This window comes from Pseudophaeobacter sp. EL27, from assembly GCF_900313025.1.
GTDB lineage: Bacteria > Pseudomonadota > Alphaproteobacteria > Rhodobacterales > Rhodobacteraceae > Pseudophaeobacter.
The window spans coordinates 1-56,633 of record NZ_OMPQ01000011.1 but is presented as its reverse complement, the minus strand read 5'-3'; the positions used below and the strand labels follow the sequence as shown (position 1 = coordinate 56,633).

Sequence of the window (56,633 nt, the reverse complement as noted above, 5' to 3'; positions counted from 1 at the left end):
TTGGTGACGGGGCAGACAGTGCCCGCTGGATCCTGATTGGCCTGTCGCTGGCGATCTGCCTGGTGCTGTTCCTGTGGATTGGACGCGGCAGTGACAAGGGGGCACTGATGCAGGTCTCGGCCGGGCTGGTCATTGGGGGTGCCCTTGGCAATGTCGCGGATCGGCTGCTTTATGGCTATGTGCTCGACTTTCTCAACATGTCCTGTTGCGGGCTGAACAACCCTTATGTTTTTAATCTGGCGGATGTGTTTATCTTTGCCGGAGCGGCGGGTTTGATCCTGTTTGAGGGGCGCATCAAAAAGCCTGCGTGACCTCCTTTGGGAAATAGGCTAAAACCGCGTTGAAATTGACGGGAGTATTGGGGAAATGCGAATTCCTCTGGCGATTATCGGTCTGATCTGTGCTGTGGCCGTATCTGGCTGCGGCCCAAAAGAGTTGCGTGATATCCGCAGCACTGGCACCGGACCGGATGAGTTCCTTGTCTTGCCGCCCAAACCTTTGAGCGCTCCTGACAATTACGCCACCCTACCGACCCCCACGCCGGGTGGGGCGAACCGCAGCGACGTTAATCCCCAGGCCGAGGCCGTTGTCGCCTTGGGGGGCAAACCTGATGCGTTGCTGCCCGCCGGATCGGTTCCAGCCAGTGATGCCGGCTTGGTCACCGCCTCCAGCCGCTATGGTGTGTCGCCCGATGTGCGCCAGGTTCTGGCCAGCGAAGATGCGGCCTTCCTGAAACGCAGACGGCGCGGTGGGCGGATCAAGATCGCGCCTGTTGATCGCTACGAGCAGATCTATTCCAAGCAGACGCTTGATCCTTTTGCAGTCAATGAAGCCTTCCGCCGGGCCGGGGTTGCGACCCCTTCGGCACCGCCTGCAAGCGGAGAGTAACTCTATTGCGAGACTGGATTGACGGGGCTGCTTTGGCGGCCCTGTTGAGTTTTGATCTCTTGGCTTATGCGCGGGTTTGCACCGTTTGCCTGTTCAGTGCTTCATCCATTGTTTAACCCGGATTTGCTATTGTCCTGGGCGCGAGAAGGCAAATCTACCGGCTTTCACGTTTGCGATAGTGTCGCTTGCGCCCAGATGTCAGGGGCGTAGGTTGAATACAGGGCAGAACGGAACCAAATAAATGCTCTGCCCTCAGAGCAGCGACTTCAAGAATGAGGAGAATGCCAAATGTTCGCAAGGATCGCTTTGGCCGCCACGGTGCTGAGCATCAGCCTGACAGGCGCTCTGGCCAAGACCCAGGATGGGGCGTCGGGACCAGATGATCTGGTGACCAGTTTTGCCTTGGACAATGGCATGCAGGTTGTTGTCGTCGAGGATCACAGGGTGCCAGTGGTACAGCATATGGTCTGGTACCGGGCCGGCTCTGCGGATGAACCGATCGGGCAATCCGGGGTGGCGCATTTTCTGGAACATCTGTTGTTCAAAGGCACCGACACCCTAGCCCCCGGTGAGCTCTCTGCCACCGTGGCGGCCAATGGGGGGCGCGACAACGCCTTTACCAGCTATGATTACACAGCCTATTACCAGCGAGTTGCCTCAGACCGGCTAGAGCTGATGATGCGGATGGAGAGCGACCGCATGGTCAATATCCGCCTCTCCGAAGAAGAGATCATTACTGAGCGTGAAGTCATTCTGGAAGAGCGCAATCAGCGCACCGATAACAACCCACGCGCCCTGTTTGGCGAGCAGCTGAATGCGGCGCAATATCTTAACCATCGCTATGGGCAGCCAATCATCGGCTGGCGGCACGAGATGGAAGAGCTGGATATGGCGGATGCCCTGTCCTTTTACGGCACATTCTATGCGCCCAATAATGCCATTCTGGTGGTTTCAGGCGACGTTGATCCTGATGAGGTCAAATCCCTCGCCGAGACCTATTACGGTGTGATTCCAGCCAACCCCGATCTGCCAGCAGTGCGGGCCCGCAGCAAAGAGCCCCCGCAAAACGCCGAACGACGCCTGATCTTCCGCGATCCCCGCGTGGCCCAGCCCTATGTGCAGCGCTCCTATCTGGCAACAGAACGCAATGCGGGCGCGCAGGAAGAGGCGGCAGCGCTTTATCTGTTGTCGGAACTCTTAGGCGGCGGCTCCACCTCCTACCTGTCCAATGCGCTGCAATTTGATCAGCAGGTCGCGGTTTATACCGGGGCGTTCTACTCTGGTGTGTCTCTGGACCTGACCAGCTTTGATTTCCTGATCGTTCCTGCCCAGGGGGTGAGCCTGGGAGAGGCCGAAGCAGCGCTGGATGCAACCGTGGCCGACTTTTTGGAAGAGGGGGTTGATCCCGAACAGCTGGAGCGGATCAAACTTCAGCTGCGCTCTTCGGAAATCTATGCGCGCGACAATGTGGACGGGATCGCCAACCGCTATGGCCGGGCGCTGACCTCTGGCCTGACGGTGCAGGACGTACAGGACTGGCCGCAGATCCTGCAGTCTGTCACCTCGGATGAAATCATTGCGGCAGCACAGACCATGCTGCGTCCGGAGGCCTCGGTGACCGGATGGATGATGCGACAGGAGGAGGGCGAATGATGCGTCTTGCAACTCTGACAGCGGCGGTTTTTGCCTGGGTTTCCATGCTGGCCCTACCCGCGCAGGCCGATATCAAGATCAATGAGGTGACCTCCCCGGGCGGCATCACGGCCTGGCTGGTCGAGGATCACTCGATCCCCTTTGCCGCGCTTGAGCTGCGCTTTCGCGGCGGCACCTCGCTGGATGCGCCGGGCAAACGTGGTGCAACCTATCTGATGGCGGGGCTGCTCGAAGAGGGCTCTGGCGAGATGCAGGCGCAGGACTATGCCCGCGCAGTTGAAAACCTGGCCGCCAGCTTTGGCTATGACGCAGATCGCGACAGCCTTTCGGTCTCGGCACGTTTCCTCAGTGAAAACCGCGACGCGGCGCTGGCGCTGCTGCGCCAGACCCTGCAGGAGCCGCGCTTTGATCAGGATGCGCTTGACCGGGTGCGGGCCCAGGTCCTGACCGGTCTGCGCTCGGATCTCAAAGACCCCAACAAGATTGCGGCCCAGGCCTTTGCCGCAATGACTTATGGCGATCATCCCTATGGCAGCTCCGGCAAGGGTACCATCGAGAGCGTTTCCGAACTGGCGCGCCAGGACATCTTTGCCGCCCATGAAGCGGTATTTGCCCGTGATAGGCTCTATGTCAGCGCGGTTGGCGATATCACCCCGGCTGAACTGGGGGTTCTGTTGGATGATCTGCTGGGGGATCTGGCGCCTGAGGGCGCGCCGCTTCCCGGCCCAGCAGAGGTGACGATCTCCGGCGGCGTCAGCATCGTTGATTATGACACGCCGCAATCGGTGGCACTGTTTGGTCACAGGGGCATCATGCGGGATGATCCGCGGTTCTTTCCCGCCTTTATCATGAACCAGATCCTGGGGAGCGGCTCTTTTGACAGTCGCCTGATGAAGGAAGTGCGCGAAAAGCGGGGCCTTACCTACGGGGTTTACTCGTACCTGGTGCCGCAGGATCTGGCGGCGATCTACATGGGGCAGTTAGGCTCTGCGAATACCAAAATGGCTGAGGCGGTTGCGGTGATCCAAGGTGAATGGCAACGTCTCGCCAGCGATGGTGTCACGGAAAAAGAGCTAATGGATGCCAAGACCTTTCTGACGGGTGCCTATCCGCTGCGGTTTGATGGCAATGGCCGCATTGCCTCGATCCTGGTGGGCATGCAGATGGATGATCTGCCGATTGATTATGTCCAGACCCGTAATGACAAGGTCAACGCGGTGACCCTGGAAGAGATCAATCAGGTGGCCAGTGAAATTCTCCTGCCCGACGAGCTGCATTTCATGGTGGTCGGACGGCCGGAAGGGCTAGTCGCCAGCCAGTGAGAGCTAGCAAAAGGATAGAAGAAAAGCTTCAGGGTCGGGGGTATCCCCGGCCCTGTTCTTTTGAAATGCCTAGGCTCAGGCTTTCTTTTTGGCCGAGGCTGCCCGCAGCATATGCCCCATCATCTCGCCGGTGCTGCCAGAGCCGCGCTGGTAAAGCGCGCCATCCACCGCCAGCACCGTGCCGCTGATATAGCTGGCCATATCCGAGGCGAGAAACAGGCAGGCGTTGGCCACGTCGTCGCAATCGCCCAACCGCCCCAATGGAATGCTGCGGGTCAGCCCCTTTAGCACTTCGGGGCTGGGGGCCAGACGTTTGGCGCCTTCGGTGCCGTCGATAAAGCCGGGCACAACGGAATTGATACGGATGCCTTCCAGCCCCCATTCCATCGCCAGGGTGCGGGTGATCTGATCAACGCCGGCCTTGGCCGCACAGACATGTGCCTGCCCTTCATAGGGCAGATAGGACTGCGGGGCCGAGATGCTGATGATGCTGGCGCCGGGGCGGCTGAGGTAGGGATAGGCGGATTTCATCACATGAATGGTGCCCATCAGATCGATGTCAATCACGGTCTTAAAGGCATTGACCGACATATCCGCGGCCAATGCCGGGAAATTGCCCGCCGCCCCGGAGATCAGAACATCCAGGTCGCCAAATACCTCGTGGATCTGGGTGAAGCCGGCAGAGACCGCCTCTGGGTCGCGCACGTCAAAGGTTAGTCCCAGGGTTTCCGCCGCGCCCAGATCCTGCAGCGCTGCCACGGTGTCGTCCACCTTGTCCTGCGAGCGTGAGGCGACGGCTACCCGCGCCCCTGCGGCGGCAAAGCGTTCGGCAATACCACGGTTGATACCGCTGGTGCCGCCAATGACGGCCACCGTTTTGTTGTTGAAATCAAATCCGGTGGCCATCATTTTTCCTTTTCCGCTGTTGGGTTATTCGCCGTAGGGCACCCAAATATTTTTCACCTCAGTGGACTCTAGCAAGAACTTGCGGCTGTGATCGACAGCCCAGTCAAGCGACGTGGCGTTAGCCACCCAGGTCCGCTTGAGGTTGAGCGCCGAGGCCTTCTCGATGGTCTTGGCAAGATCAGAAGAGGAGAAACTCCAAACCGCATCCACGTTCATATGGGCGGCCAGGGGCTGGGCCAGATCACCGGCCTCACCGGTCAGAATGTTGACCACACCTGCGGGCACATCAGAGGTTTCCAGCACCTGATAGAAATCCGTTGCCGCCAGCGGGAAGGGGGAGGAGGCCGCCAGAACCACCCGGTTGCCCATGGCCAGCGCCGGGGCCATCACCGAGACCAGCCCCAGAAGCGGGGCCTCATCGGCGCAGAGCGCGCCAATCACCCCGACGGGTTCTTTCATCGCCAGGGCGACAGCACGCATCGGAACCCCATGGGCCTGACCGTCGTATTTGTCGGCCCAGGCCGCAGCGGTGAACAGGCGCTGGATCGACAGATCCACCTCCTTGGCGCCGCCCTTTTTGCCGGTCATGGCATCGATGCGATGGGCAAACTCTTCGGCGCGGGCCGATAGGTTTTCGCCGATGTAATACAGGATCTGAGCCCGCAGGTGGCCGGTGGTCTTGGACCAGGCCTTGGCCCCTGCTGCGGCCTCAACCGCGTTGCGCACGTCTTTGCGACTGCCCATGCCGACATGGCCCAAAAGCGCACCGTGGGCATTGTAGACCGGCTTTGAATAGCCACTATCGGGTCGTGCCTGTTTGCCGCCGATATACATCTTGGCAGTGCGGTCCACCGGGTCTGCGGCGTGGCTATCGTGTTTGCCGGCAAAGGCTGTGACTGGCGCCAGCGCCTTTGCTTTGCCCTTGAGACGGGTATAGGCGCTGAGTCCTTCCCAACCGCCTTCGCGGCCAAAACCGCTTTCGCGCACGCCGCCAAAACCCGCAGCGGCGTCAAACATATTGGTGCCATTGATCCAGACCACGCCGGCCACCAGTTTGGGGGCGATATCCAGCGTCAGGTTGACGTTCTCGCTCCAGACCGTGGCGGCAAGCCCATAGCGGCTGTTGTTGGCCAGTTCCACCGCCTCGGCCGGGGTGCGGAAGGTGCAGGAGACCAGAACCGGGCCAAAGATCTCTTCCTGCATCAAGGGGTCGGCAGGCGACAGCCCCTGGATCAGCGTGGGTGGGTAAAAACAGCCCTCGGAGGGCAGCAGCAGGTCGGGCTGATAGGTCTCGCCCGCCTGATTGCCCGCGACCAGCGAAGTGATGGTTTCCAATTGTACCGGGTCCACAACGGCACCGATGTCGATGGATTTATCCAGCGGGCTGCCAATGCGCAGCTTGTCCATGCGGGCTTTGAGCTTGGTGTAAAAACGCTCCGCGATGCCTTCCTGTACCAACAGGCGCGAGCCTGCGCAGCAGACCTGTCCCTGATTGAACCAGATCGCATCGACCAGGCCCTCAACCGCAGAATCCAGATCGGCGTCGTCAAAGACGATATAGGGCGACTTGCCGCCTAGTTCGAGCGTCAGCGCCTTGCCCGTGCCTGCGGTGGCTTCGCGAATGCGACGCCCCACCGAGGTGGAGCCGGTAAAGGCGATCTTGTCTACATCAGCGGCAACGATCATCTCGCCCACGGCACCGTCACCGGTGACGATATTGACCACGCCCTTGGGCAGGCCGGCCTGTCGGCAGATATCGGCAAAAAGCAGCGCGGTGAGCGAGGTGTATTCCGCCGGTTTCAGCACCACGGTATTGCCCATTGCAATGGCGGGCGCGACCTTCCAGGCCAGCATCAAGAGCGGGAAGTTCCAGGGGATGATCTGGCCGCAAACACCTAGCGCCTCTGCGTCGGGCAACTCGCTTTCCATCAGCTGGGCCATGCCCGCGTGATAATAGAAATGCCGCTGCGCCAGCGGGATATCAATATCGCGGCTTTCCCGGATCGGCTTGCCGTTGTCCATGGTTTCCAGCACCGCAAAGAGGCGAGAGTGTTTCTGCAACAGCCGGGCGATGGCATAGAGGAACCGTGCACGACCCGGGCCGCCGAGTTTCTCCCATTTGGGCTGCGCCTTACGGGCTGCGGTAACGGCCGCATCCACATCCACTTGGCTGGCCTGGCTCAGAGTGGCAAGCACCTCGCCACTGGCGGGGTTGCGGCTGTCAAAGCCATCTTGAGGGCTGGTGAATTCCCCATCGATGAAATGGCCAAAACGGTCGCCTTGATCGACCAGCCAGGCCAGTGCTTCAGCGGCATTTTCGGGGGCAGGGCCATAGTCCATTGAGTCGAACTTCTCTTTGATGGTCATGTCTGATGCTCCTTCAGGCCGAGGCGTGGCGGTAGCTGGCGGAATAGGCGCCGGTGGTGTGATGTTCGAGCTGGCGTTCGATGTCGTTGAGCAGCGATGAGGCGCCAAAGCGGAACAGATCCGGCTGTAGCCAGCGATCCCCCAGTTCTTCCTTGATCAGCGACAGATAGACCAGCGAATCCTTGGCCTTGGAAATGCCACCGGCAGGTTTGTAGCCGACGCGGAAACCGGTGCGATCATAGTAGTCGCGGATGGCGCGGATCATCACCAGGCTGACAGGTAGCGTGGCATTGACACTTTCCTTGCCGGTGGAGGTCTTGATGAAATCCGCCCCGGCCATCATGCAGATCAATGAGGCCCGCGCCACATTGCGCAGGCTTCCCAGCTCTCCGGTGGCAAGGATGGCCTTGACATGGGCCTCACCACAGGCGGCGCGAAAGGCTTTCATTTCATCATAGAGCGCCTGCCAGTTGCCCGCGAGCACATGGCGGCGCGAGATCACGATGTCGATCTCCTTGGCGCCGGCCTTGACGCTTTCCTTGATCTCGGCCACCCGCAGATGAAAAGGCGACAGTCCGGCGGGGAACCCGGTGGAGACCGCAGCAACCGGAATGCCGGTGCCCTCCAGTGCCTTGACCGCTGCGGGGATCATCTCGTGGTAGACGCAGACGGCGCCGGTGGTGATTGGGGCCATGTCGAGCGCCTGCATGATGTCGCTCCGCACCGGCTGGCGCGCCTTGGCACAGAGGCGGCGCACGCGCTCTTCGGTGTCATCGCCGGACAGGGTGGTCAGGTCGATGCAGGTCACGGCCTTCAAGAGCCAGGCGGCCTGATAGTCCTTTTTGACGCTGCGCCTTGCAGACAGCGTGGCACAGCGGCGCTCGATCGCAGAGGTATTGGCCTGCACGCCAGTGACCCAGTCGAGGTCAAGCGCCATACCGGGGTTGCGGGGCTCCTGTGCCAGCGCCAGCGGCTGTGTATGTTCCAAGGTTTGGCTTTCCATTCCGGGGGATCCTCAACAGAGTTCTGCGCGAAAGTCGCACGGGTGCGGCATCTTGGCAAGTAAGCCGGGCGGCGGAGGTGGCAAAATTTGACCTTTTGGACAAATGTCACAAAAGTTTTGTTGAGAATAATTCTCATTTTCATTGACTAAGTTGAGAATCGTTCTCATATTCCCTTCAAGTTCGATATTTCAGGAGCCTTCGATCAATGAAACTCACGCGACGCACCATTATGGGAATGATGATGTCCCTTGCCCTGCCCTTTATGGCAGCAGGCGCCCAGGCAGAGGCGCCGCTGAAGTTGGTGGCGACCACAGGGATGATCGCCGATGCGGCCCGTCAGGTCGGGGGAGACCAAGTTGAGGTCAAAGCCCTGATGGGGCCTGGGGTGGATCCGCATGCTTACCGCCAGACGCGTTCTGATATCGTGGCCATGACCCGCGCAGATCTGGTTCTGTGGCACGGGTTGTACCTAGAGGCGCAGATGGAAGAGTTCTTTCATGATCTGGAGCGCAAGCGCACAGTTGTTGCCGTGGCCGAAGGCCTGCCCAAGGATGTGCTGCGCGGCCATGACGACTATGCGGATAAGTTCGACCCGCATGTCTGGATGACTCCTGCCCTTTGGAAACTGGTTGTGACCGAGGTTCAAGAGGCCCTGACCGCAGCCCGTCCCGAGGCCGCAGAACTGTTCGCCGCTAACGCAGCGGCGCATTTGGCAGATCTGGATCGGTTGATCGCTTATGGCGGTAACGTTCTGGCACGGGTTCCGGAAAATAATCGTGTCCTCCTCTCGGCGCATGATGCCTTTGGCTATTTTGGTCGCGACTACGGGTTCGATGTTCTGGGTATTCAGGGCATCTCAACCCAGTCAGAGGCTGGCCTGAACCGCATTGGCGAGCTGGTAGACCTGCTGGTTGAGCGCAACATCAAGGCGGTTTTTGTCGAAAGCTCGGTTTCGGATCGCTCGGTACGGGCCCTGATCGAAGGGGCGGCTGCCCGGGGGCATGAGGTCTCTATCGGGGGAGAGCTGTTCTCAGATGCAATGGGAGCTGATGGCACCTATGAGGGCACATACCTGGGCATGCTGGATCACAATATGACCACGATCTCCAGAGCCCTGGGCGCGGCGGATATTCCGGCACGTGGCATGGATGGAAAACTCTCGGCGGGTTTGTGACCATGTCCGTGGAAATCGTGAAAACCCAGCCCGAAGACGCCACAATCAGTGCTCAGGCTCAGGATGCCAAGATCGCGCAGAGTCCGCTTGCCATTCGCGGGCTCACCGTCAGCTATGGTGAAAAACCAGCCGTTTTCTCGGTGGATATGACGGTTGAGCCGGGGCAGATGACAGCGATCATTGGCCCCAACGGAGCCGGGAAATCCACCCTGCTCAAGGCTGCACTGGGTATCGTTGCACCGGTCTCTGGCCGGGTCTCAGTCTTTGGCCGCTCCTTGGCGGAACAACGCGCCCGGATTGCCTATGTGCCACAACGCGCCAGCGTTGATTGGGATTTCCCGACCCGGGTGATCGATGTGGTGCTGATGGGGCTTTACCGCGAGCTGGGGCTGCTGGGCTGGATCAAGGGCGGGCATCGCGCCAAGGCGCTGGACTGCCTGGAGCGTGTCGGCATGGGCGATTTTGCCGCCCGCCAGATTGGCCAGCTCTCCGGTGGTCAGCAACAGCGGGTGTTTCTGGCCCGTGCCCTGGCCCAGGGGGCGGACCTCTATCTGTTGGACGAACCCTTTGCCGGGGTGGATGCGGCCACGGAAAAGGCGATCATCTCGGTGCTGAAATCCCTGCGCGAGGCGGGCAAGACGGTGGTTGTGGTGCATCACGATCTGGCCACCGTGACCGAGTATTTTGACAGGGTCTTCCTGATCAATACCCGCCGCGTAGCCGAAGGTCCGGTGGCAGAGGCCTTTACCGAAGAGACCCTGCAGGCGGCCTATGGCGGGCGGCTCGCGACCTCGCAAATTGACAAACTGGCCAGGGCCTGAGGGGGCAATCTATGTTACTGGACGCTCTGCTCCTGCAGCTTGGCTATAACGCCACGCTGGTGGCGATTGGCGCCGCCCTTCTGGGCACCGCTGCCGGCATCACCGGGACCTTTCTGTTTCTGCGCAAACGCGCACTGGTGTCAGATGCGGTCAGCCATGCGACCCTGCCGGGCGTTTGCATTGCCTTCCTGCTGATGGCCTTTGCGGGTGGTGATGGGCGCAATCTGGCGGGGCTTTTGGCGGGCTCGGCTGTCTCTGCCGGGATTGGCCTCTGGTGCATGAACTGGCTGACCCGCAACACCCGTCTGGCCGAAGACGCAGCCATTGGCGCGGTTCTGTCGGTGTTCTTTGGCTTTGGCATTGTACTGCTTACGGTTATCCAAACACTCGGCGTTGGCCGTCAGGCTGGGCTCGAGGGTTTCCTGCTCGGCTCCACCGCTGGCATGCTCTATAGCGACGCGGTGGTGATCGCAGCGGGCGGCGCGGTGACGCTGTTCCTGGTCTTGCTGACCCGTCGCCCCATGACCCTGGTGGCCTTTGACCCGGAATATGCCGCTGCACGTGGCCTGCCGGTGGATCGCATCGACATGCTGATGATGGGTCTGGTCATGGCCGTGACGGTTGTCGGACTGAAGATCGTTGGGTTGATCCTCATTGTGGCGCTGCTGATCATTCCTGCCGTTACCGCGCGGTTCTGGACGGAACGGTCCGAATATGTGGTTTTGCTGGCCGGACTGTTTGGCGGGGTTGCCGCCTATCTGGGGGCGGCTCTGTCTGCCTCGGCGCCAAATCTTCCGACGGGACCGCTGATTGTTCTGGTCAGTTTTGCCCTCTTTGCCCTATCGCTGTTTCTGGCCCCCAATCGGGGTGTTCTGGCGGCGGTTCTGCGTCATCTGCGGTTTCAGCGCCGGGTGCATCTGCGCCAGGGATTACTGGCATTGGCTCAGGGCCAGGCCATCTATGAAAGCCTGACCCTGCGCCTGCTGCGCCGTGCCGATCTGGTGCGTGCAGATGGGGTGGCAACTGGTAAAGGCAAGGCCCGCGCGGCCAAGGCTTTGCGCGATGAGCAGCGTTGGGAAGTGGTGCGTAGTGACGTCACACAGGAGGCCGCAGCGGCGCTCTATGATGGGCTGCGCGATATCGAGACGGTGCTGACACGGGATCAGATTCAGGAAATAGACCGCCGCATTGGTGGCCCACGCGAGGTAGCCTCATGAGCGGTGAAGAGTTTGTTCCCCTGTCGCTGACGCCAATGCTGATTGGCATCTTTGCGGCCATAGCCTGCGCCCTACCGGGGAATTTCCTGTTGCTGCGCCGACAGGCGCTGATTGGCGATGCCATCAGCCATGTGGTGCTGCCAGGCATTGTCGTGGCCTTTTTGCTGACGGGAGTGATTGCCGCCTGGCCCATGATGCTGGGCGCTGCCGGAGCGGCGATTGTTGCCGTGGTGATGATCGAGGCGATCCGCCGCCTGGGTCGGATTGAGCCGGGTGCGGCCATGGGCGTGGTCTTTACCACCATGTTTGCCGGCGGTGTCCTGCTGCTGGAGCAGACCGATACCTCAACCGTGCATCTGGATGTGGAACACGCGCTTTATGGCAACCTGGAAAGCCTGATCTGGCTGGATGCCACCGGTTGGGCCTCGCTGCTGGACCCGCAGGCGCTGCGATACCTGCCCTCCGAGTTGCCACGGATGGCGCTGACCCTGCTGGGCGTGTGCCTGTTCACTGCGGTGTTCTGGCGGGCGCTGAAGATCTCGACCTTCGACGAGGGCTTTGCCCGCACCATGGGTATCCGCACCAATCTGCTGGGACTGGGGCTGGTGATCACCGCCGCCGTTGCGGCAGTGGCGGCCTTTGATGCGGTTGGATCGATCATTGTCATTGCCATGTTCATCTGCCCGCCTGCGGCGGCGCGGATGATGACCAACCGTCTGGAGGCGCAGATCGCCTGGAGTGTGCTTTACGCAGTGCTTTCAGCGGTACTCGGCTATGTTCTCGCCGGTTTTGGCCCCCTCTGGCTTGGTGGCGCGGATGCGGTCAGCGCGGCGGGTATGATCGCCACGGTTTCTGGCGTGATCTTGGCGATCACTGCTCGATTTGGCCCCTGCCGGGGCCGTTCCGGGGCGCCAGCTGCGGCCTGAGGTAGGTTTGAGCCGATCTCAGGGCAAAGGATTCAGAGCAAAGGATGGATGGTCATGCCAAAGCGCGGCCCTCATTTTTGTTCCCCTCTTGTTCGATTTTTACGCCGGACCCGGTGGTAGAATCGGGGGAAGCTGCTAAATTTAGCGGTATGAGCAGCCAAGACCCCCATATCAGCGATTCTGATCGCCCGACCATTCGTCAGCTTGATGACAGTGCAATCAACCGTATCGCCGCTGGCGAGGTGGTGGAACGCCCGGCTTCGGCCGTCAAGGAACTGGTGGAAAACGCCATTGATGCGGGCGCACAGCGCATCACCATCGAGATTGCCGATGGCGGCAAGACCCTGATCCGGGTGACCGATGATGGTTGTGGCATGACCTCGCGGGATCTGCCGCTGGCGCTGTCGCGCCATGCCACCTCCAAGATCGACGGGACGGATCTGCTCAATATTCATACCTTTGGCTTTCGTGGCGAGGCGCTGCCCAGTCTGGGGGCGGTTGGACGGCTGACCATTACCAGCCGGGCTGCAGGTCATGACGCGGCCATGATCCGGGTGGCGGGGGGCAAGATGGAGCCGGTGCGACCGGCAGCCCTGCGCGCGGGCACGATAGTTGAGCTGAGCGATTTGTTTTATGCCACCCCGGCACGGCTGAAATTCATGCGCACGGATCGTGCGGAATCTCAGGCGATTGGCGATGTGGTCAAACGGCTGGCCATGGCGGAACCCTCGGTGGGCTTTACCCTACGCGATGTCTCGGGCGGCGGCGAAGGGCGTGTGACCTTCCGCGCTGATCCCCTGACTGGCGATCTGTTTGATGCGCTGCACGGGCGGTTGGCCTCGGTGCTGGGGCGCGAATTTGCCGAAAACGCGCTCAAGATCGACGCCACGCGCGATGGTATCCGGCTGTTTGGCTATGCGGCGCTGCCGACCTATTCGCGCGGGGCTGCAGTGGCGCAATTCCTGTTTGTGAACTCGCGGCCCGTGAAGGACAAGATGCTGACGGGGGCGCTGCGCGGGGCCTATTTTGATTTCCTCAGCCGGGATCGCCACCCGGCGGCGGCCCTGTTTATTGACTGCGACCCAACCCTGGTGGATGTGAACGTGCATCCGGCCAAATCCGAAGTGCGCTTTCGCGATCCCGGTCTGGCGCGGGGGCTGATCGTCTCGGCGCTGCGGCACGCCCTGGCCGAGGCCGGGCATCGGGCCTCAACCACGGTTGCCGGGGCAACTTTGGGCGCGATGCGTCCCGAAGCACCCACTGCCAGCGGTGCGGCGCGGGTCTATCAGATGGACCGTCCCTCCTATGGCGCACGAAGCCTGTCTTACGCGGCGCAATCCCCGGGACAGCCGCAAGAGGTGTCCGAGCCTGCGCCGCCACCGGCAGCGCCGGGGTTTGCAGAGTTCCAAAGTGCCTACAGTGGTCGCGTCACCGAACCAGAGGCCCCGGGGCCAATGTCACATGCGCCCGAGGCTCCCGCGCCCGGGGCCGAAGCCCTGCCATTGGGGGCGGCACGCGGGCAGGTGCATGAAAACTACATCATCGCCCAGACCGCAGATGGGATGGTTATTGTTGACCAGCACGCTGCCCATGAGCGGCTGGTCTATGAAAAGCTGAAGCATCAGATGGCAGAAAACGGTGTGGCTGCCCAGGCGCTGCTGATCCCGGAGATTGTCGAGCTGGGCAGCAATGACTGTGCCCGATTGCTGACCCATGCCGAGGCTCTGAGAAAATTTGGCCTCGGGCTGGAAGCTTTCGGCGGAAATGCTGTCGCCGTGCGTGAAACCCCTGCCATTCTGGGGGAGGTAAATGCGGAGGCCATGGTGAAAGATATCTTGGATGAGCTGGACGATCAGGGTGAAAGCCAGCTGGTGCAGGCGCGCCTTGAGGCGATCCTGAGCCGGGTCGCCTGCCATGGCTCGATTCGCTCGGGCCGTCGCATGCGCGGTGAAGAGATGAATGCACTACTGCGCGAGATGGAGGCGACGCCTCACTCCGGCCAATGCAACCATGGCCGCCCGACCTATGTGGAGCTGAAGCTGGCCGATATCGAACGGCTGTTCGGGCGTAGCTGATGGAGGGCATGTCCGAGGCGCTGCAATCGATGGAAGAGCTCTGGTTGCTGATCCTGCTGGCGGCAGGCTTTGCCGCTATGCTCTTGATCCTGCTATTGTTGTCGCTGCGGGCCTCGGCGCGGGTGGCGCGGGCGATGCTGCCTTTGTCGGGGCAGATTGGTCAACTGGGGCAATCGGTGCAGCAGCTACAGGGCGGTTTGCAGCATGTGTCTGACACCCAGGCCACGGCGCAGGTGCAGATGGTGCAGACGGTTGAGGCGCGGCTGACAGCGGTGCAGCAGCATATGAACGACCGCCTTGCCGATAACGCGCTGCGTCAGGCCCAGTCCATGGCACAGATGCAGGAGCGCATGCAGGAAAGCCTGCATGGCAGCAGCAAGCGCACGGTGACATCGTTGACCCAGTTGCAGGAACGTCTGGCAGCGATCGACAAGGCGCAGGATAATATCACCAAGCTCTCGGGCGATGTGCTGGGGCTGCAGGACATCCTGTCCAACAAACAGACCCGGGGTGCCTTTGGCGAAATCCAACTGTTTGATATCGTCTCCAAAGCCCTGCCGGCGGGCAGCTTTACCCTGCAGGCCACCCTCAGCAATGGCAAACGCGCCGATTGTCTGGTGCATCTGCCCAATCCACCGGGGCCAATTGTCATCGACAGCAAATTCCCGCTGGAACCCTATGAGGCGCTGCACCGGGCTGAGAGCCGCGATGAGAAAGCCTATGCCATAAGGCAGATGAAGGCGGCGCTGCGGGCCCATATCACCGCAATCTCGGAAAAATACATTATCGAGGGCGAGACGGCTGAAGGGGCGCTGATGTTTCTGCCCTCGGAGGCGGTCTATGCCGAGCTACATGCAAATTTTTCGGCGGTGGTGCGGGAAGGCTTTGCCGCCAAGGTCTGGATTGTCTCGCCCACCACCTGCATGGCGACGCTCAATACCATGCGCGCCATTCTCAAGGATGCGCGGATGCGGGAGCAGGCTGGGGCGATACGATCAGAGCTGGGGCTCTTGTATCGCGATATGGAACGCTTAGGTGAGCGGGTAAGTAATCTGGATCGCCATTTTGGCCAGGCTGCCAAGGATATAGCAGAGATCCAGGTCAGCGCCGAGAAGGCAGGAAAACGGGCCCGACGTTTGGACAATTTCGATTTTGAAGAGATCGCTGGCGAGACCACCGGCAATATTGTGTCTCTGGAGCAAAAGAACCCATGACAGCCATGTCGCTCGACACCCGATTGTTGCATCAGGCAGAGGTGAAGGTGGAGCGGATCGTAGCGGTGCTGCGGATCGGTGTTGCCCTCTGTCTGCTTGGGGCCTTTTTGTTCCTGGTGCAGGGGGAGGGCGCAGATCAGCCCTATCTGCGGGTCCAATGGCTGCTCGCCTTTATGACACTGGTCTTTTACTTTCTGTTGGGAGGCCTGTCTTACTGGCTCGCCACCTCGGGGCGGTTCCGCCGTTGGATGGTCTGGCCTGCGGTCACCCTGGACTGCGTCTTCATGTTGGTGAACACCTGGGCCGGTCTCAGCAATACCGGCCTTCCGGGAGAGTTGACCTTTTTGCTGCCACCCACCTGGCTGGTGCCGGTGATCCTGGGGTTTGCGGTGCTGCGCTTTAACCCCTATTTGCAGGCCTATTGCGTTGCGCTTGTTGTTGGCGGTCTGGCCTGTCTGACCTTTTGGCAGCCGGAAGAGGTGACGCCCTTTATCGCAGCAAGAGCCGAAATCATGGTCATGCAGCCGCCCAATATGGTGCGGGTGGTTATGATCGCCATGGGTGGGTTGGTGCTGGTGGTGGCGGCCTATCGAACGCGGAAACTGCTGCACAGCTCGATCGAAGATGCGCGGGCGCGGGCCAATCTCACCCGGTATCTGCCAGCCCAGATGGCGGACCGCCTGGCGGCGGGTGAGTTGAGCGAGCTGCGCCAGGGGCGACAGCAGGAAATGCTGGTGATGTTTGTCGATATCCGTGGCTTTACCAATTGGTCCGAGGGCCGGGCACCGGAAGAGGTGGGGGCCTATATCAGCGAGTTCCGCCGTCGGGTCCAACGGGCGGTCAGCGCAAATGACGGCATGATCGACAAATTCATTGGTGACGCTGCGATGATCCTGTTTGAGGGCGAGAGTGCAGCGTGCCGGGGTTTGGGCTGTGTTGATGATCTGTTGGCAGAACTGAAAGATTGGAGCGGCGAACGACAGGCGGCGGGGCGCAATCCGGTTCGCGTCGGGATCGGGCTGCATCTGGGGGAGGTCTTTTCCGGAGTGGTCGGCGATGCCCAGCGTTTGGAGTATTCGGTCTTTGGCGATACGGTGAATACGGCAGCGCGCCTGGAAGAGCTGACCAAGGCGGCAAGGCATGATGTTATTGCCTCGGCGGCGGTGCTGAAGGCTGCAGGAAACGCGCCCGCGCGCACGGGTTGGACGGCTCTGCCGGCGGAGCATCTGCGCGGGCGCAGCAGCGGAGTCGAGATCTTCGGGCGGGGGCAGGTCGCAGCCGCAGAGGCCTAGCCTAGGCCATTGGCAGGCATTGGAAGTTTATTGCCCCAGATCAAAGACCCCCGTGCTGCGCTGCTGTCTGATGCCGGGTGACGGCGAACAGAAGGAGACAGACAATGTTGGAGATTTCCACACGCAAGGTTGCCCAGGTGGCGCTGATGGCCCGGGAACTGGGGCGGGCTGAAGGCGAGCTGCGGGCCTTTATCGAGCGGCTAGGCATGGATGAGCAGGCTGAACTTACCGCAGTGATGTGGATTGGCCGTGGCAGTTTTGAACCCGAAGAACTGGCGGAAGCCATCGCAACCGCCAAGTCTGAAGCCTCTACCCCGACGGCTGACTACCTGATCGGCACACCCCATCTGGCTGATAATATCGAGGCGGGCCTTGATGCGCTGGGCGTGGATGTGCAGGACGTCGAGGGGGATGTGATCGGCCGCTAGGTCGATCAACACCGGATTGGCTGGGCGGTACGATCAGAGCTGCGGTACCGCCAATTTTAAATCATTGGCTTCGGCACGGCTAAGCTGCTGGCCCTGTTTACGCTTGAGCAGCACCTCGCGAGCGCGGGCATATTGGTTATCCTGCCAGAAGATCATGCAGCCATTGCAGCCCTTGCCACAACAGCCCTCGACCCCAACGCGATTGGTTTTGAAGCGGCGCTCATTACCGTCTTCTTCGATGCTTTTGGCCAGGGCATTGCGGCGTTTCTCATAGGCCTTTGGGTTTTCCTTGCCGGTGATTTCCAGCCCCTGGGTGAGCTTGTCAAAGCGCACCCGGTTCCACTGCTCTTCGGTCAGGGCGCGTTCTTTTCGCATCACGGAGTACTGCGGGAAACGCGCCTTCAGATCCTCGATGTCTTCGTGATCAAACAGGGTGAAGGGCAGGCGGATCACAGTTTTGGTGCTGCCCTGTACGACCTCGGTGCGCTTGCCACTCGCGGCATTTTCAAAATCATAGACCCGCAACAACACGGTTTCGCGGGCGATGGGAGAGACAAATTCCAGCACCTCGCCGGCCATCAGCTTGTTCTTTACCTCGACGTGGAAGGCATCATCCGTCACCTCGGTGACAACCCCGGCATATTCCCACTGCGCCAAGGACGCGGTGTGCTCGTAGTTATGGGCGTAATTGGTCAGGCGCCCCTCGTGGAAGGCCAGGGTGTAGCCGCGATTCCCCACGGCTTCCAACTCGCGCATGTAGGGCTTGGGGTCCCAGTATTCCGGATCGGCGTAGTAATCATCAATCGCCATGCGGTAGGCGCGGGCGACGATGGCGCAGTAGTATTCTGACTTGCCGCGGCCCTCGACCTTCAGGCTGTCAACGCCGATCTCCAGATACTCGTTCAGCTTGGGCATGATGCAGAGATCTTTGGAGTTGAGGATATAAGAGCCGCGGGCGTCCTCCTCGATCGGCATCAGCTCACCGGGTCGGCAGCCCTCTTCGAGCAGGAACTCGAACATATCGGCATTGTCATCGGTGATCTGCAGATCCTGCACCGTGCCATCCTTGAGCCGCATCCGGAAAGTGTAGTTCCAGCGGCAGGAATTGGCGCAATTGCCCTGGTTGGCGCCGCGCTCGGCCATGAAATTCGACAGCAGGCAGCGCCCGGAGTAGGTCATGCACATGGCGCCATGCACAAAGGCCTCCAGCTTGATATCCGGGCATTTCACGCGGATCTCTTTCAACTCGGCAAAGGAGACTTCACGCGCCAACACGCAAAGCTCAGCCCCCTGATCCTGCCAGAATTTCACCGAGAGCCAGGAACAGATATTGCTCTGGGTGGAGATATGCAGCGGCAGCTCGGGCGCGCGGTCCTTTACGTATTGGAACACGCCGGGGTCGGCGATGATCAGCCCGTCGGGGCGCACCTTGCGGACGGTCTCAATGTATTCGTCCAGCTTGTCGATGTCTTTGTTATGGGAGAACAGGTTCAGCGTCAGATAGGCGCGCCGCCCATGGGTATGGCAGAATTCCACACCCTCAATCACTTCTTCGAGCGAGAACTCGGACTTGGTGCGCAGGGACATATCCGGGGTGCCCAGATAGACCGCATCCGCCCCGTACAGGATCGCGAGCTTGAGCTTGCGCAGGTTGCCTGCGGGCATCAAGAGTTCGGAACGATGTTCGGGAGATGTCGCGGAGCTGGTCATAGGCTTGGGTCTCTTCACCAGGACTGGAAAAGCGCGCCTATAGTGCAAGCCGGGTTGTCGCGATTTGATCTAGCGCAAATTGGCGCAGATGTGATCAGGCCAGCCCAGCAAAAAGCCGGGCTGGCAAGGCGGCGCTCCCTTCCGCCACAGGATGCGCCTGCGGTGGTCAGCTTTTCAGCGAGCAGGTGTTGATACCCAGAATTGAATAGAGCGGGCAATTGCCCAGCAACCCGGTGGCCAGGGGCACAATCCCGATCAAACCCCAAAGCGACTGTGGGCCAATAAAGACAAGTGAGAGCAGAACGATACCGGCGATGACGCGCAGGGTACGGTCAATTTTGCCTTCGTTTTTGGTCATGGGAGATCTCCTATTTAAGCTGTTGCCAAAAGCATAGCAAAAAGAAGATGTGAGGCGCGGTGACAGAGTCACCACCCTGGCAAAGAAAGTTATTTTTGTTCTGAAGTCTGCGCCAGCTCAGACGAATTGCAGATTCGAATACCGTCAGGGAGCTGTTCGACTATACCACGGCGGGCAAATTCCGCCAGGCGACGCGAGACATAGGCCCGGCCAGAGGCGGTTTCGGCGGCCAGGGCGGTGTGGGTGACGTGCACCACCCCTGTAGCATCGACAAGACGCAGCAGGACCTTGGCGAGCCGGGCGTCAAACCCTGTCAGGGCGACATCTTCGATCAATTGCTGATACTCACTGAACCGCAGCGCGACCGAGGTCAGCACCGTATTGCGAAAGTTCTCATCCTGTTGCATCACCTGGCGAAACTGGCCAGCCGGGATCAGATCTCCTTGCAGGTCTTCCTCAACAACGCCTTCGGCGGCATAGGTCTGGTCTTCGATCAGGCAGGTAAAGGTCTGCAGGCAAACTTCGCCGGGATGCACCCGGTAAAGCACCACTTCACGGCCACTGCTGCCGGTCAGGGTGACCTTGATACAACCCTGTTTCAGGATAAGAAATCCGGGGCACTCCTGTCCGGGGCTGAATAGAATTGTCCCCTTTGGGGCGGTGAATTTTTTTGCGAGACTCAACAGGGCTACTCCAGACGCAATTGCTGATACCGGATACCAGCGCGCCGGGGAGTGCAAGCCTGATCCAGATTTCCAGCCGGAAGAAACAAAAAGGGCCCGCTTGCGCAGGCCCTTTGAAAGGTCGGTTATCTGTTGCCTCAGGCCAGACGGTCTGTGACGTCCAGATGTTGGGCCAACTTGTTGATCTCGCCCATCCAGTTTTCCACCAGGGTGGCATCGCTGGGAGCGGCACTGACACCGGGGGCGATCTTGCCGTTCATCACCGCCTCGATGGCAAAGGAGACCGGGAAGGAGACCAGACGCGCCATGGCGGTGCCGCGCGCGTCACCCCAGGCATCCATCACATAGGTCTTGTGCCAGAGGGTCTCGCCAGCTTTCTCGGCCTTCAGGTCTACGCAAAGCACCACCCGGTCGGGTTCGCCCTCGTCGTAAGAATTCTCCTCCCAGAACTGATCCGACATTTCCTTCAGACGGGCGTCACCGGCTTCGCCTTCCAGGGTTTCGACTTCTTTGAAGACCCCATCCCAGGCCTCGGTCCAGCCGTTCAGGCGCAGGGTGCCGCGGACAAATTCCTTTACCTTCCAATCCGAGCCAAATTCGTACTGCCCCATGAAGGGCAGGGAATCGCGGTTTGGATAGACTTCAAAGCTCTCGGGTGTTGGCAATGGTGCGTCAAAGGTAGAGATCGCATCCCAGGGGCGGGCGACGTCGAATTCTTTGAAATCACGAATGGATTTTGACGGCGAACGCAGGGCTTTCAACACCCCCAGCGGCGACCAGCTGAACTTGTAGCGAAACGGGTTCGCTACCTTGGGAATGCCACCGCAATAGGACAGAAAGCTGACCTCATTGGCGGCGTCAAAGGCGGCGGAGGCCTTGTATTCATCCACCAGCGCATGGGCCATCAGATGGTCGATACCAGGGTCCAGGCCGACTTCGTTCACCAGGGCCACACCGGCCGCTTTGGCCTTGTCATTCAGCGCGCGCATTTCCGGTGCGATATAGGACGACGACACAAAATGCGCCCCCTTGGAGATCGCCAGTTCCGCCAGCGGCACGTGCCAGTCGCCGGGCAGCATCGAGACGACAACATCCGCCGGGCTGAGCATTTCGCCCAGGTTGTTGATGTCAAAGACATGGATGTTGGAGGTGAGATCGCCAACCGCCTCGCGGGCCTTGTCGGCTGTGCGGTTCCAGACCGCGACATCGTGGCCGGCCTCCAGCAGGCGACGCAGGCCGGGGATGGCAGACAGGCCAGTGCCGCACCAATGAATAGTCATGAGAGTTCTCCCTTATTTGTAGCGTAGTTTGGCGGCAACAATGCTCACCACAATGAGAATGGCGCAGAAATTGGCCAGGATGATCGGCCAGTCTCCCACCATCAGCCCGTAGCAGAACCACAGGCTGACAGTGAGCAGAAACATCAGATTTGCCGGCAAGGACAGGCCAGAGGTGTCGCGGCTTGCCCAGGCTTTCCAGGCCTGGGGGACCCAACAGACAGTGCCCATGAAGGCCGCAAAATATCCGACATAGAGTTCCATCAGGCGGGTACAAATTCGCGGAAGGTCGCCTCGGCCCGACCCCAGACACCGGACTTTAGGTCAATCAGTGTCAGGAGTGAGGGCAGCAGCTGTGCGGCATAGTCTTCAGAGCTTTCCACCGGCAGCATCGAGGGCAGGTTGTCGATCGCCATCACATCCATCACCGGATCATTGGCGACCCGCAGGGCGGGGGCCTCCCAGCTGGTGGCCTGATCATAGACCGGCACCGGGTTGTAATCGCTGTCGGGGTCGCAGGCGACATCGCCGATTGCTGTCAGTTTGCGCGCGGCGGTTAGCGCCTCGGCAGGCACAAAGACGGGGGTGCCGGGGCGGGCAAAGATGCAGTTGAGGAACAGATCATGCTGCAGGATCTCGGGGAAGGGGCCGCCGCTTGCGGTCTCCGCCATATCCCACTTGGTGACCGTGATTCCCATGGCCTCGCACAGATCCGCGGCGCCAGTGCCAACCCTGCCCATAGCGCCGATAACGATGGCCGTAGGGACATCCGCCTGCACGGCTTCCAGTTCAGCGCTTAGCTCGGCCAGCAGGGCGTCTTTGCCGGGGTAAACCCCAACCGGGCCACAGATCTCGCCGCGTTGCTGGGCGCACCAGCTCTTGAGGGTGACAGCCGCGCCCGCATAGCCGGCCCAATAGCCAAAGGCGGCAACCCGGCGGCCAGCCTCATCCACCAGATACTCCAGATCATAGAGCGTGCCGCCACCAGCGGTAAAACGATCCAGCAGCGCCTTGCCCGAGTGCTGGCCCTTGAAGGCATGACCAAACATGATGTGGCGATGTGGCAGTGGGGTGCCATCCTCTGGCAGTTCTTTCAGGCCAAAGATGATGGCATCGTTTGGGGCTGTGGGCCAGGAATTCTCCGGTGCGATCTCACAGCCGGCATCGATATAGCCCTGCAGGGGGATGGCCCGCACCGCGCTCTCCTCCACGGTGACCTTGATTCCGCCTGACAGGAGCGCCTTGGCGCCTTCGGGCGTCAGGCCAACGCGGTCTTCATTGGGGCGCTGTTCGGCCCGTACCCAGAGATGTGTCATTGTGGGATCCTTTAGAGCATGTCCTTGGCATAAACGGCGCGCACCGAGTCGCGCTGTTCCATTGCCGTCATGAAGGACTGTATTTTTGGAAAATCTGCAAGGGTGACACCATCGCCTGCCAGCCAGGTGCAGACCACATAGAGATAGCAATCCGCCAGGCTGATCTCGTCCCCTAGCACAAAGGGGCCGCGCAGCCCGTATTGGCTGAGATGGGCGCAGCTGTCCGCCATGGTCTGTGGCACTTTGGCCTGCATATCCTTGTAGCTAGAGGTCTTGCTGGCCCAGCGGCTGCCGCGCATTTTATGGGCGTGGTTCACATGCATGGTGGAGGCCAGGTAGTACATCACCTCGCGCATCCGGGCGAGCAGCACCGGGTCGCTGGGGCGCAGGCCTGCTGCGGGAGCGATATCAGCGATGTAGTCCAGCAGGGCGCCGGTCTCGGTCAGGATGCCGCCATCCACCGCCAATGCCGGCACCCGGGACTTGGGGTTGATCTGCGCATAGGCGGGGCTCAGATGTTCTTTGTCGGCAAAGCTGATCTTGATGGCCTCGTAATCGAGCCCGGCCTCTTCCAGTGCGATGGCTACAGCAACCGAAATGGTGCCAGAGGCGTAATAGAGTTGCATGTCGGATCTCCTGTTGGGGCTTGGCCTCAGATTGGGGTCTGGCCGTTATAGATGAGTTTGCGCGTATTGCCGATCCGCTGTGTCCAGATGCGGCACAGCGTTGAACAGCACCGGGCTCAGATGACCGCCAATGGGAAACAGCCGATGCATTGAGGTGTTCATGATCGCCAGAGCCATGCGGGCCATGCCATCGGTGTCCAGCCCCATGGCCTGACGCATGGCCATCGAGATAAAGCCACCAGAGGTCACCACCAGGGCAGGACCGTCGCCTGCGGCAATCTCCGCCAGAACCGATTGGGTGCGGCTTTCAAAATCACGCCAGCTTTCTGGAGGGTTTTCAATTTCGCCCGCGGCCCAGGCTTTGAAAACCTTTGGCAGATGCGCGATAAATCCTTCACGCTCCTGCGGGATGGCTAGGCCATGCTGGGCCTCCATGGCCTGGGCCATGGTGAAATACTCCATCTCGTTGAGACGCGGATCCTGACTGACTTCAACACAGCCCATGCCTGCGGCGGTCTCGATATGGCGGGTGAGGGTGCCGCAGTAGACGCGTGGATGATGGGCAGCGCTGCTGTCCAGATAGCTCCCCAGCCAAGCCGCCTGCTGATGGCCCAGCGTGCTGAGCCGGTCATAGCTCACTTCATCGCGGGCCTCTGTGTTGGCCTGCCCGTGACGGACCAGGGTAATATGTGTCATGCACCGCATCCTATTGTCGTTTCCCCGAATTTCATAAGTGAGCGGGCGGTGACATGGAAGAGTGCGTTTTGGTTGCATACAACTTTTTGGTGTTGTGAAAAATTTTAAGGTCTTATAGGGCGATTTAAGGTTAAAAATGTTCGATTTGGCTATTTCGCCTCATTGAAGAGTAAATGTTCCAGAACCCCGTCTTGACCATTGCACTGCGAGCAAAGCCATGAACTATATCCCAGAATGTAAGAAGATCCTGTGTCTTTCGCCAAGAGACGATACCGGTCGCCGAACCCCCCAAGCAGAGGTAACCACATGACCCTGAACCCTGATCGCTTTCTCGAAGATCTGCATCGATTGGGATCCTTTGGGGCCTCGGGTGTGGGGAAGGGCGTTGTGCGTCCAGCCTTCACTGCGGTGGATATTGCAGCCCGGCGCTGGCTTGCCTCCCGAATGGAGGAGGCAGGATTGAAAACTCATTTTGACCCCATCGGTAACCTCTTTGGTCTCAACGGTGAGAAATCCCTGCTAATCGGCTCTCATAGCGACAGTCAGCCCGAGGGTGGTTGGCTGGATGGCGCCTTGGGCGTGGTGGCTGGGCTCGAGATTGCACGGGCTTCGATAGAGGCAGGTGGCCCACCGATCTCGGTGGCCAATTTCCAGGACGAAGAAGGGCGCTTTGGTGTTTTGACCGGTTCGGATGTCTGGACTGGCAGCATTTCTCTGGCTGAGGCGGATATGTTTACCGACACGGATGGGCTGGCGCTGGGCGCGGTTCGTGCCCGAATGGCAGGGCGAGCCCGTGAGTTTTTGCCCCATGACATGTTCACCGGTTTTCTTGAGATGCATATCGAGCAGGGGCCGGGCATGGATGTCTCAGGCGATCAGATTGGTGTGGTCAGCGATATTGTTGGCATTCGCGAGGTCCGTATCAAGATAACCGGCCGCCAGAACCATGCAGGCACCACGCCGATGGCGCTGCGCCAGGATGCGTTCCAGGCACTGTCCAATTTCAACCAGCGCATAAATGAGCGTTTTTCTGCAGTGGCGACCCCTGCCACGGTCTGGACGCTTGGGCATGCTGAAATCAGCCCTAATGCTTCCTCTGTTATACCGGGGGTAGCGCATTTCTCATTGCAATGGCGGGATGGGGATTTTGCGCGCCTGAATTATATGGAAACCATCCTGCGGGAGGTCGCAGAAGAAGTTTCCCGTGATCAGGACGTCAAGATCGAATTGGGCAAGGTTGGCGCGATTGAACCTGCTGCGATGGATCCGCGCCTTAAGGAGGCCCTGCGCAACGCGGCAGAGGAGCTTGCGCCAGGAAAATGGCTGGATCTGCCGTCAGGTGCGCTGCATGACGCGGCCAATGTGTCCCGTGTGATGCCTGCTGCGATGCTCTTTGTGCCCTCGATTGGTGGCATCAGCCATGCCTTTGATGAAGACACCAAAGAGGCGGATCTGGTGAAGGGGCTGGAAGTCCTGAACAGGGCGGCGCTTTCTGTGTGACCCTGTCCCAGGGCCGGGGTCAGCTGCGGGCATAGCCGCGTTTCAACATGCGGTTGCGATGCTTGTCTGCCGCCAGAGAGGCTTCACGCAGGTTGTCATAGTTGTTGATCACGCTCTGGCCATTGCTGCCCGCAAACCCCCATTCTCTGAGCACCGAAACCTCAGAAAACAGGTTTAGCGCCAGTTCAATCCGGTAGAAACGAGAGCGGCGGCTTTGCGCTTGGTTATAGAGAAGACAGGTGGCCATGAAGTGATTCTATACCAAGGCGATTCGCTTCGGCAAGAGCTGGATCAGCTCCAGGTCACATCGCCAAGGAAGATATAGCCGGCACCGTAGATCGTTTTGATCAGTCGGGGATTTTTGGGGTCTTCGCGCAGCTTGGTGCGCAGACGTGATACCCGTACATCCATGGCCCGGTCAAAGCTGTCACCGGCGCCGCCACCCAGGCTTTCCTGCATCTGCGCCCGCGAGATCAGGCGTTTTGGACTGTCGAGGAACAGACGCAGCACTTCGCCTTCGGCATGAGAAAACGGCACTTCGACGCCCTTGTCATCTTCGAGCAGATAGCGGTCAAAATGCGCCGTCCACCCGGCAAACTGAGCGGAGTTTCCACTTACCGGCTGGCTGCGGGGGCCAGACCGCAGGCGGGCGCGAATACGGGCCACCACCTCGGCCGGATCAAAGGGCTTGGTGATATAGTCATCAGCTCCCAGTTCCAGCCCGGTGATGCGGTCCTGCACCTGGGCGCGACCAGAGATAATGATCACTGCCGCGCCCTGCTCCAGCGCCAGACGGTGCACCAGGGCCAGACCATCCACATCCGGCAGCGACAGATCGACTAGACAGACATCCGGTGTCACCCGCTTCAGCGAGGCTTCGAATTCGCGGGCACGGGCAAAGCTCTGGGTGCGAAACCCGGCGTCTTGCAGGCATTCGGTGAGGATTTGGCGAATTTCCGGTTCATCGTCCAGAATGGTGACAAGAGGCGCGGTCATGCAGATGTCTCCGGGGTGATGAGGGCCGACAGTTGTTGTGTTGTAAAGGGTTTTTGCAGCACGGGTCCAGCCTTGAGAGCCATGCGGAATTGCGGATCATTGGGTGGCAAAGAGGTCATGAGCACAATAGGCAGATGCGATCCTTTCAGGCGTTGCGCCAGATCAATGCCGGTGGCTTCGCCCTCCAGGCGCACATCTGACAGCACCAGGGCGATATCTGGCAGGTCGGCTGCCAGAGCAGAGGCCTCGTCAACGCTGGTGGCCTCGATCACTGAATAGCCAAGATCAATCAGCATATCGCGGAAGGTGGCGCGCAGCTCTTCGCTGTCCTCGACCAGGAGGGCCAGCCCGCCCTTCGGGTCGGGTGCAAGCCGGTAGGGCAGGCGCAGGGTGACGCTGGCGCCTGATACCGTGTTGCCCACCCGCATGTCGCCACCAGCAGATTTGGCCATGTCGTAGACCATAGGCAAACCCAGGCCGGACCCCTCGCTGCCTTTGGTGGTGAAAAAGGGGTTGAGCGCGTTCTTGAGCGCATCACTTGAGAAACCGGGGCCGGTATCCGTGACGCTGAGTTCCAGCCAGACCTTGCCAACCACATGGGCGCTAACGGTGATCTGGCCATTTATGCCACAGGCATCGCGCGCGTTGAGGATCAGGTTCAACAACGCATCCTGCAGCTTGCCTGCATCCAGCAAGAGCAGCACGTCAGGGGTGTTATCCAGCACACTGAGCCCCAGCCCCTGCGGCAATGACGGGGTGGCGAGGATTTTCAGCTCGGACAGCAGCGCATGCATATTTGTGGCCTGCGGACGCAGGCTGCGTTGTCCGGTCATCTCGCCGATCCGGTTCAACAACCGCCCACCGCGTCGGGCTGCAGACAGGGTGCCGCGTATCATCTCCTGTGCGGCTTGTGGCAGCTCCATCTTCTCGAGCTTGCCCTGCATGCCCAGGATAATGGTCAGCAGATTGGAAAAATCATGTGCCAGCCCCGAAGTCATCTGGGCGGCCATTTCACGACGGCGCGCTTGTTGCAAAGCAACGCGGGCCTGGGTTTCCTCGGTCACATCCATCGATAGAATATAGACGCCCCCGCCGTGATCGGGGGTAAAGGCCACCCGGATGCGACGACTGTCATGGGCTTCGGTGAATTCAAAAACCGGGCTGCTGCCCTTATAGGCTGCCATCAGATGTGGTTCGATCTTGGCAAAGGCCTGCGGCCCCAGCGCGTTGGAAATATGCATTTCCAGAATATCCGAGGGCCGGCTGGGAAAGACCGAGCTGAGACGTCGATTGGTATAGGTATAATAGCCATCGGCATCGACATGGGCGATATGGGCTGGCATCATCTCGGTGGTGAGCCGGGTGCGGCCCTCGATTTCGGTGAGCTGTCGTTTGGCTTCCTCTAGCGCGGTGATGGTGGCGGCCAGTTTGCGGTTGGTCGCCGAGAGCTCCTCGGTGTGAGAGATCAACCGGTCCGACATTTCCTCAGAGCGAGCACGCAAAAGCTGTTCGACCCGTTTTGTGCGGCTGATGTCAGTATAGACCGCAACCCAGCCGCCCTGCGGCAGAGGTGCCCCTTCGATAGAAATTACCTGACCATTGGCACGGGTCCGTTCGATGTAATGGGGTTCAAAATCCAGCGCCTGTTCAACGCGGGCAGTGACAAACTCCTCAATATCATCCATGGGGCCATATTCGCCACTGACGGCGATATGGCGAATGGTATCGTCAAAGCGGGCGCCGGGGCTGACCAGTTCATTGGGCAGGTTGAACATTTCCTGAAAACGGCTGTTGCAGACCGCCAGACGCAGCTCACTGTCATAGATCGAGATCGCCTGAGCAATCAGGTTCAACCCGGCGGTGGTCATCGCGGCCCGTGATTTGTCGGATGTGTTCATGCTGTCTCCCCGCCTTGGGGTAACATCTTGGCACAAAAGAGCAAGGGCGGCGCGACGACGCGGGTCTGGCCTATCTGCCTTTGAGGGCGCGCATCGCTGCGCGGGTGCCGGGGCCGACCTTGCCATCAATCGCGCCCGAATACAGTCCCAGATCGCGGAGCCTGCGCTGCATGGCCATCAGGGTGCTTTGGCGCCAGGAATCGTTGGACCAGCCCAGCGGGGTTTCGCTCCCCAATTTCAACCCGTCGATGTAGTAGGCAACAGCACGCTGGTCATTCTGGGCAACGCCGCGACCAAGTTCATACTGTACCCCGATGTTGACGGTTGCGGTGGCATTTCCCTGATCTGCCGCCTTATGGTACCAACTCAGCGCTTGGCTGTAGCTTTGCCTTACGCCGCGGCCCTTTTCATACATCCAGCCGAGCGAGGTCTGGGCCTTTGGCAAATCACGCGCTGCGGCCCTTCGGAGCCAGCGCACGGCCTCTACATCATTCTGGGCAACCCCATGCCCCTCGCGGTGAAAGATGCCAATCTTGTATATGGCGTTGAGATAGTCTGCCTGTGCGGCCTTTTGATACCAGCTATAGGCGCGGGAATAGCTCTGGCTGACGCCGCGGCCGTTTTCATACATCCAGGCGAGGTTGTATTGGGCACGTGGGTGATCTCTGTTGGCGGCCTTGCGGTACCAGGACACGGCCAGCGCGTCATCCTGCGGCACTGCGCGGCCCTTTTCATACATCCAGCCAAGCTGGGTTTCCGCAATCGGGTATCCCTGATTGGCGGCGCGTCTGAGGTAGGTGACCGCGCGCTGGTCACTTTGGCTCACGCCCTGGCCCTTGCGATACATCAGCGCCAGATTGGTTTGCGCCATGGGATCCTGAGCCGCGGCTGCAGCGCGATAATGAGATAGGGCTTGGGGTAAATTGTCCGCCTTGTCATAGGCACGGGCCAAAAAGGCCTGAGCCGCCGGAACATCTGGATTGAGCTGGACTGCCCGTTTGCAGGTGAGGATCGCGGTCGAAGCCCTCAGATCGTCCCACTCAATGCCGGCTGATTTTATACGCTGGCGCGTCAAAAGCGGATGGCGTGGGTGTCCGGCAGCATCGGCGCAGGACACCAGCGATGCCTGTTGTCTCGTGGGCGATGGTGTTGCGACGGTTTCGGTTGGGCTAGGGCGCGCAGGCGCAGTTGGGGCAGGCGAAGGACTGCTGCCAGCAAAGGCAGAGGCAGGAACATTGCCTTTGTTCTTGGAAAGCAGCGCCAGAAACTGATCAGGATTCGGCGCCGGTTCCGCCTGTTCCGCCGGAGTGGGGGCAACTGGCGCGGGTTCGGCCTGAGCCGATGCGGTTTCCTGATTTGCAGACTCGGTCTGCGCGCGGGTTTGTGGCGTGGTGACAGGCGGTGGTGCAGCGTCACAGCGCAGGTTCACATAGGATTCGGCGATGGGCGCAAAAGTGTGATCCGCACAGTGGGCTTGATAGGCCATATAGGCGTAACATTGGTCTGTGTCCTGCGCGACCTTGAACAAGGCGCTACATTGATCAAGAGCCGCGGTTTGCACAGCCGCATCCGCAGCGGGCTGTGGCGGCTCCGGGGTCTGGGCCCCACATTGCCCGGCGAGGCAGATTCGCTCGGTTGTCTGATCGTAATAGGCCGGCAACTGTTGGTGTCCGCCATAGGAGGCTGCTTGCCGGGTGGTCTGTCTGCGGGCATCCAGAATGGCATCCTGTAAATAGGTGCCGGGTTTCAGATGCTGAACAAAGTTGCGGGTAAAGACCGAGAGCTTCTGGTCCGGGCTATCGGTCGGTAAATGGTCCAAGGCCTGCTGCCCCTTGCCAGCTGAATAGACAATGAAGGTTCCGGTGCTGGGCAATACCGGTGTCAGCCCGCGCGTTACACCGATGGATTTTGTCCCAGGGCTTTGCAAGAAGGGGCTGTCGCGACAGGCATCAATCACTGCAATTGTCAGGGCTACACCCTTGGCTTCCAGCTCATCCAGCAACCCGCTATGGCCGTTTTGCAGCGCAATGGTGGCATCCTCCAGCAGCTTTTGGAACTCTGGTTGCGGGCGCTGCACCTCGGTTGGAACAATGTAGTTGACCCTGCCATTGCTCCAGCCGTGGCCGGAATAGACAAAGGCGACGTCATCCCCGGGGGCGACCTGATTGAGGAAGCTGTAAAAGGCATGCAGGGTCTGGCGTCGGTCCAGATCCTTGTTCAGCGTCACCGCAAAGCCTAAGCCCTCAAGTGCCTCTGCATAGGCTTCGGCATCGGCATGGGTATTGGCAAGATCCCCCAGTTCGGCGTAATCGGAGTTCCCCAATATGAAAGCATGCCGGGCGGCAAGCGCAGGGGTGGCGAACAAAAGGGGCAGAATCAAAGCCAGAATTTGCCTCATTTATCCCCCATCCCTCAATACTCGCACTGTTACAATGTTGGCCGGCGGGTGCCCGTCTTGGCAAGAGTTGTGATCTATAACCTCTCTCTTTATGCGAAAACCCATAGAAAAAAGCTGTTCAGGCAGGCTGTTACAATTCGTTAGATTTGTGAAAACTTCACGAAAAAGTTGACCGGCTAGCATGGGGAAGTCCCTAATCGGGACCAGAATCGTGTGACCACGATCTGCCGGTCGGGGAAGGCCGGAATGGGAGGAGAAAGACATTGGCTCAGATGCAGTCAGGCGCTGCGGGGAAACTCTCCCTGCCGGCGCTGCTTGAACGCAACGTTGCGGAATTTGGTGATCAGCCGGCCTACCGCGAAAAAGAATTTGGCATTTGGCAGTGCTGGACCTGGGCGGAAACCGCCAAGGAGATCGAGTCACTGGCGCTTGGTCTTATCAATCTTGGTGTGAATGAGGGTGACTTTATCGCCATCATCGGCGGCAACCGTCCCTATTTGTACTGGTCGATGGTTGCAGCCCAATCCGTGGGCGCCATTCCGGTACCGCTGTATCAGGATGCCAACGCAGAAGAGATGGCCTATGTGCTGGATCACTGTGGCGCACGGTTTGTGATCGCCGCGGATCAGGAGCAGGTCGACAAGGTGATCGAGGTGCAGGATCAGTTGCACCAATTCGAGCATCTGATCTATCTGGACCCACGGGGACTGCGCAAATACGACCACCACACGCTGCATGAGTATTCCCATGTTCAGAACCAGGGTCGCGCCGCCTATGACGAATGGATCACCGATCTGAATGCACGTCGCGCCAAGCTGACCTACGACAGCACCTGTGTGATGCTTTATACTTCGGGCACCACCGGCAAACCCAAGGGCGTGGTTCTGTCGAACCGCAATATCATTGAGAGCGCCAAGAACGCTTGTGAATTTGATAAGCTGAAGCAGACAGATGAGATCCTCGCCTATCTGCCGATGGCCTGGGTTGGTGACTTCATCTTCTCGATTGGTCAGGCCTATTGGGCGGGCTTCTGTGTGAACTGCCCCGAAAGCCCCGAGACCATGATGACCGATCTGCGTGAGATCGGCCCGAGCTACTACTTTGCGCCACCGCGCGTTTTTGAAACCCAGTTGACCAATGTGATGATCCGCATGGAAGACGCGGGCAACTTCAAACGCAAGATGTTCCATTACTTTATGGAGCACGCCAAAAAGGTCGGCCCCAGCATTCTGGACGGCAAGCCCATCGGCATGATGGACCGGCTGAAATACAAGCTGGGCGATCTGATGGTCTATGGCCCGCTGAAAGACACGCTTGGCTTTGGCAATGTGCGCGTCGGCTATACCGCTGGTGAAGCCATTGGTCCGGAAATCTTTGAATTCTATCGCTCGCTGGGGATCAACCTCAAACAGCTTTATGGTCAGACCGAAGCCACCGTATTCATCACCGTGCAGCCTGACGGCGAAGTGCGGGCGGATACTGTTGGTGTGCCGGCGCCGGATGTGGAAATCCGCATCTCTGACAACGGTGAGATTTTCTACCGCAGTCCGGGCACCTTTGTGGAATACTACAAAAACCCCGAAAGCACCGCAGATACCAAGGATCCCGAAGGCTGGGTTGCAACCGGGGATGCTGGCTTCTTTGAAGAGAAGTCAGGCCACCTGCGCATCATTGACCGGGCCAAGGACGTTGGCAAAATGGCCGATGGCAGCATGTTCGCGCCCAAATTTGTCGAGAACAAACTGAAGTTCTATCCCGACATCCTTGAGGCCGTGCTGTTTGGCAATGAAAAAGACCGCTGTGTCGCTTTCATCAATATCGACCTCTCGGCGGTGGGCAACTGGGCGGAACGCAACAATATCGCCTATGCTTCTTACCAGGAACTGGCGGGTCACCCCAAGGTTCTGGCCTCGATCCAGGAACATGTCTCGGCGGTGAACAAATCTGTTGCTGAAGATCCGATGTTGTCGGGCTGTCAGGTGCATCGCTTTGTGGTTCTGCACAAGGAACTGGATGCGGATGACGGCGAGATGACCCGGACCCGTAAGGTGCGTCGTCGGATTGTCGAAGACAAATTCGCAGATATCATCGGGGCGCTTTATGATGGCTCGGGTGAGATTTCGACAACTACCGAGGTGACCTATGAGGACGGTCGCAAAGGCGCCATCTCAGCGACACTGACCATCATCGACGCGGATCTATCCGCCTCTGCTCAGCAGCGGGTGGCCGCAGAATGAGCAATCAGAACTCAGACTGGCGCATTGCCCGTTCTGAACCGCTTGGGCTGACCTCAGACCAGGTCGGGACAGTGTTCGGGATGGAAGGCAGTATGCACCACCTGGCGGATCATAAACGGTGCGCTGAACCCACGGGTTCGGCGGCTGATACTGGCACGGCTTTCAGAGGGGGACAGGCCTTTGCGTCTGCACTCAAGTGCCATGTCCAACAGGCAACCGTGCTCGAATTCGCTAAACATTGCAGGGATCTCCTTGCTGCTCATCTTTCTCAAGTGTCCGCCAAAATGATTAACATTTTAGTGTGGCGAAATAATGGAGACGTCACCCATGCTTGACCAATCCGATAGCTATGTCACCGAAGACGGTCGCACGATTGGCGGCGTGGTGATGGAAATGAAGAACATCACCCTGCGCTTTGGCGGTGTGGTGGCGATCAAAGATATCTCTTTTGATATCCGTGAAGGCGAAATTCGTGCCATCATCGGCCCCAACGGCGCTGGTAAGTCCTCGATGCTGAACGTGATCTCGGGCTTTTACGTGCCACAAGAGGGCACTGTTGAGTTCCACGGCAAGCCGCGTCCGCAGATGCGTCCCTATGAGGTGGCACAGCAGGGTATCGCCCGGACCTTCCAGAACATCGCCCTGTTTGAAGGCATGAGCGTGCTGGACAACGTGATGACTGGCCGCCTGAACCACATGAAATCGGGTCTGTTCCAGCAGGCGCTGTGGAAAGGTAAAGCCGAGAAAGAAGAAACCGCCAACCGTGAAGTAGTTGAAAAGGTTATCGACTTTCTCGAAATTCAGCACATCCGTAAAACCCCGGTGGCACGTCTGCCTTATGGTTTGAAAAAGCGGGTTGAGCTGGCGCGTGCCCTGGCGGCCGAGCCTAAGCTGTTGCTGCTGGATGAACCCATGGCCGGTATGAACGTCGAGGAAAAAGAGGACATGTCCCGCTTTATTCTCGATGTGAATGACGAGTTTGGCACCACCATCGCCCTGATCGAACACGATATGGGTGTTGTGATGGATCTCTCTGATCGCGTGGTGGTGATGGATTACGGCAAGAAGATCGGCGACGGCACACCAGATGAAGTGCGCAACAACCAGGCCGTCATCGACGCCTATCTCGGTGTGGCACATGACTAAAGTTCTGACAGATATGAGGAGAGTGACTGATGTCTGACCAGTTTCTTTTTGCAACCGAAGTCTTTTTCAACGGGCTGATGGCCGGGGTGCTTTATGCGCTCGTGGCGCTGGGCTTTGTTCTGATCTACAAGGCTTCCGGCATTTTCAACTACGCCCAGGGCGTTATGGCGCTGTTTGCAGCGATGACCCTGGTGGGCATCATGCAGGGGCAGGTTCCCTTCAGCCATATCATCAACGCGATGTTTGGCACCGAGGTGCACCACTTTGGCTGGCATGTGCCTGCACTGTTGGCGATCCTGTTGACGGTTGGCGTGATGGTGATCTTTGCCTGGCTGGTACAGCGCATAGTCATGCGCCATCTGGTTGGCCAGGAGCCGATCATCCTGTTCATGGCCACCATCGGCCTGGCCTATTTCCTCGAAGGGTTCTCCGACCTGATGTGGGGCTCCGAGATCAAAAAGCTCGACGTGGGTCTGCCGCAGGGTGGTTCCTTCTGGATCGAAGACATGACCGCAGGTCTGGGCTCGGATAACTTTTACGGCTTCTTCATTGACCAGCTGGACATCGTTGCCACTGTGATTGCTGCCTTCCTGGTGGCGGGTCTGGTGCTCTTTGCGCAGTACACCAAACAGGGCCGCGCCATGCGGGCTGTTGCGGATGATCACCAGGCGGCGCTGTCGGTTGGCATCTCGCTGAACTTCATCTGGGTTCTGGTCTGGTCGGTTGCGGGCTTTGTCGCCCTGGTGGCCGGGATCGTCTGGGGCACCAAATCGGGCGTGCAGTTCTCACTGTCGCTGATCGCGCTCAAGGCCCTGCCGGTTCTGATGCTGGGTGGCTTTACCTCGATCCCTGGCGCCATCGTGGGTGGCTTGATCATTGGTGTCGGCGAGAAACTCTTTGAATTTGCCATCGGCCCCATGGTGGGCGGCGCGACCGAGAACTGGTTTGCCTATGTTCTGGCGCTGCTCTTCCTGGTGTTCCGACCTCAGGGCCTGTTTGGCGAAAAGATTATCGAGAGGGTCTGACCTCATATAGCAAGACTGGCCTCCCCGCTCCGATGGGATGGGGAGGTATCATGGAAACCTCGCAGCCTGCATCTGGTTTGGTGCACCGCAAATTAGGAGAACATGCATGATGAAGCTCATCGCCATCATCAACGTGATTGCCTGGTCCGGTTTCTGGGCCTTCGGATATCTGGCCATCACTGCCAGTGGTTTTTCCGAAGCTCAGATCGTCACCTCTGCGCTGCTGGCTGCGGCGGGTCTCTTTACCGGCATCATTGCCTATCTGCGCCTGGCCCAAGCGGCCGAGTTGAGCGGATATGCGCAAAAATCCAATCAAATGAGCGCAGCGGATCGTAACCGCGCGCAGCAACAGGGGAGCATCTAACCCATGTTCTATCGCGAAGCCGGAGACTTCAAAGTCTCTTATGAACAGGACAGCCAGACCTTCCCGATCAAGTTTGATCGCTATCGGTATTATCTTGTGCTGCTCATCGCCTTTCTGGTCATTCCTTTTACCATCAATGACTATTGGGCCAGCGCCATTCTGCTGCCCTTTCTGATCTATTCGATCGCAGCTATTGGCCTGAATATCCTGGTTGGCTATGCCGGGCAGGTGTCCCTGGGGACCGGTGGTTTCATGGCGGTGGGGGCCTATGCCTGCTACAAGCTGATGACGGCCTTCCCTGAAGTCAGCATGTTTGTGCATGTGCTGCTGGCAGGCGGTGTGACCGCGCTGGTCTGTGTGCTCTTTGGTCTGCCAAGCTTACGCATCAAAGGGTTCTATCTGGCGGTGGCGACACTGGCGGCGCAGTTCTTCCTGGTCTGGGTGTTCAACCGGGTGCCTTGGTTCTACAACTACTCGGCCTCCGGCCAGATCAACGCACCTGAGCGTGATGTCTTTGGCATCATCATCACCGGTCCCAATGCGCCGGCCTGGGCAACCTACCTGTTCTGCCTGATTTTCCTGACAATCTGCGCCATTGTGGCCCGTAACCTGACCCGCGGCACCGTTGGTCGCAGCTGGATGGCGATCCGCGACATGGATATTGCCGCCGAGATCATCGGGGTGAACCCCCTGAAAGCCAAGCTGACGGCCTTTGCCGTATCTGGTTTCTTTATCGGCGTGTCGGGGGCCCTGTTCTTTGCACTCTATCTGGGCGCGGTTGAGGTTGGTGAAGCCTTTGGCATCACTAAATCGTTCCAGGTGCTGTTCATGGTGATCATTGGCGGCTTGGGCTCGATCTTTGGATCCTTTGCTGGCGCGGCCTTCCTGGTTCTGCTGCCGGTGGTTCTGAAAGTGGTCGGCGTAGATGTGCTGGGCTGGCCCACGGATATTGTGGCGCATTTCCAGCTGGTTATTGTGGGAGCCCTGATCGTGTTGTTCCTGATCGTGGAGCCACATGGGCTGGCGCAACTCTGGCGCGTCGCCAAAGAGAAACTGAGACTGTGGCCCTTCCCGCACTAAGCGGTAAGGTACGAGACGAGCGGCGGGGACAAGACCAATATTTCAGCCCCGCCGTTACCTAAGACGACTATCGGATGAGACCAAGGGAGGATGAATACCGATGAATATGAAACTTACCACTTTGGCGCTGGGCGCCGTGATGGCTGCGGGTCCAGTAATGGCGGACCTGGTGTTCCCATCGCTGAGCTACCGGACCGGACCCTATGCTGCGGGCGGTATCCCGTTTGCGGATGGTTACGCTGACTATTTCACCCTCGTAAACGAGCGTGATGGCGGCATCGGCGGCGTCAAGGCGCGTCTGATCGAGTGCGAAACCGGCTATAACACCGAAAAAGGTGTGGAATGCTACGAATCCACCAAAGGCGAAGGCGCCCTGGTGTATCAACCGCTCTCCACCGGTATCACCTATCAGCTGATCCCAAAAACAGCTGCTGACGGCATCCCACTCCACACCATGGGTTACGGTCGGACATCGGCTGCCAACGGCAAAGTCTTTGGCAATGTGTTCAACTACCCAGCCAACTACTGGGATGGCGCTTCCGGCATCATCAACTACCTGCTGGACGAAAACGGTGGCGATCTGAAGGGCAAGAATATTGCTCTGGTTTACCACAACTCTGCCTACGGTAAGGAGCCTATCCGCACCCTGGAAGAGCTGGCTGTAAAGCACGGTTTCAAACTGACAGCCCTGCCTGTTGACCACCCTGGTCAGGAGCAGAAATCGCAATGGCTGCAGATCCGTCGTGAGCGTCCTGACTTTGTCATGATGTGGGGCTGGGGCGTGATGAACCAGGTTGCCATCCAGGAAGCCGCGAACATCCGTTTCCCAATGGAAAACTTCATTGGTGTATGGTGGTCCGGTGCCGAGCATGACGTTCTGTCCGCAGGCGCTGCTGCTGATGGCTACAAGGCTGTGACCTTCCACAACGTTGGCCGTGACTTCCCCGTATTTGACGACATGCAGAAATATGTTGTTGACGCAGGTAAGGCAGCGGGTGCCGGCGATCAGATCGGCAACGTTCTGTATAACCGTGGCATGTACGCGGCGATGCTGGCTGTTGAAGCAGCCAAAACTGCTCAGGAACTGCACGGTACTGCCGACATTACCCCAGCGATGATGCGCGATGGTATGGAAGCTCTGGAAATGCCCGAAGCCCGTATGTCCTCGCTTGGCATGCCCTACTTTGGTCCTTCCTTCAACGTGTCCTGTGAAAACCACGGTGGCCCCGGCCTCGTTGGTGTGACCCAGTGGGACGCCGAGTCGAAGACCTGGAGCCTAGTTGCCGACTTCCAGCAGACCGATGGTGACGTGATCAAGCCGCTGATCGAAGCTGACTCTGCTTCCTACGCGTCTGAAAACAACATCGAAGCCCGTTGTAACTAAGCGCTTCTCTGACCCCACTAAACTGTGGGGTCAGAACTTAATCCGGCGCGGCGGCCTCGGTTTGCCGCGCCACACCAAACAGACCCGGACGCGCCAAAAACACAGCGCCCTGGACCGTATGAGGACAAGCTTTGATGCTGGATGCAGCCAACACCACTGATGTGCAGGCCGAGACCCTGCTAGAGGTCAACAATATCGAGGTGATCTACAATCACGTGATCCTGGTGCTGAAAGGCGTCAGCCTCAATGTCCCAAAAGGCGGCATCACTGCGCTTTTGGGCGGCAACGGTGCCGGTAAGACCACCACACTCAAGGCGATCTCGAACCTGCTGCGATCAGAACGCGGCGAGGTGACCAAGGGATCGGTGAAATACCGTGGCAAGAATGTTCACGATGCAGATCCCGCCGAACTGGTGCGCAACGGCGTGATCCAGGTGATGGAAGGGCGTCATTGTTTTGAGCACCTGACGGTAGAAGAAAACCTGCTGACCGGCGCCTATACCCGTTCTGATGGCGGCGCAAACATTCAGCAAGACCTTGAAATGGTTTACAACTATTTCCCACGTCTGAAAGAACGCCGCAAAAGCCAGGCTGGCTATACCTCTGGCGGTGAACAGCAGATGGTCGCCATGGGCCGCGCCCTGATGAGCCGCCCTGAGACCATTCTTCTGGACGAGCCTTCCATGGGTCTGGCGCCACAGTTGGTGGAGCAGATCTTTGAAATCGTGAAGTCGATCAACGAACAGGAAGGGGTGACCTTCCTCTTGGCCGAACAGAACACCAACGTGGCGCTGCGCTATGCCCACTACGGTTATATTCTGGAATCCGGTCGGGTGGTGATGGATGGCCCTGCCGCTGAACTGCGTGAAAACCCTGATGTTAAAGAATTTTACCTTGGCATGTCGGATGAGGGCCGCAAGAGCTTCCGGGATGTGCGCTCCTATCGCCGTCGTAAGCGGTGGTTGAGCTAAGGGAGTGATGGTGAGCAAATGACCTATTTTGATACCCTTGAAACGCGTTCAGACGATCAGCGCGCCAGTGATCTTGCTGCGGCTCTGCCGGGGCAGATTGCTCTGGCGCAAACGGCCACGGGCTATGCCGGTAGCCTGGGCGGCCTGGATGCCAGTAGCATTACCTCGGCTGCAGATCTGGCGGCCCTGCCGGTGCTGCGCAAATCTGACCTGAGCAAAGCCCAGGGCGGCAATGCGCCCTTTGGTGGTTTTACTGTGAAACCAGCCTCTGGCTTTGCCCATATCTTCCAATCTCCGGGTCCGATCTATGAACCGGGTGGGGTGGATCACGATTGGTGGCGCATGGGGCGTTTCCTGCATGCGGTTGGCATTGGTCAGGGCGATGTGGTGCAGAACTGCTTTGGCTACCACCTAACGCCTGCGGGTATGATCTTTGAAAGCGGTGCGCGCGCCGTTGGCGCCGCCGTGCTGCCAGCCGGTACCGGCCAGACGGAGCTGCAGGTGACTGCCGCCCGCGACGTTGGTGCCACAGCCTATGCTGGCACGCCGGATTATCTGAAGGTTATCCTGGACAAGGCCGAAGCCATGGGCATCAAGCTGGGCTTCACCAAAGCGGCTGTTGGCGGCGGTGCACTGTTCCCCAGCCTGCGTCAGGAATATGCAGATCGCGGGATCACCTGTCTGCAAAGCTACGCCACGGCTGATCTAGGCAATATCGCCTATGAGAGTGCCGCGATGGAGGGGATGATCGTTGATGAAAATGTCATCGTCGAGATCGTGACCCCTGGCACCGGCACGCCGGTGGCTCCGGGCGAAGTGGGCGAAGTTGTTGTGACCACGCTGAACCCTGACTATCCGTTGATCCGCTTTGCCACGGGTGACCTGTCGGCGATGATGCCGGGTGTTTCGCCCTGCGGTCGGACCAATATGCGGATCAAGGGTTGGATGGGTCGTGCCGATCAGACTACCAAGATCAAAGGCATGTTTGTCCGCCCTGAACAGGTCGCCGCTCTGGTTGAAAAACATGATGAGATCGTCAAGGCCCGGGTGATTGCAGCCCGCGATGGTGAAATGGACACCATGACCGTGCAGATCGAAGCCAAAGGGGGTGACGAAATCACCTTTGGTAAATCGGTGATCGAAGTGCTGAAAATGAAGGGTAAGATCGAAGTAGTCGCACCTGACGCACTGCCCAAGGATGGCCTGGTGATCGAGGATCAGCGCAGCTACGACTGAGAAAATTCCAGAGCCCTCTGCCCTCGCTGAGGGGCTCCTTCAATCCCCGCACCGCTTGTCGGTGTTCTTTCCCTCCGATGTGCCTGACGGCTGTCGGGGGGATTTTTTTGGCCAAAGGGCAGGAGGTAGTGGCTGCAGATCCCGCAGCCTCTGGTTTCTCGCTGGAGTTTCCGACCAAAATGATCGCATAAGGGGGATAGAGCGAAGTAGACTGCCAAGAGCCGGACAAATGACTGCCGTGAGCGAGACCGAAGAATACGCCCCAAAGGGCAACCGCCGGGGGAAACGCTCCGGAACAGAGGTGTTTTCCTTTCTGGCCTGGTGCGTGGCGCTCTCTTGTATCCTGCCAATGGTTGCGGTTGCGCTGGCGGCGCTGACTGGCGGCACTGATACTATTCAGCATCTGGCTGAAACCGTATTGACTGGCTATGCGCTGACCACCTTTGGGCTGGTTGCTCTGGTCTCGGTTGGCACCCTGGGTATTGGTGTTGGCGCCGCCTGGCTGGTGACCATGACCCGGTTTCCCGGTGTGCGGTTTTTTGAGATCGCTCTGGTGCTGCCGCTGGCCTTTCCGGCCTATGTGCTGGCCTATGCCTATACCTTTATCCTGGATCACCCCGGCATTGTTCAAACCAGCCTGCGTCAGATAACCGGTTGGGGCCCGCGCGATTACTGGTTCCCCGAGATCCGCTCCCTGGGGGGGGCTGCAGCGATGCTGGTGCTGGTGCTCTATCCTTACGTCTATCTGCTGGCGCGGGCTGCGTTTTTGCAGCAAAGCGGCGGAGCCTTTCTGGCGGCGCGGGCGCTGGGAAAGAACGCGTTTCAGGCCTTTTGGCTGGTCAGCCTGCCGATGGCGCGCCCGGCAATTGCCTCAGGGGTGCTGCTGGCGGTAATGGAGACCATCGCGGATTTTGGCACCGTCTCCTATTTTGGGGTGCAGACCTTTGCCACCGGGATCTACACCAGCTGGTTTTCCATGGGAGACCGCGCCGGGGCCGCGCAACTGGCGCTGTGCCTGCTGATTTTTGCCCTGGTTCTGGCGGTGGTGGAGCGCTCCACGCGCGGCAAGGCGCGCTATCACCAGGCGGGTAAGCAGCATGCGGCAATGCCGCCAGCAGATCTCAAAGGCTGGCAGTCTGCGGGGGCTTGGGTGCTTTGCGCGCTACCGGTTTGTTTTGGTTTTTTGCTACCGGTTATCATCCTGTTCAATATGGGGCTGCAGTCGGAGCAGGATCTGCTGAGCCGTCGCTATATTGCCTTCTTGCAGAACTCCCTGACCCTGGCGACATTGGCGGCAATGCTGACGGTGCTGGCCGCGATCTGTCTGGGGTTCTATCAGCGGCTAAGGCCGGGACGGCCTTCCTCGGCGGCGGCTTATATGTCCCGGCTGGGCTATGCGGTTCCCGGCGGGGTGATTGCAGTGGGGCTGATGGTGCCCTTTGCCGCCTTTGACAATACGCTGGATGCCTGGATGCGGGCCAATTTTGAGATCCGCACGGGGCTGCTGATTTCCGGCTCGATCTGGCTTTTGGTGGCGGCCTATATGGTGCGCTTTCTGGCGGCAGCGCTGGGTGCCTATGAAAGTGGCCAGTCCACGGTGCATGCCAATATGGATTCGGCGGCGCGGTCGCTGGGGCAGGGGCCGTTGGGGATGCTGCGCCGGGTGCATCTGCCGATGCTCACACCCAGCCTGCTGACGGCGCTGCTGATTGTCTTTGTCGATGTGATGAAGGAGCTGCCGGCCACCCTGATCATGCGGCCCTTCAATTACGACACCCTGGCGGTGCAGGCTTATCGGCTTGCCTCGGATGAGCGGCTGGAGGGCGCAGCGGTTCCCTCGCTGGTGATTGTGGCGGTAGGGTTGCTGCCGGTGATTCTGATCTGTCGGCAGGTGGGGCGCCGCTAGGCTTTCCAGCGGCAAGCGTTTATCTGGTCCACCAGGCTTCGATCTCATCGCGGCTGATCTGATCCCTGGGCCCCAAAGCCACCAGTTGGGTTTGCTGCGCGTCGCAGCGTTTGGCCTCTACATTTTGGCCAACGATATGCAGCGCATAGGCCCCGCCTGAGGTCAGCACGAACCCCTTCATCCGATACAGCCCTTTGGGTCGATCTGCCAGTTTATCCCCCAGGAGACGGCGATCCACGGGGTTCTGGCTTTGGAACTGCCAAGTGGTGAATGCCGGATGCGCCTTGGCGTTGCTGTGGCCCTGCGGCAGGGGCAGGAGATCAAACAGCAGGTCTGCCAGGGGGGTGTCATCCATCACCCGCAAGCCGCGCGCGCGGATCTGGGTCAGCTGCGCCTTCAGATCCTGCGGCAGGTCTGCAGTTTTACTCACCAAAACCAAATCAGCGCTGCGGATCTGTTGGCGTACCAAATCGGCGACGGACTCATCCGCCAGCAATTCAACAGCGTTGTCGCCATCTACCAGGGTAACAATGCCGCCATAGCTGAGTTCGGGGATGCCTTGCACTGTGTCAGCGATCGCGGAAGGGTCCGACACGCCGCTGGCCTCGATCAGGATGTGATCCGGACGCTCCGCCTGAAGGACGATTCTGCGCAGGGCCATTTGCAGGTCTTGATCCATGCTGCAGCAGATACAGCCATTGGTCAGCGCCAGGGTCTGGCCTTCTTCGGCCTCGATCAGGGCGTCGTCGATGTTCACGGCGCCAAAATCATTGACCACCACCATCAGCCGCAGCCCGTGGTCCTCTGCCAAAAGTCGGTTGATCAGGGTGGTTTTGCCCGCGCCAAGATACCCGCTGAGAATAGTGACAGGCAGGCGGTTCATTTGGATCGGCCCCGGAGAAGGGGAGATGAAATGCGAAACATGGGGCCTCCTGCCTGATTGCTCGTTGCGAGCTATAGGCATTTGAGTCAACCCGGTCCAGTCAACTAGTTCAGTGACTTGTAGAGATAGGTTGTGGCCTCATAGGTCTCGGTCCTTGGGTTGCGGCAAAAGCCCGGGATAGAGCCTGCGACCTGATAGCCGAGACCTTCATAGAGCCGTTGCGAAGGGTCGCCAGACCGGGTGTCCAGCACCAAAAGGACCTTGCCCAGGCGCCGCGCCTCCTCCTCCAGCCTCAGCATCAGGGCGCGACCCAACCCGGCGCGGCGTGCCTCCGGGTGAACCAGGAGCTTGGCGACATCTCCGCGATGGGGCTGATTGGGGGGCAGGGCGATGACCAGCTGCACGGTGCCTTGCAGTTTTCCTTCCAGAAAGGCGCCAAATAGCAGCGCGTCGCCACGCTCTACGGCGGGGAAAACACGATCTTGCCAAAAGGCACCGGCGTCAGTGCTGGTAAAGGGCATGATAAAGCCAACGCTGGCACCTGCAGCTACTGTCTGCACCAATATCTGGCTGAGCGTCTCAAGGTGTTGGCTGAGTTCTGCGCCCGTGAGTTGGCGAATGATCGGGGAGGATGTGGTCGACATTTTTCTGGCTCCGAGCATTGGATGGGCAGAGGGTGCCAGCAGTCTTGCGTCAGGCAAAGATCAAGACGTGCAAAAGGCGCGAATTTCCCCGCGCCCTGCTTAAAATTTCATCAGATCAAAAGACAGGTTGGGGCTTATTCCCAGCCAGCCTCATTGAAGATCTTCTGAGCTTCGGGGATGTTCTTGGCGACATCGGCCAGGCTCACATCATCGGGTTTGAAGTGACCGAGTGCGGCAATGCTGGGGGCCAGAGCCACGCCTGGAACGCCGGGGTATTCATCGTTGCCGGATGAGAAATACTGCTGCGCCTGATCCGAGGCGAGGTATTCCAGGAACTTCACCGCGTTGTCACGGTTTGGGGCATGGGCTGCAACGCCGCCACCCGACAGGTTCATATGGGCGCCTTCAGCATCCTGCGAGGGGAAGACCCAGCCGATCATGTCGCGGTCGTCGGACAGACCTTTGACGTTTTTGCGGATCGAACGGGCAAAGTAGTAGCTGTTGCCAACCGCGATTTCGCACTCACCCGAGACGATGCCGCGCATTTGGTCGGTGTCACCGCCCTGAGGGGCACGCGCCATATTGGCCACAACGCCTTTGGCCCAGTCCGCCGCAACCTCAGAACCGTGATGCGTCACGATCGAAGCCAGCAATGTCTGGTTATAGGTGTTGGTCGAGGAGCGGATGCAGACCAGGCCCTTATAGGCGGGATCGGCAAGGTCCAGATAGGTGCGCGGCGGGTTTGCCACGTCGTTCTTGTCGAAGAAGATGATCCGGGCGCGCTGCGAGAAGCCAAACCACTGGTTGTCAGTGTCCTGGATGTAGCCGGGAACCTTGGCTTCCAGTACGTCGCTGTCCACGGATTGCAGAATGCCTGCATCTTTGGCGCGGGCCAGGCGAGAGGTGTCAACGGTCAGCAGGATATCAGCTGGAGAGTTTGCACCTTCGGCAACCATACGGGCGATCAGCTCGTCGGCCTTGCCTTCGATTCGGTTGATGGTGATGCCGGTGGCTTCTTCAAAATCCGAGTACAGACGCTCGTCGGTGTCATAGTGGCGCGAGGAATAGAGGTTCAACTCACCTTCGGCTGCGGCCGAAGTTGCAACTGTGGCCGCAAGTGCGCCTGCGAGGATTGTGGTGGCTTTCAACATAGTGATTCCGATCTACAAAAATCTGCGAATGTGGTGCGGAGTTTCCGACTGATTTTGTCAATTATAGAAAAACTTGGAGAAGGGAAACAAAAACTGACAAAAACCATCGGAAAATTTTCAGACGGGAATCCACGTGGGAGATTCGTGGGAGCAATTTTGAAGGAAGTCGTTGGCAGGGAGGGTAAGGCAACCTCCAAACACAAAAAAACCGCATCCGGGGATGCGGTTCTTCCGATTAGAGCGAGATCTTAGTCTCAGCCCTGGCGTGCTTTGAAGCGCGGCTGTGTCTTGTTGATCACGTAGACGCGGCCCTTGCGACGCACAATGCGGCAATCACGGTGCCGGTTCTTGAGCGAGCGGAGCGAGTTCTTGACTTTCATAGTCATTCTCCTGTTCTGCGGCGCGAACCAGCGCCTGGGTTGCGGGTGTTCCAACCGAATGGTTAAAACATTGAATTCATGGTGGGCACTACAAGGTTCGAACTTGTGACCCCTTCGATGTCAACGAAGTGCTCTACCGCTGAGCTAAGCGCCCATGAAACCCTTGCGACCCCCTGTCCCAAAATGATTGGGACGCGGAGAACCGCGCCGGTGAAGGGGTCTATAATCAGAGTCGCGGAGGGGCGCAAGAGCTTTTGATACTAGAATTTTCGCTCTATGGTGATTTCCAGAAACCAAGGGCAGAAGCACCTATGTCAAAGCAAGCATTTTCCGTCTTTTCTCCGGCTGAACTGACTTCGCCGGTGGTTTTTGCCTCGCCACATAGCGGTTGTGACTACGATTCTGCCTTTTTGCAGAGCACGATTTTGAATGCCAAACAGATTCGCAGCTCGGAAGATGCCTTTGTGGACCAGCTTTTTGCCGATGTGCCCAGATTCGGGGCACCTTTGCTTACAGCAATCAAGCCGCGCGCCTTTTTGGATCTTAACCGGGCGGTAGAAGAGCTGGACCCGGCCCTGATCGAAGGTGTGGCGCACCGGGGACAGAATCCTCGGGTTGCTTCAGGACTGGGGGTGATTCCCCGCGTGGTCGCAAATGGCCGGGCGATCTATCGGGGCAAGTTACCACAGCAAGAAGCGCAACGGCGCATTCAGGAATACTGGCATCCCTATCATGGGGCGTTGCAGGGGTTGATGCGGCAGGCGCAAGGGCGGTTTGGCCATTCCGTACTGATCGATTGCCATTCCATGCCGCATGAGGCGGTGGCAACATTGCCCGCGCGCGGCTCTGTTTTGCCAGAGGTGGTTCTGGGGGATCGGTTTGGCGCCTCTGCCGGGGCAGCAGTTATGGATCAGATTGAAGAGGCCTTTGTTGGAGCTGGGCTGCGGGTGGCGCGCAATGCGCCTTTTGCCGGCGCCTATATAACCCGCACCTATGGGCGCCCATCGCGGGGCCAACATGCTGTTCAGGTAGAGATTGACCGCTCTCTTTATATGAATGAGGCCAAGGTCCGTCCAAATGAGAACTTCGTGGGTTTTCGAGAGCTCATAAGCCAGGTTGCCGCCAAAATCTCCCAGATCAGGATTGCCGAGGATCAAGCACCCTTGGCTGCTGAATAGGGCGAGCGAAGCCTTCAGCGCAGAGCGCGGCCCTTCAGGATGGCTTTGTCGCCAAACCGTTTTCGAATCGCATCTGTTGCGCGTTCCGCCTGAGCGCGCTTGCCCGCCTGCGGATCCAGCAGGTCACCACTGGTATCGGCCTGGGCCTCAGGAACCAGATCGGAAATGCCACAGCCGAGCAACCGGTAGGGGCCCTGATCGCCAACCTGGTCCAACAGGGCGCGAGATTGGCGATAAATCACATCGGCCAGCTGTGTAGGGCTGTGCAGCGAGATTCGCCGCGTCAGGGCTGAATGATTGGCCCGTTTCAGCTTGAGCGTCACCACCCGCCCGGCCATGCACTTGGCCTTGGCCCGGTCCGCCACCTGTTCTGCCAACCGCCAAAGGTGGCCGTCCAGCACCTCAAGGTTGGCGGTGTCCTCCATAAAGGTGGTCTCTTTGGAAATCGATTTGACCGGGGCATTTGCCGAAACCCGGCGGCGGTCCTGCCCGCGGGCGAGATGCCACAACCGCTCGCCAGTGCCGCCAAAACGGGCGATGAGATCGGGTTGCTCCCAGCGCAACAGGTCGGCAAAGCTGCGAATGCCAGCCTTGTCCAAGGAGGCCTGCGCCGCGGGGCCAATCCCCCAGATCAACCGCACGGGTTTGTCGCGCAGGAAATCGGCGGTCTCTTCCTTGCCGATCACCGAAAACCCACGTGGCTTGTCCAGATCCGAGGCAACCTTGGCCAGAAACTTGTTATGCGACAGCCCGATGGAGCCGGTGATGCCCAGCTCATCCTTCATCCGCTTGACCAGTCGCGCCAGCATCACGGCAGGCGGCCGGCCATGCAGTTTCTGGGTTCCGGACAGATCCATAAAGGCCTCATCCAGCGACAGGGGCTCTACCTCGGGGGTGAGCTCATCCATCATTGCGCGCACCGCGCGGCTGACTTCGACATAGGCTGACATGCGGGGCTTGATCACCACCGCATCCGGGCAGAGCTTCAGCGCCTGAAACATCGGCATGGCAGAGCGCACCCCGCGAATACGCGCCACATAACAGGCGGTCGAGACCACACCGCGCTTGCCGCCGCCAATGATCACCGGTTTGCTGGCGAGATCGGGATTGTCGCGCTTTTCGACACTGGCGTAAAAGGCATCGCAATCCATATGGGCAATCGTCAAAGAGAACAGTTCGGCATGCTGCTTGATGCGCGGGCTGCCGCAGTGCGGGCAACGTCGCGTTGGGGCGATCTGGCTGAGGCAATCACGGCAAAGGGCTTGCATGGCGCAGTTGGGTCTTTATCTCTGTTCGGAGCAATGCAGCATTTTACCGCCGCTGTTGCGACTTGTCTTTAGGGCGATCGGTATTCAAGTGAGGAACATGTCTTTTTCCGGCGCAAAATTGGCCCTGTTTCTGGGGGCCGAACTCTTGGTCATCAAACGCGATGATAAGTCGGATATTCCTTACCCGGGGTTTTGGGACCTGCCGGGTGGCGGGCGTGAGAATGAGGAGAGCCCAGAGGACTGCGTGCTGCGTGAAACCCTGGAAGAGGTTAGCCTGTCGATTCCCGTATCGGATCTGACTTGGTCAAAAAGCTATCAGCGCCCACGCGGCACGGTTTGGTTCTTTGTCAGCCATCAGCCAGCGGATTTGGTCAAACAGGTAGAGCTAGGGGCGGAGGGACAGTGCTGGCGCCTGATGGATCCACAGGACTATTGCCGTGACACATTGGCCGTGCCCCATTTTGCGGAGCAGTTGCGAGGCTATCTCAATCGTTGAGGGGTAGGCGTGCCGCTAGCTTTTTACGATGTCTTGGGGTGTTGAGGCAAAAAACTCCCCCGCTCTGAGGCGGGGGCAGGGAGACGAGCCTCAGGAAGAGCAGCTCGTCAGGGGAGTGTCTCGACTCCAGAATCGCCCATATCGCTTGCTTTCGCAAATTTCATCTTGTGTCGTTGGGAAGGCCCGGGCTTGAATTGTGGCTTTCCCGTCACGGGACAATTTGGCACAGCTCAACAGCTCCGCTGAAATTCCCGCTTGAATACATGGTGTTGACGTAGGGTAAGCTTGATTGTGGAGGTTGGCGTCTCTCGCGCTCGTGTCGAAAGTGGAAAAATATTTCTGCTGAATTATTGGGCAACCGGGGTGGCGAGGGGTGGTTTCAGCCTTTTGAAGGGCATCGCTTCGCTAAATCACTCGGGAAACCGGCCAAACACTGGACATGTGAAGTGGCCGGCTACCTGGCAGTCAGACTGCGCGCAGCTCATCCAGAATGGCCTGGGCTGCAGCCCGTGGGTTGGTGGCTTGCCAGATTGGTCGCCCAACGACGATGTGGTCCGCTCCGTCCGCGACCGCCGAGGCAGGTGTCGCCACCCGCTTTTGGTCACCCAGGGCGGCGCCGGTTGGTCGGACACCAGGTGTGACAATCAGTTTGCCACTGGCCTCGGGCAGGGCACGGATCAGCGCCGCTTCTTGCGGGCTGGCGATAACCCCATCCGCACCCGCAGCAAAGGCATTGCCCGCGCGTTCCTGGACCAGATCACGGATTTCACCAGGTTTGATCAGGGCACCGTCCAGGTCGGCGCGATCCAGCGAGGTGAGGATGGTCACGGCGAGGATTTTCATCTCCTTGCCCGCGGCGCCTTCCTTGGCGGCCCGGACCACATAGGGATCGCCATGAACTGTCAGAAAATCGAGATCGAACTGCGCCAGACCGCGGACCGCATTTTCTACCGTGGCGCCGATGTCAAACAGCTTCATATCGAGGAAGATCCGTTTGCCCAGCTCCTGCTTCAATTCATTGGCCAGCGCCAACCCGCCACCGGTGAGCATGCCCAGGCCGATCTTGTAAAAGGAGACAGCATCGCCCAGCTGTTCGGCCAGCTTCAGCCCGGCGAGCGCATCCGGAACATCCATGGCAACAATCAGGCGGTCGTCGGCTGTGGTCTGGGTCATGGGGGCTCTCCGGGTATCAGGGCTGTGGGAATGGCGCTTTCCTACTGCGCAGCTGAACCTGAGGAAAGCCCAAAAAACAGGGAAAATGATCTGGATTTTGCGCCATATCAGGGCTTTTGCAGGATTTTTGACGCAGTATGGCCTTGAAGAGGCGGTAAGACCTCCCAAATTGATCTGTGAGGCCCGAACCGGGGCGTGCCGCAAAGCGGGCGCAACATATCTATTCGGGCGCTTGTAAAAGGAGAGAGACATGGACTTGAACAAGTTCACCGAGCGGGCACGAGGTTTCGTGCAGGCGGCGCAGACGATTGCGATGCGCGAAGAGCACCAGCGGATGGTGCCGGAACATCTTCTCAAAGCATTGATGGATGATGATCAGGGGCTTGCGAGCAATCTGATTGGCAAATCCGGTGGCAATGCTGCCCGCGTGGTTGAGGCAGTCGAGACAGCCGTTGGCAAGCTGCCCAAAGTAAGCGGCGATGTCGGCCAGGTCTACCTGGATGGCCAGACTGCCAAAGTGCTGGATGAGGCCACAAAAATTGCTGAAAAGGCGGGCGATAGTTTTGTCCCCGTAGAACGGGTGCTGATGGCGCTCTGCATGGTGAAATCCAAGGCCAAGGATGCGCTGGCGGCGGGCGATGTTTCCGCGCAGAAGCTGAATGAAGCCATCAATGATATTCGCAAGGGCCGCACCGCCGACAGCGCCACAGCCGAGGAAGGCTACGACGCCCTGAAGAAATACGCCCGCGATCTGACTGAGGCGGCGCGCGAAGGAAAAATCGACCCTATTATTGGCCGGGACGAGGAAATCCGCCGCGCCATGCAGGTGTTGAGCCGCCGCACCAAGAACAATCCGGTGCTGATCGGGGAGCCCGGGGTTGGTAAAACCGCCATCGCCGAAGGCATGGCGCTGCGTATCGTCAATGGCGATGTGCCGGAATCCTTACGCGACAAGCAGCTCTTGTCGCTGGACATGGGGGCGCTGATTGCCGGGGCCAAATACCGAGGCGAATTTGAGGAACGCCTGAAGGCGGTTTTGACCGAGGTGACTGAGGCCGCCGGCGAGATTATACTGTTCATTGATGAGATGCACACGCTGGTGGGCGCCGGAAAATCCGATGGTGCCATGGATGCGGCCAATCTGATCAAACCGGCCCTGGCGCGCGGTGAGCTGCACTGTATCGGTGCCACCACCCTGGATGAATACCGCAAATATGTGGAAAAGGACGCGGCTTTGGCCCGTCGCTTCCAGCCTGTTTTGGTGCAGGAACCCACGGTGGAGGACACCGTCTCGATCCTACGCGGCATCAAAGAGAAGTATGAGCTGCACCATGGGGTGCGCATTGCAGATGCGGCGCTGGTCTCGGCGGCGACCCTGTCGAACCGCTATATCACTGACCGCTTCCTGCCGGATAAGGCCATCGATCTGGTGGATGAGGCCGCCAGCCGCTTGCGTATGCAGGTGGACAGCAAACCCGAAGAACTGGATGCGCTCGACCGTCAGATTCTGCAGATGCAGATCGAGGAAGAGGCCCTGAAGGTCGAGGAGGATGCGGCCTCCAAGGATCGTTTGGAAACCCTGCAAAAGGAACTCTCGGATCTGCAAGAGCAGTCCTCTGAGATGACTGCGCAGTGGCAGGCGGAGCGGGACAAGCTGGCCGGTGCCCGCGATATCAAGGAACAGCTGGACCGCGCCCGCGCCGATCTGGAGATCGCCAAGCGAGAGGCCAATCTGGCCCGCGCGGGGGAGCTCTCTTATGGCGTCATCCCGGATCTGGAAAAGCAGCTCTCCGAGGCCGAAAGCCGCGAAGAGCAGGGTGTGATGGTGGAAGAAGCCGTGCGCCCCGAGCAGATCGCAGGTGTCGTCGAGCGCTGGACCGGTATTCCGACTTCCAAAATGCTGGAAGGCGAGCGCGAGAAGCTGCTGCGCATGGAGGATGAGCTGCATTCCCGTGTCATTGGCCAGAACGCGCCGGTCACGGCCGTGGCCAATGCGGTGCGTCGGGCGCGTGCAGGCCTCAATGATGAGAACCGTCCACTTGGGTCGTTCCTGTTCCTGGGCCCAACCGGGGTGGGGAAAACCGAGCTGACCAAGGCGGTGGCAAATTTCCTGTTCGACGATGACAACGCCATGGTGCGCATTGATATGTCGGAATACATGGAGAAACACAGCGTCGCCCGTCTGATCGGGGCGCCTCCCGGATATGTCGGCTATGACGAGGGCGGAGCCTTGACCGAAGCAGTGCGGCGTCGCCCCTATCAGGTGGTGCTGTTCGACGAGGTGGAAAAGGCTCACCCGGATGTGTTTAACGTGCTCTTGCAGGTTCTTGACGACGGTATGCTCACCGATGGTCAGGGGCGCACGGTGGACTTCAAACAGACGCTGATCATCCTGACCTCCAACCTCGGCGCGCAGGCGCTGAGCCAGCTGCCCGAAGGCGCCGATGCCTCGGATGCCAAGCGCGATGTGATGGATGCGGTAAAGGCCCATTTCCGGCCTGAGTTCCTCAACCGTCTGGATGAGACCATCATCTTTGACCGGCTGGCGCGCAAGGATATGGACGGTATCGTCGATATCCAGATCGCCCGTCTGGCCAAACGTCTGGCCGCGCGTAAGATCACCCTGTCGCTGGATGAGGGCGCCAAGACCTGGCTGGCGGATGAAGGCTATGACCCGGTCTTTGGGGCGCGCCCGCTCAAACGGGTGATCCAACGCGCCCTGCAGAACGCCCTGGCCGAGCTGCTGCTGAGCGGCGAGGTAAAGGACGGTGATACCGTGCCGGTCTCGGCCGGGGGTGAGGGGCTGATCATTGGTGATCGTCTGGGCACCACGGAGCGGCCAAAACCGGATGATGCTGTGGTGCATTGATCTAGAGGATCAGCACCAGCACGAGACCAAAAGCAAAGCCCGCCGGAACTGGCGGGCTTTGTTGTGATGTGTCGCAGAGATTGACGGCAGGCCTATTCTTCGATGGCTTCCTGCGCGATCTCGTCCAGCAGGGTCTGGATGATCTGCATCTCCCCTTCGGGGAAGCTGCGAAAGCCGATGGTGACAGTGTCTTCGCCGGGGCGCTGGGCGACAAAGATGTCATAGGGGCAGAAGGTAATGTTCATCGGGTTCGCCTCCATCACCTGACGCGACAGTTTGGCGGAGCAGAAGGAATAGACATCGGCCTGCTCAAACAGCACCACATCAGAGCCAACATCGGCGCGGGTGCGTTCCAGCATCTCACCCACATGGCTAACGTGATCCACTACAAACCCACGGTCGGTGATGGCGCTTTCCAATCCAAAGGTGACATCTTCGTAGTCCAACCCTGTCGTGTAGCTGACCATGTCCTGATCCTGCGCCAGAGCAGGGATCGCAAACAGCGTGCTAAGGGCAAAGGTGGCGGCGGCGAAATGTTTCATCTGGCTTCTCCCAATGTGATCTGCGGTGTCTTGCTCAATCTGAGCATCCCCTTCATCTTTGGGGCATAGAGACAGGCAGCACCGGGCCACCTGTACGAATTAATATATAGGAGTTTTTGCATGGGTTTTGCAGCAAAAGCTATAGAGTTTCTCGCACTTGGTTTTGTTTTCTTGCTTGGCGCCTTGGTTCTGGTGGGCTTGTTCCTGTTTGTCGTGGACCGGTTGCAGACCCATGATGCCATCCGCAGGAACTATCCTGTCGTCGGCCGGTTTCGTCATTTGTTCAGCACCATGGGGGAGTTCTTTCGCCAGTATTTCTTTGCCATGGACCGCGAGGAGCTGCCCTTTAACCGTGCCCAACGCGAATGGGTCGGCCGAGCAGCCGAAGGGGTTGGCAATACTGTCGCCTTTGGTTCGACCCGCAATACCACGGTGCCGGGCACACCCATTTTTGTAAATGCGCCCTTCCCGCCACTGGATGATCAATATGCCTGCACGGAAACGCTTTGCATCGGGTCGGAGGCGCGAGTGCCCTATATGGCACCTTCCTTCTTTAACATCTCCGGTATGAGCTATGGTGCCCTGTCTCAGCCTGCAGTCCGGGCGCTCAGCCGGGGGGCGCGCGAGGCGGGTGTTTGGCTGAATACGGGCGAAGGCGGCCTCAGCCCGTTTCACTTGGAGGGCGGCTGCGACATCGTCTTCCAGATTGGCACCGCCAAATACGGTGTGCGCAATGCCGAAGGTGGCTTTAGCGACACCAAACTGCGCGAGGTTGCGGCCAATCCCACGGTGCGGATGTTCGAGCTGAAACTGTCGCAGGGTGCCAAACCGGGTAAGGGCGGCATCCTGCCCGCTGAAAAGGTCAGCGCCGAAATCGCAGCCATCCGCGGTATTCCCGAAGGCGAGGCCAGCATCTCACCCAACCGCCACCCAGAGATGAAGAGCTTTGATGATCTCCTGGACATGATCGCCCATGTCCGTGAGGTGACGGGTAAGCCCGTTGGCATCAAAACCGTTGTGGGATCTGAGGCGGTGATGCGGGAGATGTTCATGGTGATTGCCTGCCGCCCTGAGGCAGCGCCGGATTTCATCACCATTGACGGCGGTGAAGGCGGAACCGGGGCCGCGCCGATGCCCCTGATTGATCTGGTGGGCATGTCGGTGCGCGAAGCCCTGCCGCTGGTCTGCAACCTGCGTGATGAATACGGCTTTCGGGATCGCATCCGGCTGATTGCCAGCGGTAAGCTGGTCAATCCTGGTGATGTCGCCTGGGCATTGGCGGCCGGGGCGGATTTTGTCACCTCGGCGCGCGGCTTCATGTTCTCGCTGGGCTGCATTCAGGCGCTTAAATGCAACAAAAACACCTGCCCCACCGGCATCACCACCCATGACCCCCGTTTCCAGAAAGGCCTGGTGGTGGAGGATAAGGACAAACGTGTGGCGCGCTATGCGACTGAGATCATCCACGAGGTCGAAACCATTGCCCATTCGGTTGGCGTCACTGAACCCCGCAAGCTGCGCCGCCGTCATGTCCGTATCATGCAGGAGAACGGCCACTCCCGCCCGATGAGTGAGATCATGCCAAGTTACAGTGCCGTCGCGCAGACGTGACAGGATATGTTTTGGCTCGGGCGCCATGCTGCGCTAGGCCAGTGGGGAATGATTTATCTTAGGAGACGCCCATGGCCCGCCGCTGGACCAATACCCTGACCGCCGCTGATGTGACGCCCAAAGCCACCTTTATGAACCGTCGCCAGATCATGGCGGGGCTGGGTGGCATGGCGGGGCTGGCCGGGCTGGGGGCCTTGCCGGGGGCGGCGCAGGCAGAAACGCTGGAGCCGAACTCCTGGGAGGATGTGACCACCTACTGCAACTATTATGAGTTTGGCACCGGCAAGGGGGATCCTGCCAAATATGCCGGCCAGCTGACCACCTCCCCCTGGAGCGTCAAGATCGACGGGCTGGTGGACCGCCCCGGCGATTATGACTTCCAGCAGATCCTGGGTGAGATGACGCTTGAAGAGCGCATCTATCGCTTCCGCTGTGTCGAGGCCTGGTCGATGGTGGTGCCCTGGACTGGCTTTGAGCTGGCCGATCTGCTGGCGCTGGCCGGTGTGCAGTCCGATGCCAAATACGTGTCGTTTGAAACGCTCTATCGCCCCTCGGAAATGCCGGGTACTGCCTACCGTGTTCTGGACTGGCCCTACCGCGAAGGCCTGCGTCTGGACGAGGCGATGCACCCGCTGACCCTGATGGCCACCGGTATCTTTGGTAAAGATCTGCCCAATCAGAACGGCGCACCGCTACGTCTGGTGGTGCCATGGAAATACGGCTTCAAGTCGATCAAATCCATTGTGCGGATCACTCTCTCGGACAAAGAGCCTGAAACCAGCTGGAATATGGCAAACGCACGGGAATACGGCTTTTATAGTAATGTGAATCCAGAGGTCTCACATCCCCGCTGGAGTCAGGCTTCTGAACGTCGCCTTGGCGGAGGGCTGTTTGCCAGCCGTCAGGAGACTCTGATGTTCAACGGCTATGGCGATGAGGTCGCTTCGCTTTATGACGGGATGGACCTGGCCAAGTTCTATTGACCCTACAACCCCGGCTCATTGCCGAATGGTTTGTTGATCACGCTAAGCTGGGGCATCCCTCTGGGGTGCCTTTCCCTTTTGCCCTACCTAAGCCGCGTTTTGATCTGTAACCAAACTGAACTCTGGGTGAGATTGCTGTAATCCGCTTTGGGCTTGCCGCAGGGATGACCTATCTTTGAATGAGCCTGGGCATCTTGCCTTGTGACCTCACGAGAGGGCGCGACGGTGCTGAGGCCTAAACGAATAGGAACAGACCGCCGATGATCGATACTTTGAACACCACCCTGCGCAAAATCCCGACCTGGGCGCTGTATCTCATTGGGGCGCTCTATCCTGCCTGGCTGCTGTATTTGGGCGTGACCGGCGGTTTGGGGCCTGATCCGGTGAAAGCCCTGGAACATGAGTTGGGCGAGCGTGCCCTGCAGCTTCTGGTGTTGGGACTGGCGGTCACCCCCCTGCGCCGTTTTGTCGGCGTGAACCTGATGAAGTTTCGCCGGGCCCTGGGGTTGCTCACCTTCGCCTATGTCGCCTTGCATCTGCTGGTCTGGTTGCTGCTGGATGTGCAGATCATCAGTCAGATCCTCGCGGATATTGCCAAACGGCCCTATATCACCATCGGAATGGTGGCGTTTGTCCTGATGCTGCCATTGGCGCTCACCTCGAACAATCTCTCGGTCAAACGTCTGGGGGCTAGGTGGAAGCGGCTTCATCTGCTGACCTACCCCGCAGCGATCTTAGGTGGGGTGCACTTTGTTATGCTGGCAAAGGGGTTCCAGATCGAGCCGCTGATCTACCTTACCGTGATCCTGGCCTTACTCGCGACACGGCTTCCCTTTGTGCCAAAGCGCGCCACAGCCTGAGTCTTGCTGCACTGCAGTATCTTTTCAAAACCTTCTGCACCCATCGGGGCTGAAGATCTGTGGAATGCGCCTGAAACTCCTTCTTAACCTGTTGATAACTATCCCAAATGGCCAATCTTCAAAAAAGATGTGATTTTTGTAATTTAGGGCTTGCGGGTTCCCGGGGTTATACTTAGAACCCCCTCTACCGGCAGCGGAGACGCGGCACGGTGGGCGGCGGAGGCGCTGCTGACACACTGGAAAGACGGTGCTGACGGACTGGAAAGACAGTGCTGACGGACTGGAAAGACAGTGCTGACGGACTGGAAAGACAGTGCTGACGGATCGGAAAGACGGTTGGACGCTCAGGAGAGACTGGGGCATCTGATGGCATGATGTGAGGCGGTTGCGCTAAGGAATTGGCGTAGTGGTCTTGTTTTTGGCCTTTTGGTGTTGCTCTTTGACATTGATGATAACTGAAGAGATATGTGGGCGGTTTGGTTCGTTTCGATGGATCAACGT

Annotated in this window: 51 protein-coding genes and 1 tRNA gene (1 of these 52 running past the window's edge); 28 read left to right on the top strand and 24 right to left on the bottom strand. The window is 59.1% G+C overall.

Annotation, left to right across the window (positions count from 1 at the left end):
• The 4 genes from lspA to ED661_RS12620 all read left to right on the top strand — a co-directional run.
• Positions 1 to 311, top strand: the 3' portion of a protein-coding gene (lspA, locus tag ED661_RS12635) for a signal peptidase II (protein WP_122074287.1). The gene continues 175 nt to the left of window position 1, outside the view; 311 of the gene's 486 nt are visible here — the last part of the coding sequence; the start codon falls outside the window, past its left edge; its stop codon occupies positions 309 to 311.
• Between the two features lie 55 nt (positions 312 to 366).
• Positions 367 to 888 (top strand): DUF3035 domain-containing protein, encoded by a 522-nt coding sequence (locus tag ED661_RS12630; RefSeq protein ID WP_122074286.1) that lies wholly within the window; start codon positions 367 to 369, stop codon positions 886 to 888.
• A gap of 288 nt (positions 889 to 1,176) precedes the next feature.
• Positions 1,177 to 2,541 carry a pitrilysin family protein gene (locus ED661_RS12625; protein WP_122074285.1) on the top strand — a complete coding sequence of 455 codons (1,365 nt, stop codon included), beginning with the start codon at positions 1,177 to 1,179 and terminating at the stop codon, positions 2,539 to 2,541.
• A complete protein-coding gene (locus tag ED661_RS12620; protein ID WP_122074284.1) occupies positions 2,538 to 3,863 on the top strand; it encodes a pitrilysin family protein in 1,326 nt (441 codons plus the stop codon). The genes ED661_RS12625 and ED661_RS12620 overlap by 4 nt, the downstream gene beginning before the upstream one ends.
• Before the next feature lie 75 nt (positions 3,864 to 3,938).
• Here ED661_RS12620 and ED661_RS12615 read toward each other — a convergent pair whose 3' ends face one another.
• The 3 genes from ED661_RS12615 to deoC are packed head-to-tail and all read right to left on the bottom strand — an operon-like array spanning position 3,939 to position 8,139.
• Entirely contained in the window at positions 3,939 to 4,769 is an 831-nt protein-coding gene (locus tag ED661_RS12615; protein WP_122074643.1) for an SDR family oxidoreductase, read from the bottom strand.
• Positions 4,770 to 4,793: 24 nt separating this feature from the next.
• A complete protein-coding gene (locus ED661_RS12610; protein ID WP_122074283.1) occupies positions 4,794 to 7,136 on the bottom strand; it encodes an aldehyde dehydrogenase family protein in 2,343 nt (780 codons plus the stop codon).
• Between the two features lie 13 nt (positions 7,137 to 7,149).
• Positions 7,150 to 8,139: a deoxyribose-phosphate aldolase gene (gene deoC / locus ED661_RS12605; protein WP_122074282.1), complete on the bottom strand. Its 990-nt coding sequence runs from the start codon at positions 8,137 to 8,139 to the stop codon at positions 7,150 to 7,152.
• Between the two features lie 236 nt (positions 8,140 to 8,375).
• On the opposite strand from deoC, the gene ED661_RS12600 reads away from it, so the two are divergent.
• From ED661_RS12600 to ED661_RS12565, 8 genes are all read left to right on the top strand, one after another.
• Positions 8,376 to 9,314: a metal ABC transporter solute-binding protein, Zn/Mn family gene (locus ED661_RS12600; protein WP_371412447.1), complete on the top strand. Its 939-nt coding sequence runs from the start codon at positions 8,376 to 8,378 to the stop codon at positions 9,312 to 9,314.
• Positions 9,315 to 9,316: 2 nt separating this feature from the next.
• Complete coding sequence (locus ED661_RS12595; protein WP_122074280.1) at positions 9,317 to 10,135, top strand: metal ABC transporter ATP-binding protein; 819 nt, start codon at positions 9,317 to 9,319, stop codon at positions 10,133 to 10,135.
• Between the two features lie 11 nt (positions 10,136 to 10,146).
• Positions 10,147 to 11,352 (top strand): metal ABC transporter permease, encoded by a 1,206-nt coding sequence (locus ED661_RS12590; protein ID WP_122074279.1) that lies wholly within the window; start codon positions 10,147 to 10,149, stop codon positions 11,350 to 11,352.
• Entirely contained in the window at positions 11,349 to 12,278 is a 930-nt protein-coding gene (locus ED661_RS12585; protein ID WP_122074278.1) for a metal ABC transporter permease, read from the top strand. The genes ED661_RS12590 and ED661_RS12585 overlap by 4 nt, the downstream gene beginning before the upstream one ends.
• Before the next feature lie 149 nt (positions 12,279 to 12,427).
• Entirely contained in the window at positions 12,428 to 14,353 is a 1,926-nt protein-coding gene (gene mutL, locus ED661_RS12580; RefSeq protein WP_122074642.1) for a DNA mismatch repair endonuclease MutL, read from the top strand.
• Positions 14,353 to 15,567 (top strand): DNA recombination protein RmuC, encoded by a 1,215-nt coding sequence (locus ED661_RS12575; protein ID WP_122074277.1) that lies wholly within the window; start codon positions 14,353 to 14,355, stop codon positions 15,565 to 15,567. Before mutL ends, ED661_RS12575 begins: the two co-directional genes overlap by 1 nt.
• Complete coding sequence (locus ED661_RS12570; protein WP_122074276.1) at positions 15,564 to 16,859, top strand: adenylate/guanylate cyclase domain-containing protein; 1,296 nt, start codon at positions 15,564 to 15,566, stop codon at positions 16,857 to 16,859. The genes ED661_RS12575 and ED661_RS12570 overlap by 4 nt, the downstream gene beginning before the upstream one ends.
• Positions 16,860 to 16,963: 104 nt before the next feature.
• A complete protein-coding gene (locus tag ED661_RS12565) occupies positions 16,964 to 17,287 on the top strand; it encodes a DUF3775 domain-containing protein (RefSeq protein ID WP_122074275.1) in 324 nt (107 codons plus the stop codon).
• A gap of 33 nt (positions 17,288 to 17,320) precedes the next feature.
• On the opposite strand, the gene ED661_RS12560 is transcribed toward ED661_RS12565, so the two are convergent.
• From ED661_RS12560 to ED661_RS12525, 8 genes are all read right to left on the bottom strand, one after another.
• A complete protein-coding gene (locus tag ED661_RS12560) occupies positions 17,321 to 18,997 on the bottom strand; it encodes a U32 family peptidase (RefSeq protein ID WP_122074274.1) in 1,677 nt (558 codons plus the stop codon).
• Positions 18,998 to 19,163: 166 nt separating this feature from the next.
• Positions 19,164 to 19,355: a DUF2892 domain-containing protein gene (locus tag ED661_RS12555; protein WP_054458360.1), complete on the bottom strand. Its 192-nt coding sequence runs from the start codon at positions 19,353 to 19,355 to the stop codon at positions 19,164 to 19,166.
• Positions 19,356 to 19,444: 89 nt separating this feature from the next.
• Positions 19,445 to 20,038, bottom strand: a complete 594-nt coding sequence (locus tag ED661_RS12550) for a Crp/Fnr family transcriptional regulator (RefSeq protein ID WP_122074273.1) — start codon at positions 20,036 to 20,038, stop codon at positions 19,445 to 19,447.
• Between the two features lie 137 nt (positions 20,039 to 20,175).
• Positions 20,176 to 21,318, bottom strand: a complete 1,143-nt coding sequence (locus tag ED661_RS12545; protein WP_122074272.1) for a saccharopine dehydrogenase family protein — start codon at positions 21,316 to 21,318, stop codon at positions 20,176 to 20,178.
• A gap of 12 nt (positions 21,319 to 21,330) precedes the next feature.
• A complete protein-coding gene (locus ED661_RS12540) occupies positions 21,331 to 21,579 on the bottom strand; it encodes a SemiSWEET family sugar transporter (protein ID WP_122074271.1) in 249 nt (82 codons plus the stop codon).
• Positions 21,579 to 22,631 carry a saccharopine dehydrogenase gene (locus ED661_RS12535; protein ID WP_122074270.1) on the bottom strand — a complete coding sequence of 351 codons (1,053 nt, stop codon included), beginning with the start codon at positions 22,629 to 22,631 and terminating at the stop codon, positions 21,579 to 21,581. The genes ED661_RS12540 and ED661_RS12535 overlap by 1 nt, the downstream gene beginning before the upstream one ends.
• Before the next feature lie 11 nt (positions 22,632 to 22,642).
• A complete protein-coding gene (locus tag ED661_RS12530; protein ID WP_122074269.1) occupies positions 22,643 to 23,257 on the bottom strand; it encodes a glutathione S-transferase family protein in 615 nt (204 codons plus the stop codon).
• Between the two features lie 45 nt (positions 23,258 to 23,302).
• Complete coding sequence (locus tag ED661_RS12525; RefSeq protein ID WP_122074268.1) at positions 23,303 to 23,953, bottom strand: histidine phosphatase family protein; 651 nt, start codon at positions 23,951 to 23,953, stop codon at positions 23,303 to 23,305.
• A 306-nt stretch (positions 23,954 to 24,259) separates the two neighbouring features.
• Here ED661_RS12525 and ED661_RS12520 point away from each other — a divergent pair, with 306 nt between their 5' ends.
• Positions 24,260 to 25,453 (top strand): hydantoinase/carbamoylase family amidase, encoded by a 1,194-nt coding sequence (locus tag ED661_RS12520; protein WP_122074267.1) that lies wholly within the window; start codon positions 24,260 to 24,262, stop codon positions 25,451 to 25,453.
• 19 nt (positions 25,454 to 25,472) lie between these two features.
• Here the strand turns inward: ED661_RS12520 and ED661_RS12515 are convergent, their stop codons facing one another.
• The 4 genes from ED661_RS12515 to ED661_RS12500 form a co-directional block, all read right to left on the bottom strand.
• On the bottom strand, positions 25,473 to 25,700 hold the full coding sequence (locus ED661_RS12515) for a WGR domain-containing protein (RefSeq protein ID WP_122074266.1): 228 nt from the start codon (positions 25,698 to 25,700) through the stop codon (positions 25,473 to 25,475).
• Positions 25,701 to 25,744: 44 nt separating this feature from the next.
• Positions 25,745 to 26,449 carry a response regulator transcription factor gene (locus ED661_RS12510; RefSeq protein WP_122074265.1) on the bottom strand — a complete coding sequence of 235 codons (705 nt, stop codon included), beginning with the start codon at positions 26,447 to 26,449 and terminating at the stop codon, positions 25,745 to 25,747.
• On the bottom strand, positions 26,446 to 28,347 hold the full coding sequence (locus tag ED661_RS12505; RefSeq protein ID WP_122074264.1) for a PAS-domain containing protein: 1,902 nt from the start codon (positions 28,345 to 28,347) through the stop codon (positions 26,446 to 26,448). The genes ED661_RS12510 and ED661_RS12505 overlap by 4 nt, the downstream gene beginning before the upstream one ends.
• A gap of 70 nt (positions 28,348 to 28,417) precedes the next feature.
• Positions 28,418 to 30,745 carry a caspase family protein gene (locus ED661_RS12500; protein WP_122074263.1) on the bottom strand — a complete coding sequence of 776 codons (2,328 nt, stop codon included), beginning with the start codon at positions 30,743 to 30,745 and terminating at the stop codon, positions 28,418 to 28,420.
• A gap of 272 nt (positions 30,746 to 31,017) precedes the next feature.
• On the opposite strand from ED661_RS12500, the gene ED661_RS12495 reads away from it, so the two are divergent.
• Entirely contained in the window at positions 31,018 to 32,982 is a 1,965-nt protein-coding gene (locus ED661_RS12495) for an AMP-binding protein (protein WP_122074262.1), read from the top strand.
• Between the two features lie 53 nt (positions 32,983 to 33,035).
• Here ED661_RS12495 and ED661_RS12490 read toward each other — a convergent pair whose 3' ends face one another.
• Positions 33,036 to 33,221, bottom strand: a complete 186-nt coding sequence (locus tag ED661_RS12490) for a hypothetical protein (protein ID WP_122074641.1) — start codon at positions 33,219 to 33,221, stop codon at positions 33,036 to 33,038.
• A gap of 88 nt (positions 33,222 to 33,309) precedes the next feature.
• Between ED661_RS12490 and ED661_RS12485 the strand changes: the two genes are divergently transcribed.
• The 8 genes from ED661_RS12485 to ED661_RS12450 all read left to right on the top strand — a co-directional run bounded on the left by ED661_RS12485 (position 33,310) and on the right by ED661_RS12450 (position 42,094).
• A complete protein-coding gene (locus ED661_RS12485; RefSeq protein WP_009810076.1) occupies positions 33,310 to 34,128 on the top strand; it encodes an ABC transporter ATP-binding protein in 819 nt (272 codons plus the stop codon).
• A 29-nt stretch (positions 34,129 to 34,157) separates the two neighbouring features.
• Entirely contained in the window at positions 34,158 to 35,153 is a 996-nt protein-coding gene (locus ED661_RS12480) for a branched-chain amino acid ABC transporter permease (protein ID WP_122074261.1), read from the top strand.
• A gap of 106 nt (positions 35,154 to 35,259) precedes the next feature.
• Entirely contained in the window at positions 35,260 to 35,517 is a 258-nt protein-coding gene (locus ED661_RS12475) for a hypothetical protein (RefSeq protein WP_122074260.1), read from the top strand.
• 3 nt (positions 35,518 to 35,520) lie between these two features.
• A complete protein-coding gene (locus ED661_RS12470) occupies positions 35,521 to 36,597 on the top strand; it encodes a branched-chain amino acid ABC transporter permease (protein ID WP_122074259.1) in 1,077 nt (358 codons plus the stop codon).
• A gap of 100 nt (positions 36,598 to 36,697) precedes the next feature.
• Positions 36,698 to 37,981, top strand: a complete 1,284-nt coding sequence (locus tag ED661_RS12465; protein ID WP_122074258.1) for an ABC transporter substrate-binding protein — start codon at positions 36,698 to 36,700, stop codon at positions 37,979 to 37,981.
• Positions 37,982 to 38,115: 134 nt separating this feature from the next.
• Entirely contained in the window at positions 38,116 to 38,952 is an 837-nt protein-coding gene (locus tag ED661_RS12460) for an ABC transporter ATP-binding protein (protein ID WP_122074257.1), read from the top strand.
• A gap of 18 nt (positions 38,953 to 38,970) precedes the next feature.
• On the top strand, positions 38,971 to 40,188 hold the full coding sequence (locus ED661_RS12455) for a phenylacetate--CoA ligase family protein (RefSeq protein ID WP_122074256.1): 1,218 nt from the start codon (positions 38,971 to 38,973) through the stop codon (positions 40,186 to 40,188).
• A 229-nt stretch (positions 40,189 to 40,417) separates the two neighbouring features.
• Positions 40,418 to 42,094 carry an iron ABC transporter permease gene (locus ED661_RS12450; protein ID WP_122074255.1) on the top strand — a complete coding sequence of 559 codons (1,677 nt, stop codon included), beginning with the start codon at positions 40,418 to 40,420 and terminating at the stop codon, positions 42,092 to 42,094.
• 19 nt (positions 42,095 to 42,113) lie between these two features.
• Here ED661_RS12450 and ED661_RS12445 read toward each other — a convergent pair whose 3' ends face one another.
• From ED661_RS12445 to ED661_RS12425, 5 genes are all read right to left on the bottom strand, one after another.
• Positions 42,114 to 42,977 carry a GTP-binding protein gene (locus ED661_RS12445; protein ID WP_122074254.1) on the bottom strand — a complete coding sequence of 288 codons (864 nt, stop codon included), beginning with the start codon at positions 42,975 to 42,977 and terminating at the stop codon, positions 42,114 to 42,116.
• A gap of 104 nt (positions 42,978 to 43,081) precedes the next feature.
• Positions 43,082 to 43,621, bottom strand: a complete 540-nt coding sequence (locus ED661_RS12440) for a GNAT family N-acetyltransferase (RefSeq protein ID WP_122074253.1) — start codon at positions 43,619 to 43,621, stop codon at positions 43,082 to 43,084.
• 134 nt (positions 43,622 to 43,755) lie between these two features.
• Positions 43,756 to 44,772 carry an extracellular solute-binding protein gene (locus ED661_RS12435; RefSeq protein ID WP_122074252.1) on the bottom strand — a complete coding sequence of 339 codons (1,017 nt, stop codon included), beginning with the start codon at positions 44,770 to 44,772 and terminating at the stop codon, positions 43,756 to 43,758.
• Positions 44,773 to 45,026: 254 nt separating this feature from the next.
• Positions 45,027 to 45,152 carry a type B 50S ribosomal protein L36 gene (gene ykgO, locus ED661_RS12430; RefSeq protein WP_008205324.1) on the bottom strand — a complete coding sequence of 42 codons (126 nt, stop codon included), beginning with the start codon at positions 45,150 to 45,152 and terminating at the stop codon, positions 45,027 to 45,029.
• Positions 45,153 to 45,231: 79 nt separating this feature from the next.
• A tRNA-Val gene (locus ED661_RS12425) sits at positions 45,232 to 45,306 on the bottom strand.
• Positions 45,307 to 45,463: 157 nt separating this feature from the next.
• On the opposite strand from ED661_RS12425, the gene ED661_RS12420 reads away from it, so the two are divergent.
• Positions 45,464 to 46,330 carry an N-formylglutamate amidohydrolase gene (locus ED661_RS12420; protein WP_122074251.1) on the top strand — a complete coding sequence of 289 codons (867 nt, stop codon included), beginning with the start codon at positions 45,464 to 45,466 and terminating at the stop codon, positions 46,328 to 46,330.
• 14 nt (positions 46,331 to 46,344) lie between these two features.
• Here the strand turns inward: ED661_RS12420 and ED661_RS12415 are convergent, their stop codons facing one another.
• Positions 46,345 to 47,598 (bottom strand): DNA polymerase IV, encoded by a 1,254-nt coding sequence (locus tag ED661_RS12415; RefSeq protein ID WP_122074250.1) that lies wholly within the window; start codon positions 47,596 to 47,598, stop codon positions 46,345 to 46,347.
• Positions 47,599 to 47,695: 97 nt separating this feature from the next.
• Here ED661_RS12415 and ED661_RS12410 point away from each other — a divergent pair, with 97 nt between their 5' ends.
• Positions 47,696 to 48,094 (top strand): NUDIX hydrolase, encoded by a 399-nt coding sequence (locus ED661_RS12410; protein WP_122074249.1) that lies wholly within the window; start codon positions 47,696 to 47,698, stop codon positions 48,092 to 48,094.
• Between the two features lie 465 nt (positions 48,095 to 48,559).
• On the opposite strand, the gene pyrF is transcribed toward ED661_RS12410, so the two are convergent.
• On the bottom strand, positions 48,560 to 49,267 hold the full coding sequence (pyrF, locus tag ED661_RS12405; RefSeq protein WP_122074248.1) for an orotidine-5'-phosphate decarboxylase: 708 nt from the start codon (positions 49,265 to 49,267) through the stop codon (positions 48,560 to 48,562).
• 250 nt (positions 49,268 to 49,517) lie between these two features.
• Here pyrF and clpB point away from each other — a divergent pair, with 250 nt between their 5' ends.
• Positions 49,518 to 52,136 (top strand): ATP-dependent chaperone ClpB, encoded by a 2,619-nt coding sequence (clpB, locus tag ED661_RS12395; RefSeq protein WP_122074246.1) that lies wholly within the window; start codon positions 49,518 to 49,520, stop codon positions 52,134 to 52,136.
• A gap of 92 nt (positions 52,137 to 52,228) precedes the next feature.
• On the opposite strand, the gene ED661_RS12390 is transcribed toward clpB, so the two are convergent.
• Complete coding sequence (locus ED661_RS12390) at positions 52,229 to 52,678, bottom strand: DUF302 domain-containing protein (protein WP_122074245.1); 450 nt, start codon at positions 52,676 to 52,678, stop codon at positions 52,229 to 52,231.
• A gap of 120 nt (positions 52,679 to 52,798) precedes the next feature.
• On the opposite strand from ED661_RS12390, the gene ED661_RS12385 reads away from it, so the two are divergent.
• From ED661_RS12385 to msrQ, 3 genes are all read left to right on the top strand, one after another.
• Positions 52,799 to 54,289, top strand: a complete 1,491-nt coding sequence (locus ED661_RS12385; RefSeq protein WP_122074244.1) for an FMN-binding glutamate synthase family protein — start codon at positions 52,799 to 52,801, stop codon at positions 54,287 to 54,289.
• A gap of 71 nt (positions 54,290 to 54,360) precedes the next feature.
• The gene (gene msrP, locus ED661_RS12380; protein WP_122074243.1) at positions 54,361 to 55,272 is read left to right on the top strand and encodes a protein-methionine-sulfoxide reductase catalytic subunit MsrP; all 912 of its coding nucleotides are present in this window, start codon (positions 54,361 to 54,363) and stop codon (positions 55,270 to 55,272) included.
• A gap of 260 nt (positions 55,273 to 55,532) precedes the next feature.
• A complete protein-coding gene (gene msrQ, locus ED661_RS12375) occupies positions 55,533 to 56,132 on the top strand; it encodes a protein-methionine-sulfoxide reductase heme-binding subunit MsrQ (protein ID WP_122074242.1) in 600 nt (199 codons plus the stop codon).
• Positions 56,133 to 56,633 lie beyond the last annotated feature (501 nt).

What these genes read in the sequence shown, in the direction of transcription:
- ED661_RS12630 (WP_122074286.1), top strand. Translation starts at nt 367, where the DNA reads ATGCGAATTCCTCTGGCGATTATCGGTCTGATCTGTGCTGTGGCCGTA.
- ED661_RS12625 (WP_122074285.1), top strand. Translation starts at nt 1,177, where the DNA reads ATGTTCGCAAGGATCGCTTTGGCCGCCACGGTGCTGAGCATCAGCCTG.
- ED661_RS12620 (WP_122074284.1), top strand. Translation starts at nt 2,538, where the DNA reads ATGATGCGTCTTGCAACTCTGACAGCGGCGGTTTTTGCCTGGGTTTCC.
- ED661_RS12615 (WP_122074643.1), bottom strand. Translation starts at nt 4,769, where the DNA reads ATGGCCACCGGATTTGATTTCAACAACAAAACGGTGGCCGTCATTGGC.
- ED661_RS12610 (WP_122074283.1), bottom strand. Translation starts at nt 7,136, where the DNA reads ATGACCATCAAAGAGAAGTTCGACTCAATGGACTATGGCCCTGCCCCC.
- deoC (WP_122074282.1), bottom strand. Translation starts at nt 8,139, where the DNA reads ATGGAAAGCCAAACCTTGGAACATACACAGCCGCTGGCGCTGGCACAG.
- ED661_RS12600 (WP_371412447.1), top strand. Translation starts at nt 8,376, where the DNA reads ATGATGATGTCCCTTGCCCTGCCCTTTATGGCAGCAGGCGCCCAGGCA.
- ED661_RS12595 (WP_122074280.1), top strand. Translation starts at nt 9,317, where the DNA reads ATGTCCGTGGAAATCGTGAAAACCCAGCCCGAAGACGCCACAATCAGT.
- ED661_RS12590 (WP_122074279.1), top strand. Translation starts at nt 10,147, where the DNA reads ATGTTACTGGACGCTCTGCTCCTGCAGCTTGGCTATAACGCCACGCTG.
- ED661_RS12585 (WP_122074278.1), top strand. Translation starts at nt 11,349, where the DNA reads ATGAGCGGTGAAGAGTTTGTTCCCCTGTCGCTGACGCCAATGCTGATT.
- mutL (WP_122074642.1), top strand. Translation starts at nt 12,428, where the DNA reads ATGAGCAGCCAAGACCCCCATATCAGCGATTCTGATCGCCCGACCATT.
- ED661_RS12575 (WP_122074277.1), top strand. Translation starts at nt 14,353, where the DNA reads ATGGAGGGCATGTCCGAGGCGCTGCAATCGATGGAAGAGCTCTGGTTG.
- ED661_RS12570 (WP_122074276.1), top strand. Translation starts at nt 15,564, where the DNA reads ATGACAGCCATGTCGCTCGACACCCGATTGTTGCATCAGGCAGAGGTG.
- ED661_RS12565 (WP_122074275.1), top strand. Translation starts at nt 16,964, where the DNA reads ATGTTGGAGATTTCCACACGCAAGGTTGCCCAGGTGGCGCTGATGGCC.
- ED661_RS12560 (WP_122074274.1), bottom strand. Translation starts at nt 18,997, where the DNA reads ATGACCAGCTCCGCGACATCTCCCGAACATCGTTCCGAACTCTTGATG.
- ED661_RS12555 (WP_054458360.1), bottom strand. Translation starts at nt 19,355, where the DNA reads ATGACCAAAAACGAAGGCAAAATTGACCGTACCCTGCGCGTCATCGCC.
- ED661_RS12545 (WP_122074272.1), bottom strand. Translation starts at nt 21,318, where the DNA reads ATGACTATTCATTGGTGCGGCACTGGCCTGTCTGCCATCCCCGGCCTG.
- ED661_RS12540 (WP_122074271.1), bottom strand. Translation starts at nt 21,579, where the DNA reads ATGGAACTCTATGTCGGATATTTTGCGGCCTTCATGGGCACTGTCTGT.
- ED661_RS12535 (WP_122074270.1), bottom strand. Translation starts at nt 22,631, where the DNA reads ATGACACATCTCTGGGTACGGGCCGAACAGCGCCCCAATGAAGACCGC.
- ED661_RS12530 (WP_122074269.1), bottom strand. Translation starts at nt 23,257, where the DNA reads ATGCAACTCTATTACGCCTCTGGCACCATTTCGGTTGCTGTAGCCATC.
- ED661_RS12525 (WP_122074268.1), bottom strand. Translation starts at nt 23,953, where the DNA reads ATGACACATATTACCCTGGTCCGTCACGGGCAGGCCAACACAGAGGCC.
- ED661_RS12520 (WP_122074267.1), top strand. Translation starts at nt 24,260, where the DNA reads ATGACCCTGAACCCTGATCGCTTTCTCGAAGATCTGCATCGATTGGGA.
- ED661_RS12515 (WP_122074266.1), bottom strand. Translation starts at nt 25,700, where the DNA reads ATGGCCACCTGTCTTCTCTATAACCAAGCGCAAAGCCGCCGCTCTCGT.
- ED661_RS12510 (WP_122074265.1), bottom strand. Translation starts at nt 26,449, where the DNA reads ATGACCGCGCCTCTTGTCACCATTCTGGACGATGAACCGGAAATTCGC.
- ED661_RS12505 (WP_122074264.1), bottom strand. Translation starts at nt 28,347, where the DNA reads ATGAACACATCCGACAAATCACGGGCCGCGATGACCACCGCCGGGTTG.
- ED661_RS12500 (WP_122074263.1), bottom strand. Translation starts at nt 30,745, where the DNA reads ATGAGGCAAATTCTGGCTTTGATTCTGCCCCTTTTGTTCGCCACCCCT.
- ED661_RS12495 (WP_122074262.1), top strand. Translation starts at nt 31,018, where the DNA reads ATGCAGTCAGGCGCTGCGGGGAAACTCTCCCTGCCGGCGCTGCTTGAA.
- ED661_RS12490 (WP_122074641.1), bottom strand. Translation starts at nt 33,221, where the DNA reads ATGTTTAGCGAATTCGAGCACGGTTGCCTGTTGGACATGGCACTTGAG.
- ED661_RS12485 (WP_009810076.1), top strand. Translation starts at nt 33,310, where the DNA reads ATGCTTGACCAATCCGATAGCTATGTCACCGAAGACGGTCGCACGATT.
- ED661_RS12480 (WP_122074261.1), top strand. Translation starts at nt 34,158, where the DNA reads ATGTCTGACCAGTTTCTTTTTGCAACCGAAGTCTTTTTCAACGGGCTG.
- ED661_RS12475 (WP_122074260.1), top strand. Translation starts at nt 35,260, where the DNA reads ATGATGAAGCTCATCGCCATCATCAACGTGATTGCCTGGTCCGGTTTC.
- ED661_RS12470 (WP_122074259.1), top strand. Translation starts at nt 35,521, where the DNA reads ATGTTCTATCGCGAAGCCGGAGACTTCAAAGTCTCTTATGAACAGGAC.
- ED661_RS12465 (WP_122074258.1), top strand. Translation starts at nt 36,698, where the DNA reads ATGAATATGAAACTTACCACTTTGGCGCTGGGCGCCGTGATGGCTGCG.
- ED661_RS12460 (WP_122074257.1), top strand. Translation starts at nt 38,116, where the DNA reads ATGCTGGATGCAGCCAACACCACTGATGTGCAGGCCGAGACCCTGCTA.
- ED661_RS12455 (WP_122074256.1), top strand. Translation starts at nt 38,971, where the DNA reads ATGACCTATTTTGATACCCTTGAAACGCGTTCAGACGATCAGCGCGCC.
- ED661_RS12450 (WP_122074255.1), top strand. Translation starts at nt 40,418, where the DNA reads ATGACTGCCGTGAGCGAGACCGAAGAATACGCCCCAAAGGGCAACCGC.
- ED661_RS12445 (WP_122074254.1), bottom strand. Translation starts at nt 42,977, where the DNA reads ATGAACCGCCTGCCTGTCACTATTCTCAGCGGGTATCTTGGCGCGGGC.
- ED661_RS12440 (WP_122074253.1), bottom strand. Translation starts at nt 43,621, where the DNA reads ATGTCGACCACATCCTCCCCGATCATTCGCCAACTCACGGGCGCAGAA.
- ED661_RS12435 (WP_122074252.1), bottom strand. Translation starts at nt 44,772, where the DNA reads ATGTTGAAAGCCACCACAATCCTCGCAGGCGCACTTGCGGCCACAGTT.
- ykgO (WP_008205324.1), bottom strand. Translation starts at nt 45,152, where the DNA reads ATGAAAGTCAAGAACTCGCTCCGCTCGCTCAAGAACCGGCACCGTGAT.
- ED661_RS12420 (WP_122074251.1), top strand. Translation starts at nt 45,464, where the DNA reads ATGTCAAAGCAAGCATTTTCCGTCTTTTCTCCGGCTGAACTGACTTCG.
- ED661_RS12415 (WP_122074250.1), bottom strand. Translation starts at nt 47,598, where the DNA reads ATGCAAGCCCTTTGCCGTGATTGCCTCAGCCAGATCGCCCCAACGCGA.
- ED661_RS12410 (WP_122074249.1), top strand. Translation starts at nt 47,696, where the DNA reads ATGTCTTTTTCCGGCGCAAAATTGGCCCTGTTTCTGGGGGCCGAACTC.
- pyrF (WP_122074248.1), bottom strand. Translation starts at nt 49,267, where the DNA reads ATGACCCAGACCACAGCCGACGACCGCCTGATTGTTGCCATGGATGTT.
- clpB (WP_122074246.1), top strand. Translation starts at nt 49,518, where the DNA reads ATGGACTTGAACAAGTTCACCGAGCGGGCACGAGGTTTCGTGCAGGCG.
- ED661_RS12390 (WP_122074245.1), bottom strand. Translation starts at nt 52,678, where the DNA reads ATGAAACATTTCGCCGCCGCCACCTTTGCCCTTAGCACGCTGTTTGCG.
- ED661_RS12385 (WP_122074244.1), top strand. Translation starts at nt 52,799, where the DNA reads ATGGGTTTTGCAGCAAAAGCTATAGAGTTTCTCGCACTTGGTTTTGTT.
- msrP (WP_122074243.1), top strand. Translation starts at nt 54,361, where the DNA reads ATGGCCCGCCGCTGGACCAATACCCTGACCGCCGCTGATGTGACGCCC.
- msrQ (WP_122074242.1), top strand. Translation starts at nt 55,533, where the DNA reads ATGATCGATACTTTGAACACCACCCTGCGCAAAATCCCGACCTGGGCG.